Source organism: Maribacter sp. 2-571 (assembly GCF_050589625.1).
Classification (GTDB): Bacteria; Bacteroidota; Bacteroidia; order Flavobacteriales; family Flavobacteriaceae; genus Pelagihabitans.
This window is the reverse complement of record NZ_JBNGOP010000003.1, coordinates 229,502-287,172: the sequence shown is the minus strand read 5'-3', so window position 1 is coordinate 287,172 and position 57,671 is coordinate 229,502. Positions and strand designations below refer to the sequence as shown.

At 46.0% G+C, this 57,671-nt stretch carries 49 protein-coding genes (1 of these 49 cut by a window edge); 25 read left to right on the top strand and 24 right to left on the bottom strand.

Going from position 1 to position 57,671, the window contains the following annotated elements; genetic code table 11:
* From ACRD7P_RS03875 to ACRD7P_RS03860, 4 genes are all read right to left on the bottom strand, one after another.
* A protein-coding gene (locus ACRD7P_RS03875; RefSeq protein ID WP_430906180.1) for a hypothetical protein crosses the window boundary here: on the bottom strand, positions 1–629 show its beginning. Its footprint begins 3,091 nt before the window's first position; 629 of the gene's 3,720 nt are visible here — the first part of the coding sequence; the start codon lies at positions 627–629; its stop codon lies beyond the left edge, outside the window.
* Positions 630–641: 12 nt separating this feature from the next.
* Complete coding sequence (locus tag ACRD7P_RS03870) at positions 642–1,028, bottom strand: hypothetical protein (RefSeq protein ID WP_430906179.1); 387 nt, start codon at positions 1,026–1,028, stop codon at positions 642–644.
* A 164-nt stretch (positions 1,029–1,192) separates the two neighbouring features.
* Positions 1,193–1,660 carry a hypothetical protein gene (locus tag ACRD7P_RS03865; protein ID WP_430906178.1) on the bottom strand — a complete coding sequence of 156 codons (468 nt, stop codon included), beginning with the start codon at positions 1,658–1,660 and terminating at the stop codon, positions 1,193–1,195.
* A gap of 12 nt (positions 1,661–1,672) precedes the next feature.
* Entirely contained in the window at positions 1,673–3,190 is a 1,518-nt protein-coding gene (locus ACRD7P_RS03860; RefSeq protein WP_430906177.1) for a discoidin domain-containing protein, read from the bottom strand.
* Positions 3,191–4,091: 901 nt separating this feature from the next.
* Here ACRD7P_RS03860 and ACRD7P_RS03855 point away from each other — a divergent pair.
* The gene (locus tag ACRD7P_RS03855; protein WP_430906176.1) at positions 4,092–4,949 is read left to right on the top strand and encodes a hypothetical protein; all 858 of its coding nucleotides are present in this window, start codon (positions 4,092–4,094) and stop codon (positions 4,947–4,949) included.
* A gap of 37 nt (positions 4,950–4,986) precedes the next feature.
* On the opposite strand, the gene ACRD7P_RS03850 is transcribed toward ACRD7P_RS03855, so the two are convergent.
* On the bottom strand, positions 4,987–5,889 hold the full coding sequence (locus ACRD7P_RS03850; protein ID WP_430906175.1) for a DUF6268 family outer membrane beta-barrel protein: 903 nt from the start codon (positions 5,887–5,889) through the stop codon (positions 4,987–4,989).
* A gap of 120 nt (positions 5,890–6,009) precedes the next feature.
* Positions 6,010–9,723, bottom strand: a complete 3,714-nt coding sequence (locus ACRD7P_RS03845; RefSeq protein WP_430906174.1) for a ShlB/FhaC/HecB family hemolysin secretion/activation protein — start codon at positions 9,721–9,723, stop codon at positions 6,010–6,012.
* A gap of 58 nt (positions 9,724–9,781) precedes the next feature.
* Here ACRD7P_RS03845 and ACRD7P_RS03840 point away from each other — a divergent pair, with 58 nt between their 5' ends.
* The gene (locus tag ACRD7P_RS03840) at positions 9,782–10,966 is read left to right on the top strand and encodes a Pycsar system effector family protein (RefSeq protein WP_430906173.1); all 1,185 of its coding nucleotides are present in this window, start codon (positions 9,782–9,784) and stop codon (positions 10,964–10,966) included.
* Positions 10,967–10,969: 3 nt separating this feature from the next.
* Here ACRD7P_RS03840 and ACRD7P_RS03835 read toward each other — a convergent pair whose 3' ends face one another.
* On the bottom strand, positions 10,970–13,345 hold the full coding sequence (locus tag ACRD7P_RS03835; RefSeq protein ID WP_430906172.1) for a GAF domain-containing protein: 2,376 nt from the start codon (positions 13,343–13,345) through the stop codon (positions 10,970–10,972).
* A 241-nt stretch (positions 13,346–13,586) separates the two neighbouring features.
* On the opposite strand from ACRD7P_RS03835, the gene ACRD7P_RS03830 reads away from it, so the two are divergent.
* From ACRD7P_RS03830 to ACRD7P_RS03770, 13 genes are all read left to right on the top strand, one after another.
* On the top strand, positions 13,587–14,486 hold the full coding sequence (locus ACRD7P_RS03830) for a serine/threonine protein phosphatase (protein WP_430906171.1): 900 nt from the start codon (positions 13,587–13,589) through the stop codon (positions 14,484–14,486).
* Between the two features lie 70 nt (positions 14,487–14,556).
* On the top strand, positions 14,557–15,207 hold the full coding sequence (locus ACRD7P_RS03825; RefSeq protein ID WP_430906170.1) for a hypothetical protein: 651 nt from the start codon (positions 14,557–14,559) through the stop codon (positions 15,205–15,207).
* A gap of 371 nt (positions 15,208–15,578) precedes the next feature.
* Positions 15,579–16,427, top strand: a complete 849-nt coding sequence (ppk2, locus tag ACRD7P_RS03820; protein ID WP_430906169.1) for a polyphosphate kinase 2 — start codon at positions 15,579–15,581, stop codon at positions 16,425–16,427.
* Positions 16,428–16,430: 3 nt separating this feature from the next.
* Positions 16,431–17,207, top strand: a complete 777-nt coding sequence (ppk2, locus tag ACRD7P_RS03815; protein WP_430906168.1) for a polyphosphate kinase 2 — start codon at positions 16,431–16,433, stop codon at positions 17,205–17,207.
* A 27-nt stretch (positions 17,208–17,234) separates the two neighbouring features.
* A complete protein-coding gene (locus ACRD7P_RS03810) occupies positions 17,235–18,101 on the top strand; it encodes a PIG-L deacetylase family protein (RefSeq protein WP_430906167.1) in 867 nt (288 codons plus the stop codon).
* A complete protein-coding gene (locus ACRD7P_RS03805) occupies positions 18,076–18,378 on the top strand; it encodes a DUF2809 domain-containing protein (RefSeq protein ID WP_430906166.1) in 303 nt (100 codons plus the stop codon). Before ACRD7P_RS03810 ends, ACRD7P_RS03805 begins: the two co-directional genes overlap by 26 nt.
* Before the next feature lie 136 nt (positions 18,379–18,514).
* Entirely contained in the window at positions 18,515–18,727 is a 213-nt protein-coding gene (locus tag ACRD7P_RS03800) for a DUF2809 domain-containing protein (protein WP_430906165.1), read from the top strand.
* 27 nt (positions 18,728–18,754) lie between these two features.
* A complete protein-coding gene (locus ACRD7P_RS03795; protein WP_430906164.1) occupies positions 18,755–19,207 on the top strand; it encodes a hypothetical protein in 453 nt (150 codons plus the stop codon).
* Between the two features lie 111 nt (positions 19,208–19,318).
* Positions 19,319–20,635, top strand: a complete 1,317-nt coding sequence (locus ACRD7P_RS03790; protein WP_430906163.1) for a gluconate:H+ symporter — start codon at positions 19,319–19,321, stop codon at positions 20,633–20,635.
* A gap of 87 nt (positions 20,636–20,722) precedes the next feature.
* Positions 20,723–21,190 carry a RidA family protein gene (locus ACRD7P_RS03785; RefSeq protein WP_430906162.1) on the top strand — a complete coding sequence of 156 codons (468 nt, stop codon included), beginning with the start codon at positions 20,723–20,725 and terminating at the stop codon, positions 21,188–21,190.
* Between the two features lie 14 nt (positions 21,191–21,204).
* Entirely contained in the window at positions 21,205–22,317 is a 1,113-nt protein-coding gene (locus ACRD7P_RS03780) for a D-TA family PLP-dependent enzyme (RefSeq protein WP_430906161.1), read from the top strand.
* Position 22,318: 1 nt separating this feature from the next.
* The gene (locus ACRD7P_RS03775) at positions 22,319–23,395 is read left to right on the top strand and encodes a dipeptidase (RefSeq protein WP_430906187.1); all 1,077 of its coding nucleotides are present in this window, start codon (positions 22,319–22,321) and stop codon (positions 23,393–23,395) included.
* 99 nt (positions 23,396–23,494) lie between these two features.
* On the top strand, positions 23,495–24,148 hold the full coding sequence (locus ACRD7P_RS03770; protein ID WP_430906160.1) for a hypothetical protein: 654 nt from the start codon (positions 23,495–23,497) through the stop codon (positions 24,146–24,148).
* Between the two features lie 82 nt (positions 24,149–24,230).
* On the opposite strand, the gene ACRD7P_RS03765 is transcribed toward ACRD7P_RS03770, so the two are convergent.
* Both ACRD7P_RS03765 and ACRD7P_RS03760 read right to left on the bottom strand, forming a co-directional pair.
* Positions 24,231–24,659 (bottom strand): BLUF domain-containing protein, encoded by a 429-nt coding sequence (locus ACRD7P_RS03765; RefSeq protein ID WP_430906159.1) that lies wholly within the window; start codon positions 24,657–24,659, stop codon positions 24,231–24,233.
* Positions 24,660–24,758: 99 nt separating this feature from the next.
* On the bottom strand, positions 24,759–26,960 hold the full coding sequence (locus ACRD7P_RS03760; protein ID WP_430906158.1) for an acylase: 2,202 nt from the start codon (positions 26,958–26,960) through the stop codon (positions 24,759–24,761).
* 265 nt (positions 26,961–27,225) lie between these two features.
* Here ACRD7P_RS03760 and ACRD7P_RS03755 point away from each other — a divergent pair, with 265 nt between their 5' ends.
* Genes ACRD7P_RS03755 through ACRD7P_RS03740 form a run of 4 tightly spaced genes read left to right on the top strand, consistent with a single transcriptional unit; the run spans position 27,226 to position 36,787 of the window.
* Positions 27,226–29,928, top strand: coding sequence for a G8 domain-containing protein (locus ACRD7P_RS03755; RefSeq protein WP_430906157.1), 2,703 nt, complete (start codon positions 27,226–27,228; stop codon positions 29,926–29,928).
* An 11-nt stretch (positions 29,929–29,939) separates the two neighbouring features.
* Entirely contained in the window at positions 29,940–32,648 is a 2,709-nt protein-coding gene (locus tag ACRD7P_RS03750) for a G8 domain-containing protein (protein WP_430906156.1), read from the top strand.
* Between the two features lie 12 nt (positions 32,649–32,660).
* Positions 32,661–35,003, top strand: coding sequence for a G8 domain-containing protein (locus ACRD7P_RS03745; RefSeq protein WP_430906155.1), 2,343 nt, complete (start codon positions 32,661–32,663; stop codon positions 35,001–35,003).
* Positions 35,004–35,047: 44 nt separating this feature from the next.
* Positions 35,048–36,787, top strand: a complete 1,740-nt coding sequence (locus ACRD7P_RS03740) for an ABC transporter ATP-binding protein (RefSeq protein ID WP_430906154.1) — start codon at positions 35,048–35,050, stop codon at positions 36,785–36,787.
* Positions 36,788–36,808: 21 nt separating this feature from the next.
* Here the strand turns inward: ACRD7P_RS03740 and ACRD7P_RS03735 are convergent, their stop codons facing one another.
* The 9 genes from ACRD7P_RS03735 to ACRD7P_RS03695 form a co-directional block, all read right to left on the bottom strand.
* Positions 36,809–37,141 carry a ferredoxin gene (locus ACRD7P_RS03735; RefSeq protein WP_430906153.1) on the bottom strand — a complete coding sequence of 111 codons (333 nt, stop codon included), beginning with the start codon at positions 37,139–37,141 and terminating at the stop codon, positions 36,809–36,811.
* Positions 37,142–37,269: 128 nt separating this feature from the next.
* Complete coding sequence (locus ACRD7P_RS03730) at positions 37,270–38,331, bottom strand: NAD(P)/FAD-dependent oxidoreductase (RefSeq protein ID WP_430906152.1); 1,062 nt, start codon at positions 38,329–38,331, stop codon at positions 37,270–37,272.
* A gap of 67 nt (positions 38,332–38,398) precedes the next feature.
* Positions 38,399–38,638, bottom strand: coding sequence for a NifU family protein (locus tag ACRD7P_RS03725; RefSeq protein WP_430906151.1), 240 nt, complete (start codon positions 38,636–38,638; stop codon positions 38,399–38,401).
* A gap of 1 nt (position 38,639) precedes the next feature.
* Entirely contained in the window at positions 38,640–39,785 is a 1,146-nt protein-coding gene (locus ACRD7P_RS03720) for a P-loop NTPase (RefSeq protein ID WP_430906150.1), read from the bottom strand.
* Positions 39,786–40,000: 215 nt separating this feature from the next.
* Positions 40,001–40,354 (bottom strand): MGMT family protein, encoded by a 354-nt coding sequence (locus ACRD7P_RS03715; protein WP_430906149.1) that lies wholly within the window; start codon positions 40,352–40,354, stop codon positions 40,001–40,003.
* Positions 40,351–40,983 carry a LysE family transporter gene (locus ACRD7P_RS03710; RefSeq protein WP_430906148.1) on the bottom strand — a complete coding sequence of 211 codons (633 nt, stop codon included), beginning with the start codon at positions 40,981–40,983 and terminating at the stop codon, positions 40,351–40,353. Before ACRD7P_RS03710 ends, ACRD7P_RS03715 begins: the two co-directional genes overlap by 4 nt.
* Before the next feature lie 3 nt (positions 40,984–40,986).
* Entirely contained in the window at positions 40,987–41,658 is a 672-nt protein-coding gene (gene trmB / locus ACRD7P_RS03705; protein ID WP_430906147.1) for a tRNA (guanosine(46)-N7)-methyltransferase TrmB, read from the bottom strand.
* A gap of 37 nt (positions 41,659–41,695) precedes the next feature.
* A complete protein-coding gene (locus ACRD7P_RS03700) occupies positions 41,696–42,751 on the bottom strand; it encodes a sensor histidine kinase (protein WP_430906146.1) in 1,056 nt (351 codons plus the stop codon).
* Positions 42,752–43,158: 407 nt separating this feature from the next.
* Positions 43,159–43,848, bottom strand: a complete 690-nt coding sequence (locus ACRD7P_RS03695) for a response regulator transcription factor (protein ID WP_430906145.1) — start codon at positions 43,846–43,848, stop codon at positions 43,159–43,161.
* A 179-nt stretch (positions 43,849–44,027) separates the two neighbouring features.
* Here ACRD7P_RS03695 and ACRD7P_RS03690 point away from each other — a divergent pair, with 179 nt between their 5' ends.
* The 5 genes from ACRD7P_RS03690 to ACRD7P_RS03670 all read left to right on the top strand — a co-directional run bounded on the left by ACRD7P_RS03690 (position 44,028) and on the right by ACRD7P_RS03670 (position 51,126).
* Positions 44,028–46,835 carry a TonB-dependent receptor domain-containing protein gene (locus ACRD7P_RS03690; RefSeq protein WP_430906144.1) on the top strand — a complete coding sequence of 936 codons (2,808 nt, stop codon included), beginning with the start codon at positions 44,028–44,030 and terminating at the stop codon, positions 46,833–46,835.
* Between the two features lie 31 nt (positions 46,836–46,866).
* Complete coding sequence (locus ACRD7P_RS03685) at positions 46,867–48,912, top strand: hypothetical protein (protein WP_430906142.1); 2,046 nt, start codon at positions 46,867–46,869, stop codon at positions 48,910–48,912.
* A gap of 171 nt (positions 48,913–49,083) precedes the next feature.
* Complete coding sequence (locus tag ACRD7P_RS03680; RefSeq protein WP_430906141.1) at positions 49,084–49,392, top strand: T9SS type A sorting domain-containing protein; 309 nt, start codon at positions 49,084–49,086, stop codon at positions 49,390–49,392.
* A 161-nt stretch (positions 49,393–49,553) separates the two neighbouring features.
* Complete coding sequence (locus ACRD7P_RS03675) at positions 49,554–49,877, top strand: T9SS type A sorting domain-containing protein (RefSeq protein ID WP_430906140.1); 324 nt, start codon at positions 49,554–49,556, stop codon at positions 49,875–49,877.
* A 265-nt stretch (positions 49,878–50,142) separates the two neighbouring features.
* Positions 50,143–51,126: an acyl transferase gene (locus ACRD7P_RS03670; RefSeq protein WP_430906139.1), complete on the top strand. Its 984-nt coding sequence runs from the start codon at positions 50,143–50,145 to the stop codon at positions 51,124–51,126.
* 189 nt (positions 51,127–51,315) lie between these two features.
* Here the strand turns inward: ACRD7P_RS03670 and tyrS are convergent, their stop codons facing one another.
* Positions 51,316–52,611 (bottom strand): tyrosine--tRNA ligase, encoded by a 1,296-nt coding sequence (tyrS, locus tag ACRD7P_RS03665; protein ID WP_430906138.1) that lies wholly within the window; start codon positions 52,609–52,611, stop codon positions 51,316–51,318.
* Between the two features lie 102 nt (positions 52,612–52,713).
* Between tyrS and ACRD7P_RS03660 the strand changes: the two genes are divergently transcribed.
* Positions 52,714–53,721 carry an NAD-dependent epimerase/dehydratase family protein gene (locus ACRD7P_RS03660; RefSeq protein ID WP_430906137.1) on the top strand — a complete coding sequence of 336 codons (1,008 nt, stop codon included), beginning with the start codon at positions 52,714–52,716 and terminating at the stop codon, positions 53,719–53,721.
* On the opposite strand, the gene ACRD7P_RS03655 is transcribed toward ACRD7P_RS03660, so the two are convergent.
* From ACRD7P_RS03655 to ACRD7P_RS03635, 5 genes are all read right to left on the bottom strand, one after another.
* Complete coding sequence (locus ACRD7P_RS03655) at positions 53,702–54,178, bottom strand: DUF4296 domain-containing protein (protein ID WP_430906136.1); 477 nt, start codon at positions 54,176–54,178, stop codon at positions 53,702–53,704. The two genes, ACRD7P_RS03660 and ACRD7P_RS03655, sit on opposite strands and share 20 nt — an antisense overlap.
* Positions 54,165–55,502 (bottom strand): dihydroorotase, encoded by a 1,338-nt coding sequence (locus ACRD7P_RS03650; protein ID WP_430906135.1) that lies wholly within the window; start codon positions 55,500–55,502, stop codon positions 54,165–54,167. The genes ACRD7P_RS03655 and ACRD7P_RS03650 overlap by 14 nt, the downstream gene beginning before the upstream one ends.
* 1 nt (position 55,503) lies before the next feature.
* On the bottom strand, positions 55,504–56,232 hold the full coding sequence (locus ACRD7P_RS03645) for a polyprenol monophosphomannose synthase (RefSeq protein WP_430906186.1): 729 nt from the start codon (positions 56,230–56,232) through the stop codon (positions 55,504–55,506).
* A 254-nt stretch (positions 56,233–56,486) separates the two neighbouring features.
* Entirely contained in the window at positions 56,487–57,020 is a 534-nt protein-coding gene (locus tag ACRD7P_RS03640) for a PIN domain-containing protein (RefSeq protein ID WP_430906134.1), read from the bottom strand.
* A 19-nt stretch (positions 57,021–57,039) separates the two neighbouring features.
* Positions 57,040–57,495, bottom strand: coding sequence for a helix-turn-helix domain-containing protein (locus ACRD7P_RS03635; RefSeq protein WP_430906133.1), 456 nt, complete (start codon positions 57,493–57,495; stop codon positions 57,040–57,042).
* Positions 57,496–57,671 lie beyond the last annotated feature (176 nt).

Genomic DNA, 57,671 nt, shown 5'->3' with positions numbered 1-57,671 from the left:
TTTGAAGCCCCCTTTTTATTTAAACGGAATTTATAGGTAGCCCCAAAAACGTTGGCCTCGAAAATGTCGGGTTGGGTGTCCACTTCGGCCGAAGCCTCTACTTGAGAAGTCTGATTGAAACTACCGAATACCCTATACAGATCATCAATAGGTACGCTTGGGGTAGATGACCCCGTGGCTGGAGGGGGAAGTTCAAAAAAGTTATACAGGTAACCGCTTTGGGGAACCTGAATGGATGTTCTGTCCGGCCATACATCCCTAGCAGGAGTATTGTCAAAATCGTCCCCTCCATAAATGGTCCTGCTGATGGCGAAAGATGTAGAAAGGTTCCAGTTAAGCCCTACCCAACCCGCATCCTGTGATACCCGAATTCCGAGGGAGTTATAACTGAGGGATATCGGTATTTCTTTACCATCAAAAACCAGCGTATGTAGGGGAATACTGATGTTGGCTTTCCCATTATAAGGACTCGCCTGAAATTCACCATAAGTACCCAAAGAAGATACTTCCGGTGTTTTTGGCGTGTGTTCCTTAAAATAAAACGCACTTACGTTCGAATTTGGCGTTGTTTGGGAAACACCTAATGTACAAACCAGTAGGGAACCAATAAAAAATATCGTTTTTTTCATAGTTACAATAGATTAATAACAAGGAATCACATGATGATAAAGCCGGGTCTCAAACTTTAAATCGGTCTGCAAGTCGGTAACCTCGCAAAAAACCTTGGAAATATATTTCTCAGTATCCGTTGGGCAAGGATACTCCAACCAGAACGTATCGCCGCTCTCTTGGTCAAACGATTGCCCATACACCCTCCATTTGAATGCATAGTTGCCAGACCCGCCATACGGATGTACCTTATAATGAATTGTAGGCGTAGCACCTTCTGTATACTCCAAAACCGTAATGACCGCATCAAACTTTAGGTGTTTGCCAGTTTCGCGAGGTTCCGCCCCCAAAGTGGCGACGTTGGAAGGAGGTACAAAACCTAAGGTAAGCGCAATTAAAAACAATACCGGTAATTTCATAATGCTATTTTTTTATTTGGCATCTTCATTAAACTCCCTAAAGTGTCGTACTTCCGGAATTAATCAATACGTTAAACAAGTTCAAGAACACCATTTTCATTACTAAACCCATTTCTATATTATTAATGGACTTAAAAATTTCAATTAACACGAATTTCACGGCCTTATTCTTGCGCTGCCGCTCCTTTCATTTTCGCCTTTACTAACGCGATACGATCTTGGATCTGTCGGCGCTTTTGATCATGTATCAAAATATATCGGGTAAGCTCTTCTACCTTTTGAAGCAACAAGCGGTTCATTTCCTCCAAGGGCACGCCCTGCTCCGCTACTTCGGCCGCGGATGGGATATCCGGCAAATGCCCGTTCCGTTGAATATGTAGGGCCACATCTTCCAGGGAAGGAAGTTGGTACTCGGGCCTAAAAACAAAGTCGGGCCAATTATCGCTGTTCAGGTGCGCTTCCCTGGCGCGGACGATTCCCCCGACCGCCAAACGGTAATCCGGTTGGGCGCTTGTGCCAATGCCAACATTGTCGGAAACATAGGATATGGATTCCCCGTTGGCCGTCCAGTATTCTTGGGCAGATAGGCCGATGCCTATTAGTAGAAAAAAAATTGTCGATAGCTTTTTCATCCTTTCAAATTTTTATTGTCGGCTTTCCAGCAAACGGAGTTCTTCTTCCAACTGTTTTTGCAACGCGTCCTGCTCCAACATATAAAGCGTGAGTTCCTCGATTTTTTCGAGCAATATTTTGTTCATTTCCCCCAAGTGCACCCCATTGGCCCTTACCTCGGCTTCGGAAGGCACGTTCATCAAGTGGCCATGGGCATCGATATGTTCCCGTACTTCTTTAAGGCTTGGCAAATGGTAATGTTGCCCGAATACGTAATCGGGCCAGCTATCGTTGTCCACCACTACCTCGCGCGCATGAATGGTGCCGTCGACCGCCAAACGGTAGTTCGTCTGTGCACCGGTACCGATGCCGACATTGCCCGTTGCCGTGCCCGCCGCATTAAAATCGATCCCGTTGGCCCCGGTGGTCCAAGGGGAACTCCCTACGGGACCCGTTCCGCCACCCGTGCCACCATACACCTCAACTTCGGCCAGGGAAAGAAAACTACCCGTACCGCTGACCAGGTGCACCATAACGTAGCGACCGTTTACGGTAAGTCCGGAAAACGGTTGTTCGTCGCTACCGTCCAGGGTGATCCCCAAATCGGTATAGTCCGCGGGATCGGTACTGTCGGCAGTACCAACGTACACCTTTGCGCCGTTCAAACGGGAACCGCAACAGTCGGTGCGGTTGAATATTTTTATTTCGGAAATATTAAAAGCCTCCCCAAGGTCGACCCGCCACCACTTTTGGGGCTCGTCATCATCGGTATGGGTGGTCGAACCATTATTACGGACTCCGTCCGTATTGCCATCGACCGCGTTCGAGGCCCTGCCCAATGTAGCAGAACTATAGGTGCTCGACTGTGTTGCCGGCCTGTTTAACGCCAAATTCGTACTACTTGTGGTATTCGCCGCCGTCGAAAGCGTTACGCTATTGCTATTGCCACTGACATTCCCCGCGGCGTCCACGGCGCTTATGGCAAAGGTGTAGACGGTATTGGGGGCAAGGCCGCTAACTTGATAATTGGTGACATTTCCCAGGCTTACAGGGTTCCCTCCATTGGTGAGCAACCGATACCCGGTAACCCCTACGTTATCGGAAGATGCCGACCAGCTGAGACCTATGGCATTCGAGCTAATATTATTGGCCGCGAGTCCGGAAGGCGCCGTGGGAGCTTGGGTATCGGCACTATTGGAGAGCGAAATATCCAAGGTTACCGAACACCCGGCATCGGAGGTTATGGTATAACGCCCCATATTGTTTGCCGAGGCCGTAAACCCGTAGTTGTCGTTTCGTACCGTACCGCTGGGAGTGGTGATGGTTACCGGAACACTGTTAGGCAATCCGCTTAACATGAGGTTTGCGCCGGAATCCACGGAAATTCCACTTTCCCCGCTCAACCATTGTCCATCGATGCGATATTCAGTAGTTAAATCGGAACTGTCGCATTGCGCGACTGCCCGATATAAAAACCCCGTAATCAGAAGTAAAAGGATTGTACCGAAAACGGCCTTTTTTGACTGGCGAACTGATAAATTTTCTTTCATAATTATGGAAAAAGATGATATTGATTTCTTACAAAACGCGATTTAAAATAATTCCCCCTTACCGCCGGGCCGACTGTAAGGGCTTTTGTAGGTAATTTCCTTTAAACCCTGTAAAACTATGGATATATGACCTAAAGCATCGATTAAAAAAGATTATCGACGTATTTTCTCGATTAAAAAACCTACCGACCGGGAAAGATTTTTTTTTGTACTGTTAAATTTTATTTTCCAATAATGGGAAAAAACCTGTTCCCGGGCCGCTACTGCTAGTAGCGTTTCTACCAAAAAAACTTTAAAGAATCTTTTTATTTTCCTACCCCTCTGGATGATACGGGCGGCGAATAAAAATATCTGGGGCTCCATCAGCAACACACTTGTAAAGATCGGTGGATCCACTGCACAAAACTTGCAGGGAACGAAATTTCGCCATACACAAAATTAAAATCACGGCTTGTTCGGCAATAAAACGTACTATGGACCGGTAATTGAAAAATGACCGCCACGCGTAAGGAAAAAAGACCGAAAAAGTTCAAATGCAAGTGTCAAGTTCAAACTCAAATTCAAATTCAAATTCAAATTCAAATTCAAAATAAGAAAAATACCCACAAACCACTTTTCACCAATCACATATTGTTAATTGCTAATTGATCATTGTTAATTGATCATTGTTAATTAAAAAAAGACCGCTGCGCTGAAAGAAAAAAAAGTTCAAGTGCAAGTGTCAAGTTCAAACTCAAAACTAGAAAAATACCACTAACCACTTTCCACTCACCACTAATTACTAATTACTTCCAACTGCGACTGTTTATTGTTAACTGCTGATTGCTTATTGGTCATTGTTAATTGCTAATTGAAAAAACCGCTAACTTTGCCGTTGTTCCGCGTTTCCATACTTTACCATATGACGAAAAAATCGCTTCTCCCTGTGCTCATCTTGACCGTTTGTTCCAGCTGTACCAACTACGGCCAGCTGACTTTTGTCACCAAACTTCCCAAAAAACTGGACGAGAACTCGGGTATCATCCATATGAAAGACAGTACCGTGTGGTTCATACAGGACGGCGGGAACTCGGACAAATTGTACCAAGTAGATTTTGAAGGGGATATTCGGAACGAATTGGAAGTAAAAAATGCTAAAAACACCGATTGGGAGGACCTGACAAAAGACGATGAGGGAAACGTGTATATCGGCGACTTCGGCAACAACGACAGTGACCGTAAAAACCTCGTAGTGTACAAGGTTCCCAATCCCGAGATCGAGAAAGGCGATAAAATAGATGCCAAAAAAATTCGTTTTCGGTACCCCGATCAAAAAAAATTCCCACCCAAAGCAAAAAAGCCCCAATTCGATGCGGAGGCCCTTTTTTATAGAAAAGGTTTTCTGTATATCATTACCAAAAACCGAAGCTCCCCTTTTACGGGAATGGCAAGAATTTATAAGATTCCCGCACGCAAAGGCAATCACAAAGCTGAATTCGTAGGAGCCTTTAAAACCTGCGATTCCGAAGCGCAATGCCGCGTAACCGCAGCGACCATATCCGATGACGGCAAAACCATTGTGCTATTGAGCAGCGGAAAGCTATGGGTATTCACCGATTTTACGGGCGACGATTTCTCCAAAGGTACCTTAAAGACCATCGATCTAAAGGCAACCTCACAATTGGAGGCCATTTGTTTCCTAAATGAAAACACCCTGCTTATTTCCGATGAAGAACGTTCCAAAACCGGGAGAAACCTATACTCCTACTCCCTTGATTAAACACCTATCTGTCGCAATGGAATACCGGTTTTCGGACTCAAATTTTAAAACGGAGCCCGGTACGCAAGGATAGGCCATGGGAGTCGTCCAATAAAAGAATATTGTCCTTATCACCGTCGCGAAGTTGGAGGTTCCTCGAAATAATATAGGAAGAACGCAGAAAAAATTCCAGATGTTCGCTAAAATGAAACTCGTACTGGAGTCCCGCCAAAACCAGGGACATATTAATGCTCTCGGCATTTTGTCCGGAAAGCAATGGCAACCCGTCTTGGATGTTGGCCGTAAATCCATCCAATTGCAAATTGGCCTTTAAACGCTGCCGTTCGGAAAGGTGGTATTGTAAATTGGTCCTCGGTACGCCCAAATTATAGGACCACTTCGGATGAATTTTTCTGTAGTAACTTATAAACGGTAGCGGATACGGGAACCCCCTGTTGCCACCGTATGATAACCCTACAATTAGGCGGAACGGTTTTTCGATGGTTTCATCTGCTTTTTTGTCCTTTATAAAGACCAAGTCTCCCGACAGCACCGCATCATCGAATCCTATTTTTTTTGCCGAGAGATTACTACTAAATCCTGGAACGATACGTGCGCCAAAACGCCAATCCTCATTTATTTTGGTCGTGTAGCCGATGTTAAAATCAAAAATTTGAAACCCATCGATCTGTTCCTTGTCAAAAGGGCGTTCTTCATCGCCCAAAATGAGGTTGATATTGCTATAATCGAGACCAAGGAGCAAATAACTTCCCTTACCGTCCAGCTGGATCGGGTAGTTGAACAATGCCCGAGTGCGGACAAATTCAAGTTCGGATGATAAGGAAGGAAGATTGGTATATTCGATTCTGGCCAAATCGGACAACTGTCCCCAAAACAAACCGGGAAACAACAAAAAGCAGCCGATAAAAAAAGTCTTTTTAAAGTAAAACCACCTTCTCATACACCGAACCCGTATTGAATTGTTTTTTTAACCCTATCAGAGGAAGCAGTGCGACCAGAAAAAAATATAGGTATTTTGGAAAACATTGTTGCGCTATACATAGGACCGGGCATATTAAAATTAAAATCCAAAACCAAGTCCGAATGCGAAGCGTAGACCGTCGTCACTCCTAAACAAGGCGGCCCGTATGGAGGCAACATTTGCGGCGTTCAGAAAAAAACCGCCTCCGTAGGACGTTTGCCATCGCCCCGAATCATCGTTCGGCTGCCACACCCTACCGTAATCAAAACCGCTATAGATACCATAGGCGGTAGGTAGGATTCCCGTGTTCAAACGGCCAAGACTGTAGCGCAGATCGGTATTTTGGTAGTAGGCCGTTTTTCCGGTAAAGCGCTGGTTCCGGAATCCCCTTAGGCCGTCGGTACCGCCAATGCTGGCCGCTTGGTAAAATTCATATCCGTTCCCGATATTAAAGTGTGCCTTCCATTTCGCGGCCAATACCAACCGTCCATTGCCCGACAACCGATGGTCTATGGACAACGATGGGTTTACATAACCAAAAGTGTTACCTGACTGCGTAAGGTTACTTTTGTACCCGACCAATAACGAAGTGGCCATCCCCATGGTCGGGAAGGCAATGTTATCCCTGTTCTCATACGAGTACTCGGCCGCAGCGCCAAAGAAATCGTTCTGGGTCTCCGCACCGTTTTCCTGATAAAAGGTATTGATAAAACGATCTGCCGTTTCTTCTACATCGATGGACTCGTAGGATACGCCCGTTCTAAATTTTGCCCCTAACGCCCCTCTCCATACCAAAGCCGGAGAAAAGGATAGGCTCTGGATCTTTACCCTATTAAAATTCAAGCCCAAATCATCGTCAACGTTGCCGGTTTCGTTTCCAAAACCAAAAAAGTTGACGGAGAAGTTGGGACTGGTAAACCTAGCGGCAAGTTCGAGGTTGGCCTTTCCTAAAATATTGGCGAACTCCCCTTTATATCCCAGTTCGAACCCGGCGGTAGCAAAATACAACGCCCCATCGAACTGGTGTTGTTGGGTAAAGGGATTTTGCGAAAACCCATTATAGGTGTAGGTGTTGGTTGCCCCAATTTTAAGCCCATCGTCCGGATTAAACCCGATAATGGGTAGCATTTGATTGGTACTCGCCCGTAAGGCCAAAGGCTGGTAAGTGTTCAGCACATAATCGTCGGTGCGCTTCACCTTTGCCCTGCTCACATCTTTAAAGGTGTTCTTTTTTGACCTATAGTCGTACACCAAGGTTTTGGCACCCTCGCCCACTTCATAAATATCGTTGTTCTGACCACCGACCAAACGTACTTTTATTTTGCTCCGACGGGTTCCCTTTACCTCAAAACGATCTTCATCGTCCAAACCATAGATCCATATTTCCTTGGTTACATCGGCATGGAACACTTTATCAAAAAATTTCTTTTTCTTTTCCCCATCAATGGTTCGATAGGCTTTTACCTGTGTTTGGGTAGGACTCAAATACTCTATTTCGAACCAATCGTCCTTATCCGTTCCGGTCACCACGCCATACTTGTTCAAAATCCGAAAATAGGTTTCTGCGGTCTCCTCAATGTCCTGGGCCCTGGACAATAACATCCGTTTGATTTCCGATACCGTTTTCCCCCTGATTTCTTCGGGAAAGGCTTCAAGTCCCTTGTCAATAGCTTCCGGCGTCAAATTTGATTTGATGGCTTTGGCCTGCTCCAACCATTGTTCCCTAGTGGTTTCGGAAAGCAATGCATTATCGAGCACATAGGTTTTTGGGGAGGCGTTAAATCCCTTTACATTTCTAATATGGTCATCAAACCCTTCCATAAGCCGAAGTGGCGGAACGAACCGTGTGGCCAGGCCCATGAAAAGTCCGTCGCCCATAATGGAGTAGGCCATGTCACGATCTCGGGGTACAGGCTTATACACTACCTTATCGCTACCCTTCGTCTTGAACCGCGCCCAACGCCACTGATCCACGTGCCGGTCCCAATCGCCCAGCACCATATCAAAAAGCCGTGCGCGGATATAGGTTTCCACATCTACGGAATACCGCTCATCGTCCCGAAGGTCTTTGAGCATATCATCGGTACCGATAAGTTTATCGGAAAAGCCAAAGGACTTTTGGTCTCCGTGCTTGTCCCCCGTATGTTCTTCGATCATGTATAGTTCATCGCCAAAAAGAAGGTTAAAATCTTCCAGTGCCGGTTGTTTGGGCACATAGTAAAGTACCGGGTTGGTATGATAGATATCGATAGCATCGGCCAAGGGCCCTATGGTAAAGGGTGCGTAGGGGTGCCCACCGGTATAAAAATCCTCCATAAATTCCTGTAGGTAGGTATCTTCCAGATCCTTGATAATGTATTGGTCTTGAAACACCATGGACTGCAGGTAGAGCTCGGACTGTTTTCGCAATGCCCGCATCACGTACTCCCGACCGTCCTTATCGCGCAACCGCAATGACTTGGACTGGTGCCCCCCTCCTTTGCGAACCGGAACCAGTCCGCCGAAAAGCGTATCCAATCGTACCGTAGGGGCGGTAACCTCGGTACCGTAATACTTGCGATAACGTTCGCCCCATAAGGTCTTGAAAAAACTACTTTTATCGATTTCCTCGGGCGTGTATACGGATGCCTTAACCGTTGGCGGAAAAATGGTATCGTATTGGTTTTCGTTAAAAAAACGATCTGGCGGTAATACATCGGTCTGGAACAAAAGGCTTTTCTCCGCCGTATCGGAAACACCAAAATAGTCTACTTTGGAAGACCCGTCGGCATATACGTCCAACACGGCGTACCCGCGGTTTCCCGTTGAAAATTGGCTCCCGCCCAGCAGTCGCGTTATTCCTTTTTTAGCACCGGAACCACTTACGATCTGCGGGGTATTGTTTTCGACGATATATTGCAAGGTATGCTCGTGGCCCGATGTAAAGATGACCTTATCGGAGTATTGTGCAAGGGTGACCAAGCGGTTTTTAAACTCTCGGTACCGTTTGTTCTGTACATCTTCCGGCGAGGCTCCCGAGGTTTTACGCAATAGGTTTACAAATGACCCCAAAATGGGAAGCGGAATCTTGCTACTGCTGGGATACAATTGTTTTTTAACGGAAAACTGCCCCCCGTGCGGGCCATAGGTAAACATGGGATGGTGGGTGGCAATAATCGTCGTTTTCCCAATATTCTTTTTAATGGCGCCCTCTACCGCCTCCCAAAAAACGGTTCGGCTCTTTATCGCACATTTATCGTTCATAGTCGGATGCCTGTTCCAGTCGGCCAGGTACCATTCGCTATCGATAACGATCATTACCGTTTCGTCGCTGACCTTCACGACTTCCAAGGGACATCCATTTTCCGGTAAAAAAGGGTTTTTCTGAGCGAGTTTTTTCTTGATGTAATTCTCCTGCCGTTCCAAGCCTTTTAAACCTTCATTGTACCAATCATGGTTACCGGGAATGAACAAAGGGCGCCCCTTAAAGTTCTCCAAAGTATTCAGCTGGGCGTTCAAGTGGCTTTTCGCGATACGGTACGCTATCGTAGAATCTTTTTTTGAGGGAAGGCCTGCCGGATAAATGTTATCGCCCAAAAAAATAGCGGTACTGTTCGCTTTGGCGTTTCCCAGTTCCGATCGGAACGCTTCGAGCACTGGATTCATTCCCCCGATAGGCGACTTACCGGCGTCCCCTATTAAGTAATAGGTATGGGCCACCGTTTTTTTCGAGGAATCCGCTACCGTTTTCCGCTCCGTTTTATATTTGGATTTGTAGGTAGCACAACCGGTCAAGAAAAGTACCGTTGCGATTATTACACAATATTTTTTCATATTCAGGGTCCTAAGTATAGAATTTTGTATTTTCAGCTATCCTTAGCGCCAATAATTTATGTCGAACATTGTTGAAAAAACCAAACTTTTTGCCACCGACCTCCTTACACATCAATTAGACCCAAAATTCCGCTACCACAACCTTCGTCATACGCAAAGGGTTGTTAAAAATACTAAAGAATTACTGGATTTTTACAAACTGGATGCTAAAGAAGAGGAATCTATTTTATTGGCCGCTTGGCTGCATGATACAGGGTATACCAAAGGGCCGGAAAACCATGAAGCCGAAAGTTGTTCAATTGCTAGCGCATTTTTGGCAAAGGAAGGATATCCGGCGGAAAGCATGGAGAAAGTAAGTGAGCTGATCATGGCCACCAAACGGTATTACGAACCAAAAAATTTGGCGGAACAGATCATCAGGGACGCCGACGCATCACATTTTGGCAATGATACCTATGCGCAAACATCGGAGCAGTTAAGAGAAGAACTTTCCTTATTAAAAATTGCCGATTTCAGCACAAGTTCCTGGCGGAACGCCAACATTCAAATGTTCGAGGCGGAACACCAGTTCTATACCGACTATGCCAAGGAACATTGGCAACCCAGAAAGGAAAAGAATTTAAAAAAACTTAAAAAGGACCGCAAAAGCGAAAAAGAGATCGCCAAAAAAGAAAAACTAAAGGCGAAATACAAAAGCGAAAGTCCGGACAGGGGCATTCAAACCCTGTTCAGGGTTACCTTAAAAAACCATTTGACACTTAGTGACATTGCCGATACTAAGGCAAACATTCTGTTATCCGTAAATGCCATTATTATTTCGGTGGTACTATCGAACCTGATTCCCAAACTGGATAACCCGTCCAACGGCTATTTGATCTACCCTACGGTAATTTTTGTTGTTTTTAGCGTCATATCGATGATTTTGGCCGTTCTGGCCACACGTCCTAACGTCACTAGCGGTACATTTAATAAGGAAGATGTCAGCAATAAAAAGGTAAACCTGCTATTTTTCGGAAACTTTCATAAAATGAGCTTGCCCGACTATGAGTGGGCCATTCAGGAATTGGTCAGGGACAAGGATTATATTTATACCAGCCTTACCAAAGACCTTTACTTTTTGGGACTGGTGTTGAACCGGAAGTACAATATCCTCCGCCTTACCTATACCATTTTTATGATGGGCATCATTATATCGGTAATCGCTTTTGCGGTAGCGTTCCACTTTTATGGGCCAGTGCGATAAAGCTCACACTTTTAGTTCCTCCATAAGATCGTCGTAGGTGTAGGTGCGCTCGGACTCTTTATCCTTTTTGTATAAAATTTCCGCCCGAATCGCTTTAAGTCCCGCCACTCCTTGCAGCCCTTCCAACTCCACGATTTCGACCTTTCCGGTAAAATATCCTTTTGATTTCAGGAACTTGATGTACCGTAGGTATTCGATCTCATCGCTCTTTTGGGAATACACGATAACCATTTTACCGGTTTGCGTAAGCCGCTCGTTGGTGCCCTTAACGTAGGACTTATCGATCCGTTTCTTTATAATTTCATAGCGCGCGTTGTAGGTTCCATCGACATCGAAACGCTTTTCGTCCATTCGAAAGCGAATGGAGAGCGAGGTATTGTACACCAAAATGAGCGAGGCAACGTCCAAAGGTACGGGCAATAAAGGTTTCAGGGCATAATGGGTGTTCTCCATCTCGCACATCACCTGTAATTGCCATAACCGTAGATTGTTCAGGTACAACGGATCATAATCGACACCCTCGGCGATACTTTCCCCGATATACATATTATGCTCGATACCATCGGTTTTATATCGTTCAAAAAAATGTGGGAACATTTCCTGTGCCGCTTCCTGTTTTTTATCGATCAAAGAAGCCAGCTTTTTATTGATGGTCATTACGCTTTCATCATAATTTCGACGATGGTCGTAATAACTGAGTGTTTCCGAACTGATTTTCGCTTCATAGGTCTGCACCGCATGGTACAAGTCCGCATCCAATTTTTTTAAGTGCCCGAACACGGGGTTGATCTCCTCGGTAACAAAATTAAAGATGGCCTGTTCACTATTGGTATGCAAGGTATGTTTTACCGCATCTACATGGTTTTGCACCCTGAAGATCAGTTCGTCATAGATGGGAAGCTTTGTTTTATCCAAGGCCAAGGCCAGTACCGTATTGATCTCGGATAGCTGGATCATTAAATCGCGCTGTATGGCCAAGTTTCTTGCGTGGGAGGAGTCCTTGATATCGATTTGTCCGTATAAGGGATTTACATCCTTGAACACTACTTCCTTAAATGAGGGTTGTAGGCCTTGAAGGCTGTCCTTTATAAAATTCTTTGCCTCTTCCTGAAAGCGCCAATATACCGAGGAATGCACAGAGGTACATTCGTTTTGGATTACCGCATCGATCAGGTTTTCTTCTTCCGCTTTCGACCGTAGTACCGCCGTTACGATAAACGGCATAATGTCTTCCAGCTTGTTAGCGTTAACACTATTCAGTTCGTTCCTGTTCGGAGAACCTAGTTCTAAAACACCCAACAGTTCCCCATTGTTGGCTATCGGCGCAAAAATAGCGCTCTGGTATCCGGCTTCTTTAAGGTTTTTATAAGGTGCCTTTCCCCCGGACAGCTTGTAATACTTGTCCACGTCCGAAACGGCAAAATAGATATTGTCGTCCAACAGGTTACTGTACGAACTGGAACAGAGCACCGTTTCGCAACTGGCCGATTCCTCGTTACTGAGCAATACGCTTTCAATACCATGCCCATGCACCCGTTCAAACCGTTTTTCCTTTGGATTGTAGGTGGCAAAACCGGACGAAATATCCTTGATGTTGAAAAAAGACCGGAAGGTTTGATCCAACTCCTCCATAAAGTTGGTGTCACCCCGTTTGTCATTGGCGATCAAACCGGACTTTATTTCCGAAATCGAATGTTCCAGGGTAACATCGAACATGTTGGAGATAACAAACCCTTTTGATATAAAACTACCCGGAGGAATTTTCTCCTTCCAAAGGTCAAGGTCGTTATAGTTTTCCAACAAGCTGTCGATTTCCGCGCTAGAAAGTTCTTTTGCCTTATCCGTCGGCAGAATTTCTATAAAATCGGCGTTATATAAAATGCGATAATGCCGCATAACCCCTTTGCTATCCGGTATATCATAGAACATCGGTTTTTTAAAATCGACGGGGCAATCATAATACAAGCTTAGGACAACCGTAGACGCCAACACGTAATACATATGGTCCGATAAGCTTCGCAATTGCGGTTTAAAGGCCTCACCTCCGGCGTCCCTTAAAATTTTTTGAAAGCGTTTGGACGAATTAAATACCGTATCGTCAAAAGCTAGGGAAGCTGTTTTTATTTCATTATGGGTCAGTACTTCGGAAAACGTATCCTGTAGGATAATCCGAATGACATCTTCATGTTTTTTCAACAGGGCCGTATCGGTAAACCCTTCCCGAAGTTCCGGATAGGGCTCCTGGGCCTTCAGAATGCGTTTTGCCTTTTTGGCCAAAAACACATCGTCACTTTGGGCCATAACATCATATTGCTCCAACAGCTTGTTGAAACTGATACATTGTAGTAATGGGCTGTCCCGTTGTTGATCTGTAGTCATTCCAAAGTATTAGACGTCTTTGAAGGGATAAAGTTACAAAACATCTCCCCAAATTTTGTTAAAGGAAACCTTATGCCATCTTTGGCTTTTTTCGCATATTTACCCAAAGAAAGGAAAAGTGCTTTGTTCGGCATCAAAAAAATCATTGAACTACCATAAAATCGGCCAAAGTCACCCGATTAAAAGCCACTTGTAACCAACATACCTTTCTTTCCAATAGTTTATAACGCATCGTATTCCTATGTCCTCAAAAAAGCGCCTCTCCAGAGCTTACGAACATGCCAAAACGGTGCCTTTTGACGACAACTCCAAGTTCATCCTTTTTAGCGATTGCCACCGTGGGGACAACAGTTTTGCCGATGATTTTGCGAACAACCGCAATATTTACTTTCATGCCCTCAAACATTACTTTAACGAAGGCTTTCATTATTGCGAATTGGGCGACGGAGACGAACTTTGGGAAAACCTTCATTTTGAATCTATTTTTAAGGCACATAAAAACGTTTTTAAACTACTTCAAAAGTTTCACCTGCAGGAACGGTTGCACCTCATCTGGGGCAACCACGATATGGTATACAAAGACCGGGAATACGTAAAAAAGAACCTCTGGAGTTTTTTTGACCCCGTAGAAGGTCGGGAAAAACCGTTGCTTTCAGGTATCGAGTATCAAGAAGGCGTGGTACTCAAACATGTTACAACCGGCCAGGAACTTTTTTTGGCACACGGCCATCAAGCGGATTGGTGGAATTACACTTTTTGGCGTTGGGGACGTTTTTTGGTACGGGTACTCTGGAAACCCTTACAGGTTTGGGGAATAGCGGACCCCACAAGCCCCGCCAAAAACTACAAGGAACTGATAAAGGTAGAACGGCGCATCAAAAAATGGATCTTGGGCAAAAAGCTGTTGATTACCATCGTGGGGCACACCCACCGCCCCCGATTTCCCGAACCGGGCGACATCCCATTGTTCAACGATGGCAGCTGTGTGCATCCCAGGAGCATTACCGGAATCGAAATCGAGAACGGTGCCATAGCGTTGATCAAATGGAACATTATAACTTCGGAAGATGGCACCCTTAAAGTAGCCCGTTCCGTGTTGGAAGGCCCACAAAAGCTCAGTGCGTATCGCCTTGAGGAATAGTGGCACCCTGAAGCGGGCAACTCCAAAAGAGAAATTGTATATTTAACCTGCAAATCCGAACACCGACCTTATGAACAAAAACGCTTTTTTAGTATTCTTTTTTTCGCTTTTCCTGGTCTCCTGTTGGAAAGACAAAAGCCCGGAAGACCTCATCCGGCTAAAGGAACAATTTAAATCCCAAGTAGCGACCTTTGAAAAACGCAAAGAAACCGCCAACAAAAACGTAGGCAAAGGATTGGCATCGCTAGGTGCCCTAAAGACCGCGTTGGAAGAAACCAAGAACGAGGACAAGGAATTTGCCAAAGTATATGGTGATTGGGAAAAAGTAAACAAACGGGTAGAACGTTTGAACAAGGAATATGAAGACCTGAAGACCAAGGCCGCGAACCTTTTTACCGCGATGGAGACCCAGACCAATAGTTTGAGCGACGAAAACAGTAAAAAAACCCTTTTGGGTGCTATTGAAAAAGCGCGTACCAAGTATAACGGCACCTTGGCCAATACTTCCAAGGCCATCGAAAAGTTACGCCTGTTACACGGCGATGCCGTTGAAGTGGTCAAGGCGTTGGAAGTCGCGGCGGCCCTAAACAGCTTTGATAACATCAACAATGAAATGAAAAGTATCGAAGGCCGGGTAGAAGGCATTATGAAGGAGTTGAACGTGGCCGTTGTGGAAAGCAAGAAACTGTACGAAAAAAAGATTACGGAGTTGGCAGAGTAAATGCAAAACGGGACTACAAAACCCGAAAACCACCCGTGACATAGGGCATTTTTATGCAAAATACGCCAAGCCCGAACCAGTTCCCCAAAAAATTAATACCATTTTAACTTTGAAATCGCGCGTATGGAAATTGAATTATTTTTTAGTTGTTCGAGGCAAAAAATGGAAGCATAGCCTTAGCTACGGTTCTATTTTTTAACGAAGAACAGCTGAAAAAGAAACGATTTATTAGTGCTATTTCAAAGTTAAAATGGTATAAGGTACAAGGGCAGATAAGCCTGCACCAACGCCTGTTCGTTTTTCGCTTACCGATGTAAAAATCGGTTCGGTTCGAAAGCACGGGGCACCAAAAAGAGATAAACCGACTACGTATGACCTTTGATGGAAATGATCTGGAAAAAGCCAAAACCCGCAAAGCGCTTCTAGCCTTGGCCAATGAGGACGATGGGGCCGTGGGGAAGACCCTAAAAAAAATCAGGTACGAAACGGAGCTCTCCCTACTGCAATCGGAATTTGTAAACCTCCAAAAACATATCGCCCGGCATAAAATGCGTGTGGTCATCCTTTTTGAGGGAAGGGACGCCGCAGGAAAGGGCGGGGCCATTAAACGGTTCAAGGAACATCTGAACCCCCGATCTTCAAGAGTTGTCGCACTTAGTAAGCCAACGGCGGTAGAAAAAGGACAATGGTATTTTAGAAGGTACATCAAAATGTTGCCCAATCCCGGTGAGATCGTTTTTTTTGATCGCAGTTGGTACAATAGGGCTGTGGTAGAGCCGGTTATGGGCTTTTGTACCAAGGAACAGTACGCTCGTTTTATCGCCCAAGTTCCCGAGTTTGAACACTTGCTTTACGAGGACAACCTGAAGATCATCAAGTTTTGGTTTTCCATATCCAAGTCCGAACAGCACAAACGCTTCGAAGCGCGCTTGAACAATCCCTTAAAAGAATGGAAGTTCAGTCCCGTCGATAAGAAAGGACAGGAGCTTTGGGACGATTACACCCATTACAAGGAGGAAATGTTCAGCAAAACGCACTCCAATTTTAGTCCTTGGACCATTGTAAAGGCCAATAACAAAAAAAAGGCCCGGTTAGAAAGCATGCGATATGTACTATCGCAGTTCGACTATGAAGGAAAAGGGGCTTCGGATATTGCCCTACTGCCCGACCCGAACATTATTATGCGCTACCACAGGAGCGTTATCCAAATAGACACTTAAGCCATGCCGATAAAAAAATTGACAGAAGCGGAAGTACAACTGCTCAATTCCAAAGTAGGACTTCATGCGCTTTTAAAAAATAAAAAGGTAAACCTCCAGAACGCATTACGGGAGGCAACATACCTTACTACGCTGAAAAAAAAGCAAGAGGCGTTGATTACGCTACAAAACTGGGTGATCGACAACGATAAAAAGGTAGTGATCCTTTTTGAAGGTCGTGACGCCGCGGGAAAGGGCGGTGCCATTCGCAGGCTTACGGAATACATCAACCCAAGACATTTTAGAATCGTGGCTTTGGACGTACCTTCGGATGACGAACGCAAGCAATGGTTTTTTCAGCGGTACATCAACCAGTTGCCCAAACCTGGGGAAATCGTTCTTTTTGATCGAAGTTGGTACAATCGTGCCGTAGTAGAGCCGGTGAATCAATTTTGTACGGAGCGCGAATATGAAATTTTTATGTCGCATGTAAACGATTTCGAAAAAATGCTCATCGAATCGGATACCCACTTGATCAAATTTTATTTTTCCATCAACAAGGAAGAGCAGGCAAAACGGTTTAGGGAAATTAAAAAGAACCCGCTAAAGCGCTGGAAAATGACCGCTGTGGATGAGCGGGCACAAGAACTATGGGACGACTACAGCCGATACAAGACCAAAATGTTCGAGCGTACCAATAGCGCCCATGCCCCTTGGCTCATTATAGATGCCAATGACAAATGGAAAGCACGTTTAAAAACGATCGACCACGTGCTAGAGAACATTCCCTATAACGAATAGCACCATATTAAAAAACGCCGTAAACCCATGAGCATCCTCTCTACCGCCCAAATGCAAAAATGGGCGTCCTTAAGCCAAGGGCGATCGGTCCTTGTTAGCGCCTTACTGCTATTCTTTGGTGCTTGCCAGCAAGGCAACGCACCTGTGAACGAACTGAAGCCTACAATCAAGAATGCCCCTCCAAAAACCATTATGGCCATTTTTGCGCATCCGGACGATGAAACGATCGTAAGTCCCTTATTGGCAAAATATGCGGACAGTAGCAACGTTCATCTGGTTTTGGCCACCGACGGCAGATATGGGGTGACCGACCATGCCGGAATACCGGCCGGAGATTCCCTGATCGCGGTACGAAAGGCCGAAACGGAATGCGCTTGTGCGGCATTGGGGATACGTCCGCCCCATTTTTTGGGAGCAAAGGACGGCCTTGGCCTTAATGGGCATCATAATTTTTACGAAGAGGTGGCACAACTCAAAACGGCGATCAAAGAGAAAATAGCGCTTCTTAGACCTACTACCATTATCACCTTTGGCCCCGATGGGGATACCGGGCATCCCGATCATAGGATGGTGGGGCTACTGACCAAAGAAATATTACTCCGAGAAGGATGGGCGACGGAAATAGACTTGTACCATTTTGGTTGGCTAAAAGAACAGACCAAAAAATTTCCCCAAGATTGGGGCCTGGGATATACACGGGCGGAATACATGAACACCGCCGTTCGGTTCCGTGCCGAGGACGAGGAAAAGGCCTTTACATCGCTACGCTGCCATAAAAGCCAATATACCAAAGAAGAGATGGACGAATGGATCGCCGCAGAACGGAAAGACACCACCAACATCCTATATTTCAGAAAGTTTAGCATCGATGCCAAAAAGGCCGAACACTTTTAATCTTTTGGACGGCTATCATCGGAAACGTCCCTACTATGGCCTCTTGGTCGTATTGACCATTGGGGCCGGGCTTTTATCCCGTACGCCCTACGTCCCCGCGTTGCTTTATCCTTACATCGGTGATGTGCTTTATGCATTAATGATGTACTTCTTAGTCGGTTTTTGCGCAATACGGGCAACACCTTTAAAAGTGGCCGTAATTAGTTTGGCCATCTGTTTTGGTATTGAATTCGGTCAATTGAAGTGGTTTAAACTTTTTGTTTGGAACCGAAAATGAAGGCTTTTGCGACCTGATGAAGTCATTTTTTAGTAACATAGCCATAGCTACGGTATTCAAAAATGGCAAAGTCAGGGTGCAAAATGCGACCCCGACGCCTCGGGGGCAGGTAAAAAAAACAGTTTAAATCACTTCATTGTATCAAGGGGAACAAATTCAAGCCATGCGGGAAACCAGAATGGGGAAACTCGTCTTGGGAAGCGGTTTTCTGTGGAGCGACCTTGTTTGCTACAGTATCGGGTCAGCAATCGGTCTGCTGTTGGAAAGCAGTGTATGGGTAAATTCCAGGGTAATGCATACCCGAAGAAATACCGAAAAACACTTGATGAAAAAAGGAAAAGATGTGTAACACCATTTCAACTAAAAATCATAATACATGAAACCCAATGCGCAACTCCATACATTTCTAAAGCCTTACGATCCCCGTATTCGGGAGTTGGCCCTACAGCTAAGAACTTTTATTACCGACACCGTCCCCCAGGCCAATGAGCTCATATGGGACAACTACAATGCAGTGGCCATCGCATACTCCAAAACGGAACAGCTGAAAGGCGCGTTCTGCCATATAGCGGTGTATGCGCACCATGTCAATTTTGGTTTTAACCGGGGAACCGAATTGCCGTCCTCAACGCTTGGGTTAAAAGGTAAGGGGAAACATATCCGACATTTAAAGGTTACGGACTTTCAGACCTTTCCAAAACCTGAAGTCGAAAAATTGCTGCTTCGAGCCGTAGCCCTTTCCGACGCCGATTTGCCAAAAAACATAGAGGTGGTTTCCGCTCCCAAAAGCATGGTCATGTCTATTTCCGAGCGAAAAAAACGTCCCTAAAAGCAGGACAGTAACGGGAAGTCCAAAAAAATTCATATCGGGAAAAGGGTTATTTTCCCGTACTTCAATTTCACTATCTTAGTAGCATAAACCTTCCAAAACAGCTTCTACATGCCCTTAGCCATCGTCATTATCGGTATCGTTCTTCTTTTTATCCTGATCGCCCAATTTAAATTGAACGCCTTTATTTCGTTTGTTCTGGTGTCCCTTTTTGTAGGAGTGGCGGAGGGTATGGACGTTATTGCCGTGGTAGATTCCATTCAAACCGGACTGGGTAAGACCTTGGGCGGACTTATTATGATTCTCGGCCTTGGGGCCATGCTGGGAAAACTGGTCGCCGATAGCGGGGCGGCCCAGCGGATCACCACACGTTTGGTCGCAACTTTTGGTAAAAAGAACATCCAATGGGCGGTAGTACTCACCGGCTTTATCGTAGGCATACCCATGTTCTACACCGTAGGTTTCGTTATACTGGTTCCGTTGGTATTCACCGTTGCCGCTGCCACGGGCCTTCCCCTAATATATGTCGGCCTTCCCATGTTGGCCTCCCTATCGGTCACCCATGGCTATTTGCCCCCGCACCCCGCCCCGACCGGGATCGCGGTGATGTTCAAGGCCGATATTGGAAAGACCTTGCTGTACGGAATCATTGTGGCAATACCGGCCATTGTTATTGCCGGGCCATTATTTTCGCGGACCATAAAAAATATTAAGGCTTCGCCCTTAAAGGAATTTTTGAACCCAAAAGTACTGACCGAAGAAGAAATGCCGGGAACGTTTATCAGTATTTTCACTGCCCTGTTGCCCGTAATACTGATCGGAATAGCAGCAATTTTCAAGGTCGTACTTCCGGAAGGAAATGGAATGTTACAATTTACCGAAGTGCTTGGGAATCCGGTAATCGCCATGTTGTGCTCCGTATTGGTGGCCATATACACTTTAGGGCTGGCACGGGGAAAAAAAATGCAGGAGGTCATGCGTTCCGTATCGACCGCGGTATCGGGCATCACTATGGTATTGCTGATCATCGCCGGTGCGGGTGCCCTAAAAGAAGTACTTATCGATAGTGGCGTAAGCACCTATATCGGCGAAATGCTAAAAGGCGTCACCATTTCGCCCTTGTTGCTCGCTTGGTCCATTGCTACGGTCATACGGGTATGTGTCGGTTCGGCTACCGTAGCAGGACTTACCGCTGCCGGTATCGCCGCGCCCCTCCTGGCAAGTACCGATGTAAGCCCCGAATTGATGGTGTTGGCCATCGGCTCGGGAAGCTTAATGCTGTCCCACGTAAACGACGGAGGGTTTTGGTTGTACAAGGAATATTTTAATCTTTCGGTAAAGGACACGCTGAAAACATGGACCGTAATGGAAACTACGGTGGGTGTTATGGGGCTTTTGGGCGTTCTAGCATTGGATATGTTCATTTAGCGTTAACGGCATGCCGCGTATCAAAACGGCTTCGCCTACGGAAGCCATAATGTAATAGCGAAACCGCCGGACCATAAAACATACGATATGGAAACACCTTCAAAAAGAATTAAGGAACTGGGACTATCCCTACCTCCCGCGCCGCCTCCGGCCGGACTGTACAAACCGGTGGTAACGGTCGGCAATTTCCTATATGTTTCGGGCCAGGGACCCATGTTAAACGATGGCACCCTATATACCGGTAGGGTCGGCGACGATCTTGACCTGCAACAGGGAAAGCAAGCGGCCCGCCAGGTAGGACTGACGATGTTGGCTACCATCATAACCCATTTTGGTGATATCGACCGTATCGAGCGCTTGGTCAAAAGCCTCGGAATGGTCAATTGTACCCCCGAGTTTAGCGACCAGCCTTTGGTAATCAACGGATTTAGCGAACTCATGGCCGATGTTTTCGGCAGTGATAAAGGTGTTGGCGCCAGAAGTGCCGTAGGAATGATGCTCCCCGGACAGGTAGCGGTGGAGATAGAGGCCATTTTTGAACTCCGACCGAAATGATAAAACAAACGCATATGGCAGCACAAGAATGGTATACCGTAAATAATGTTGAAACCATACCTTCCCCAGCATTATTGGTCTATCCCGAACGCATTGAAGAGAACATCCGCACCATGATTTCAATGGCAGGTGGATTTACACGATTGCGACCGCACATCAAAACCCACAAAACGGCCGAAATCGTTCAAATGCAACAACGCCACGGCATTCAAAAATTTAAATGTGCTACCGTGGCCGAAGCCGAACTTTTGGGCAATTGCGGAGCTAAGGACGTACTCCTGGCCATGCAGCCGGTAGCGGCCAATATCGATCGTTTTTTCAGTTTGATGAAACGCTTTCCGGAAACCTATTTTTCAACCTTGGTCGATAATCTCTCACATTTGAAAGTTTTAGCAACGTCCGCCGAAAACGAACATACCCGAATTTCCCTATATATGGACATCAACAATGGAATGGACCGTACCGGTTGCCCGCCCGATGAAACGGCGGTAGCGCTCTACCGTGCCATGGAAGAACATTCCCATGTCACGGCAAGTGGAATCCATGTATACGACGGTCATATACGCGACAGCGACATAGCGGACAGGAAGGCCCGTTGCGATGCCGCGTATGAATCGGTTACCGATTTGATCAACACCATTAAAAACGAGGGCATTACCGTACCCCATGTCGTGGCAGGGGGATCCCCCTCTTTTCCGATACATTCCAAACGCCCCCATGTAGAATCGAGCCCTGGTACGACCTTACTTTGGGACGTACGTTATGGAGACCTTTTTCCCGATATGCATTTCCTACATGCCGCGGTGTTGCTCGTTCGGGTGATCAGCAAGCCCGGAAAAGACCTTTTGTGTTTTGATCTTGGCCATAAATGGGTCGCCCCGGAAATGGGTTTTCCGAGAGTAAAATTACTGGGACTGGAAGGTAGTGAACAGGTAGGCCATAGCGAGGAACACCTGATCGTAAAAACCCAAAAGGCAAACGAGTATGCCGTAGGCGATGCCCTATATGCCCTACCCATACATATTTGCCCTACCGCTGCCAAGTATAAGGAAGTACGGACCATCTCCGACCACGAGCAAACCGGAACATGGGAGGTTGTGGCAAGAGACCAACGAATTACCATCTGATATGTTGCTGTTCGATGCCCATTTGGACCTTGCCATGAACGCCATGGAATGGAATAGAGATCTCCGATGGTCGGTGAGCGCTATCCGAAATAGCGAAAAAGGAATGACCGACACCCCCGACAGGGGCAACAATACCGTTTCATTTGAAGCCATGCGCAAGGGAAAGGTCGGACTTTGCATGGCGACACAAATTGCACGATACAGCAAGCCGAACAACCCTCTCCCGGGTTGGAACTCGCCCCAACAGGCTTGGGCGCAGACCCAAGCACAATTGGCCTGGTACAAGGCCATGGAACAAGAAGGGCACTTGACCCAGATTACCGACAACAGCACCCTTGATGCCCATTTGGCCCGTTGGGAGGAATCGCAGCTGGCACACCCCATCGGTTATATTCTGACCCTCGAGGGGGCCGATAGTATTGTAGACCTTGGTTATTTGGAAAAGTCGTACCGACAGGGGCTAAGAGCCATTGGGCCGGCGCATTATGGGCCTGGCACTTACGCATATGGCACGCACTCCATAGGGGGTATCGGAACAAAGGGAAAAGCGCTCTTGAAGGAAATGGAACGATTTAACCTTATACTGGACGTGACCCACTTGTGCGATGAAAGCTTTTGGGAAACCTTGGACAATTACCATGGCCCCATTTGGGCCAGCCATAACAACTGTCGGGCCCTGGTGAACCATACCAGACAATTTTCCGACGAACAGTTGAAGGCACTCATCCAACGAAAAGCGGTTATTGGTTTGGCCCTGGATGCTTGGATGATGGTTCCCGGTTGGCAACGCGGTATTTCGCTACCGGAAAAAATGGATGTTGGCCTAAAAAACATGGTAAATCATTTGGACCATATTTGCCAACTTGCGGGAAATACAGATCATGTCGGTATCGGAAGTGATCTTGATGGTGGCTTTGGCACCGAACAGTGCCCTGCCGATGTAGATACCATAGCGGACCTACAAAAAATTCCCGAACTACTCGCCCAACGGGGATATGGCGCGATGGATATCGTGAAGGTAATGCACAAAAACTTTTTGGACTTTCTTCACCGGGCGTGGTCCCGACCCGTACACTAGGGTCCTATTTCCCCCGGTTTATCGAATTTAACAGCTATTTAAGTGCTCATGGCAGGGTATTTGTTATTTTTATGTTAGAACACCGACGATATAAAGGACATGCGAAACGCAACACTTTTTCTGATCTTGTTAGCCATCCCATTTTTAGTGATGGGGCAAACGGACCTGCCCGATGCAAAACCCTTAAACGTTGAAGCGGCCAATAAACTGGACATCAAGGGGCAGCAACAAAAAGGTACCGCGCTAAAAATGCCCTCGGTGGTCGGAAATGAGCCCGAAATCAATTTCAAGGATTCCTTGGGACGAAAACCGGTGAAAATGCTCCCCGATCGAAAGTTGGTACAAGCAGGTACGGGCATGAAGATCGATCCTAAGGTAGGACCCCGAAAAGGGGCAAAGGAAGGTTCCTCCGATTTTTTTGGAAACATGTATTTGGGCGATGTGAAGAACAATGGAAAGTTCGTGGGAATCGTATGCAGGGACCATGAATATGTCGATGGCGATCGTGTGAAGATCCTACATAACGACATGGTAGTTGACGCCAATACCTTGTTAACAGGAAGTTTTAAGGGGATTAACGTCGACTTGGTAAAAGGCTTCAACCGTCTCGATTTTGTGGCGCTCAACGAGGGCACCTCATCCCCCAACACTGCACAGGTAGATGTTTACGACGACAAAGGGGAACTGATATACACCAACAAATGGCTACTATCCTCGGGCTCCAAGGCCACCTTGATCATCACCAAGGAGTAAATGGCCCGCTGTACGCCCTAGTCAAAACTGCTTGCTTATGTAAAAGGGAAATCCTTTTGAGTTTAACCGTAGCGGTCCGCTATCAAACACCAATATTAAATAGGCTCTGGGAGTGCGTCCAAAGCTTTAATTTAACGGCAAGCGGAGAACTGACAATGTTCGAACGGTGAAACAAATCTTCAAATTGCGCCTTTTTTAACATATTACCCTTAACGGTATTGTCCAAATTATCATAGGCCATGCTCCAAGATGGAAACATACGATCGGTACAAGTACCCGAATCCAAAACCTTAATTTGATGATGCAGCCGACTTTGCTTTACTTTATCAAAAACAAGTGCCAAATCGGATTTGTTTCCCTCGATAAACTGTATAAACCGTTGCTTGTGGTTGAGAAGAAGTCCGGTAATATTTTTTTCGCGGTTACTTGTTTGGGCGTTTCTGTGAAGTTGTATAAGTTTATTCTCGCTTAATTCGTTGCTGGTCGTCGAGCAATATAAAATGTAATGCATGTCTTAAAGTATTGGCAATACAGCGTTCTAACATGTCAAAATTATTGAAAATAAATAATATTTAACAAAAAAAGTAAGAAACTATCTATTAATGTTAAATTATTGATGTTTTCCAGGTCGGTAGGTTTCCACTGCGCGTTGCAAAACATCTTCCTTATAAAAGGGAACTTCTTTCCATTCCATATCGGCATACCGTTTCGTTTGGTCGTCAAAATATGGGGATTCCGGATCTCCACTCTGTCCACCGGCCAGAATGCTTTTGGCTTTTACCCGTTTACCAAATTCCACTACCGCCGCAAAACTGTTGCCCCTGGTACCATACAACTTTTTGGTATTGTTCGTATACCGGGCACCGTAGGCCGCAAGGGCGCCCCATCGGCCGGAGGCGAAACCGATGGGAACCGAAGGCTTGTCATCGTTAAAGGGCTGCCGAAGTGCCCCGTTCAAACGTTGGTACCGATTGACTTCTCCCCACGCGACACGCCAAGAACCAAAATCATCGGTCAACCGATCGACGACCTCTTCAAAAATACGCCTGCGTTCGCCTTTGGGCGAATCGGTACCGAAATAGGAAATCAGTTCCATACCGCTCAGCCCGGCAGGGCGTTCGCCCCTTTCCAACAAAGCGGTACCGTAAAAATGGGCAAGGGTCATGGCGATGGACTCCTTCCCGGTATTATAGTCCCACTTGGCCAATATCTCGGAAGGTTCCAGGAGTTTCGGGTTGCGGTCATCATACTCATAATAGGCTTCCAACAGACCGGGAATCAATATCTTAAATGCCGGCAAATAAGGGTCATGGGCCAATTGAATTAGACTATCAACGGTATATCCCGACCTATCGGTCAACAAACCGATAGCATGCACGCCCCGGAAGTTTTCTTGGTCCCGGGACATGTAATAAGGGTAGTCCCCTTTTTTGGGACTATACTCCAAGGCCGCGGTATAGGGTGTGGAATTACAATTTTGTAACCAACCGTTTTTAGGGTTGAGAAGCGTTATATGTTCGCTTACCGGATGGAGCCCTTGCCAATCGGTTTTGGGGTCGCTACCATCCACCGGTTTGGAATAGTCGAAGGCAATATCGCGCTTCGGTATAAAATTCCCGTGGAAATAGGCAATGTTCCCTTCGGCATCGGCATAAACGGTGTTGTTGCTGGAATTTGTTCGAATATCCATCATCTCCCTAAATCCTTTGTACCCTTTCTGCTTGGTCCTAATAAAAGATTGCTCCAATGCCTTTACCGGATCCCACATCATAGCGGAGGCCGTCCATTGCCCATCCTCCAAATGGGTTATAGGTCCATGATGGGTATGAAAGGCTTTTACCGTTTTGGATTTCATTTCTTCACCTTCCTTATAGCTCAATGTAATTTTTGAAGTCTTTACCGGGCGTAACGTTTCCCCGTACCGGTATAACAACTTCCCATCGCTGTTCAACACCGTCTCCTTAAACTCGTCCATAACGTCCGTGTAAGTAGAGGTGTGCATCCATCCCGTTTTTTCATTGAATCCCTGGTACACAAAAAACTGTCCCCAGGTAACCGCCCCATAGGCGTTCAATCCCTCTTCGCTGACCACATGCACCTCTCCGCGAAAGTAGAACGAGGTATGTGGGTTAATGAGCAATAGGGTACTGCCCGATTCGGTCAGTTTACCGGAAATGGCGATTCCGTTGGACCCTTGCGGCTCTTCCATCTCATATTTCCGTGCTTCCCGTTTCTTCATCGTCTTTGGAATTTCGATTCCATTTTCATAAAACGCCTGTATTTTTTTGGTGCTGATCCGTTCGATATCGCCCCCAATGGAACCCTCGCTAAAGTACATGGGCATCCATGGCTCAAAACGGGTAAGCAACTTGGGCCTTACCTCTGGGTGCGTATACAGGTAATAGTTGATGCCATCCGCAAAGGCATCGCATAATTTTTTGAGCCATTCCGGACTTTCCGCATACAACTTCCTCGCTTCCTCCTCCGTCATGAACAGTTTGGCGCGAAGGTCGCTGTAAAGGGCCTGTTCCCCTTCCACCTCTGCCAAACGGCCCGTGGCCCAAATATAATTCTGTTCCACCCGGTTAAAGTCGTCTTCACATTGGGCATACAACAGCCCAAATACGGCATCGGCATCCGTTTTGCCATACACATGCGGCACGCCAAAATCGTCCCTGATAATCGTTATGTTTTCGGCCTGTTTTTCCCACCTGGCCAAAAGTGCCGTAGTTTGCGCCCGTACCCCGACACTGACGATAAAACATATCAAAAACCAAACGATCCTGTTACTGTCCTTCTTTTTTTTATCCATTGCTCAAATTTATAAAATGGTACGTCCCTACCGTCAACTGCATAAAGATAGTTCGAATTCCAGAACATAACACATCACCTTTACGGCCTCTATGGCCTATCGTTTTCTGTGGATTCGAAAATCCTAAGTGTATTTCATCGAAAAAAGGTGGGGTAGCCGCCCATTTGATTGTTACCCTATATTATTTTAACCGTACATCCGTTAAAACGATACTTTTATTAGGCAATGGATATTCCCCAAATATCCCATACTTAACCTTTTATAGATGAAATTAGAAACCCTCACCAGCAGTGTATTCTTTTTTGGTATCGCAATACTATTTTCCTGTTCCCTATCTGCACAGGAAAATTGGTCCGACCCCGATACCTGGCCCAACGGAACCTTGCCGAAGGCCAATGAAAATGTGGAAATCCCAAAAGACAAAACGATCCGTTTGGACGTCTCCCCCCCGGAGTTGGGCAATATGCTTATAGAAGGAGATCTGATATTCCAGGATAAAGACTTACAGCTTACCGCAAAATCCATTCTTGTAAAGGGAACGTTACAGATAGGTACGGAGGCGACTCCTTTTCAAAGCGATGCTACCATAACCTTGAACGGTCCTAAAACGGACGATCCCCTATACGGTGGACGTTTTTTAAGTACCATAGCGGGTGGATCGCTACAATTGCACGGATCCAGCGCGGAAAAACTTAGCTGGGGGCAATTGGAAGGAACCGTACGTGCCGGGGCTACCTCCATACGGTTGGACCAAAATGCAACCGGATGGGCCGCTGGCGATAAAATTGTAATCGCACCGAGTGGTTATGACCCGTTTGAGGCCGAAGAACTTACCATAACCGAAGTGAACGGGACCGACATCCGTTTTACACCGGCCTTGCGCTACGACCATTTTGGCGAACTACAGACCTATGATGGTAAAGTTTTGGACGAAAGGGCCGAGGTGGGCCTACTGACGCGAAACATTACGATTCAGGGTGCCCAGGACTCCGAAGAAATACGCTTTGGCGGCCATACGATGATCTTAAGCGATTCGGGACCCATACATGTGGAAGGTGTAGAATTCACCCGTATGGGGCAACCCGGACAGGAAGGGCGTTACAGTTTTCACTGGCATATTGCCGGTGACCGCAAAGGCGACTACATTCGGAACTCGAGTATCCACCACGCGCTGCAACGGGGCGTGGTACTCCATCGTACCGATAACGTATGGGTCGAAAATGTAGTGGCTTACCACATCAGGAACCATGCGTTCATCCCCGCCGAGGACGGAAACGAAGTCAACAATACCTTTAAGGACAATTTGGCCATGCTGATGCTACGCCCCGAGGATGGCTTTTTTGCCTTTCCGGCGGAAGGAAAAGAAACCAAATTGAGCCGGCAGGGCGAACATCGTGTAGCGGGATTTTGGTCGCGCAATCCGCACAGCAACCTGATCGGAAACCATTCCGCGGGATCTGAACGGGGCGTAGGCTTCTTTTTTGACGGCTTCGCCAAAGATCGTATTTACAAGGAGTTCGATGTGCTACCCAGAACAATCGTCTTTAAGGACAATGTGGCCCATTCCTGTTCCGTACCGGGGGCAAACAACAATGCGGTTACCAACGTGGCCACCTACGGGCAGGTAGGGCATGGCCACGGCGTGTTCCTCGACGGATTTAAAAACGGGGACCTTATGTGGCGCTTTGGTGACTTTACAGCTTATAAAAATGCCATAAGCGGGGTTTGGAGCGAAATGCTCAACGTTACTTTTGACAATGCCATCCTTGCGGATAACACCTCCGCTTTAATGTCGTCCCGATCCTACGTACAGAATAGCTTGATCATCGGACGATCGGAAAACACCATCGGGGGACCCAACAGGGTGTTACGCGACGGACATAAAAGGGCCGGATACTATTCCATTGCCCAAGGCGGTCCCAAACAACCAAAATTCACGAATGTAACCTTTGTAAACATCAATTCCGAAATTGCCGACGGCGATGTGGCCGCCGCTGTGGTAGGCCAATCGGGACACTACGGCGAAAATTACTTTGAAGGTATAAAACTCATCAATTCGCAACCGATCTACATGCGTACCAAAGGCATCAACCAAGACCGGCCAAGCGGCTCGTTCTTACTGGATCGGGATGGCAGTTTAACGGGATACCAAAAACCGATGATCATCGTACATGAAGCTTCAAGTCTGATCCACGACGATGCCATCTATCATGAAGATTGGAGGGCGTATGTTATGGATGCCGGTGAAATTATGCAACTACAGTTCAACGATATTCCGTATTCCCTGGACATCAGCCTTGTCGGAAACGATGGAAAATTTATTAGTGCCCTAAGGTCTGGAAAAACCTTCCACTTTGGTATTCGATCAAAATCTACCCAAACCTTTCGCGGCGAATGGGCGGTGGATAAAGATGGACAGGTGATCACGGCAAAAAGCGTTTTAAAACGTGCCGGGGATTGGACCATAGTACGCTATCCGTATCCCCATGCAGCGGTAACGGTACGCAACGCGGATGACACCGAAATACCCGCAGTGAACAGCGAGGCCGACCTGAGCGGCCAAAACCGTACCGCTTATTATTTCGATAAGTCCAACGCTACCGTGGTGGTAAAGCTGGTTACCGATAATCAGGGAGATGCTTTTGCCCGTTTGTTGGCAGGAGAGGGCATTTCGGTAGGTGATGGAACGATAGCCGCAGTGGAGTTCAACGACATTGTCAATGTTGGGGTTACGCCAAATCCGATTACAGAACGATCCTACCTGGAATATACACTGCTTAAAGAACAGTTTATCGGAATTCAAGTGTTCGACATTACCGGTAGAAAAATGAAGACTTTTGAGGCGACGACCCAAAAAATAGGGGACTATCAAATTCCCTTAGAAGGAGAAGATCTGCAAAGTGGCGTATATGTTGTCCGTTTTCAATTGGCGGACCAAGAAGTGGCGATCAAAGTAATGAAACAATAACCTTCCGAGATATGAGAAAATCGTTTTCCTTGGTCGTGATCTTGTTGGTGCTCCTGGGCATCGGACCAAAATTGTTATCACAAGACCTATGGTCAAATGCCGTAAACTGGCCTTCCGGTAAGGTCCCCATTGCAGGTGAAAATGTAACCATACCCGGCAACAAAACACTATACTTGGATGTTTCCCCTCCCGAACTTGGTAATATGACCATTGAAGGCAACCTCATTTTTCAGGACAAGGATATCTCCCTTACGGCGGAGACGATTACGGTAAAAGGACTGCTTCAAATTGGAACCGCGGACAGCCCGTTCCAGCATAAGGCGACCATTACCCTAAACGGTCCGAAAAGCGATGAAATCGTTTTTGGAGGAAAGTTCTTGACCACCCTTTCCGGTGGATCCCTGCAGTTGCACGGCATTGGTGCGACCAAGCTTAGCTGGGGACAATTGGAAGGTTCGTTATCGCCGGGAGATACCCGTTTGACCCTGGACAAAACCCCGATCGGATGGGTCCCTGGAGATAAAATTGCACTCGCACCCAGCGGATACGAACCCTACGAAGCGGAGGAGCTTACTATTTCGGCCGTTGATGGAAAAACCATCACCTTTGCCCCTGCCCTAAGTTATCCGCATTTTGGCGAAATACAATGGTACGAGGACAAACCTTTGGACGAACGTGCCGAAGTAGGCATGCTTACCCGGAACATCGTCATACAGGGCGATTCGCAGTCAGAAGCAGATCGGTACGGCGGCCACACGATGATCTTGAACGATTCAGGTCCGATTCATATAGAAGGTGTTGAGTTTAGACGCATGGGACAGCCAGGTATTGAAGCCCGGTACAACCTGCATTGGCATTTGGCAGGTGACCGTGAAGGCGACTATATTAAAAACTCAAGTATTCATCATAGCCTACAGCGGGGAGTTGTACTGCACCGGACCGATAACGTACTGGTGGAAGACGTGGTCGCATTTGACGTACGGAACCATGTTTTTGTTCCTGCCGAGGACGGGCCCGAGATCAACAACACCTTTCGGCACAACCTTGCCATGTTGGTCCGTAAGCCCGAAAAGGGATTTTTTGCATTTCCCCGGGATGGCGGCGGCGGCAGTGATCAGGGGGAACAGCGCGTTGCCGGATTTTGGATGCGGAACGTGCACAACAATCTTATCGACAACCACGTAGCCGGCTCGGAAAGGGGAACAGGATTCTTTTTTGACCATAGAGGTCGCGATCGCGAGTTTAGGGAAATCGATCTGCTACCAAGAGAAGTGGTGTTCGACGGCAACCTCGCCCATTCCTGTTCGGTTCCCGGAAACCTCGGAAATGAAGGGATATCGAACCACGCGCTATACGGTCAAGTGGGGCACGGTCACGGGTTTTTCATGACCAAATTCCAAAATGGCGACCTGATGTGGAATTTTAGCAATTTCACCAGTTACAAAAACGCCATGAGCGGAGTATGGACGGAGATAACGAACATAACCCTGGACAATTTTATGATCGCCGACAACGCCATAGGACTGCTATCATCGGAATCCCACGTACAAAATACCGTTGTAGTGGGAAAATCGGCAAATAGCATCGGCGGAAAAAACAGGCACTTACGGCATGGCGACCGTAGGGCGGGCTACTATTCCATTTCGCAAGGCGGACGCAAACAGCCCAAATTGACGAACGTAACCTTTATCGACATCAACAAGGATGTGGAGGAAGGAAAAGTTGCCGCAGCAGTCGTCGGCCACGGTGGCCATCGCGGTAAAAATTTTTTAAAGGGCATTCAGGTAAAAGGGGAAACCTTGCCGGTATGGATGAGTACCAAAGGATCCTCGGGCGACAATGAAAACTCCTCCTTTTTACTGGACGCGGATGGGAGCTTGACCGGATATGACCGTCCCGTGCTGATCGCCCACCCCTATTCCTCCTTTCGAAAGGATGCCATTGCCTACCATGAAGAATGGCAGGCTTACATTTTGGAGGCGGAAGGAGCCATGCAACTCAAAATGAACAGTATCGGCTTTGACCTCGAACAAGAGGTATCGCTGATCCGTGATTTTGACAAACTTCGCATTCCCAAACAGCAATGGGCCCATCAACGCTTCTTTAACTTTTTTGGACAGCAGCAGTATACCATTTTGGGACAATGGGATATGGACGAAAAAGGAAACGCCCTAGAGCTTAGAAGCGTTCTGGACAAACCGGGCGAATGGACCGTTTTCAAACACCCTTTCCCCTACACCGGAATTTCGGTCTTGGACCGAGAGGACGTACCGATCAAAGAAGTAACGAGCCTTTCCGAATTGGACGCACAGACCGGCACTGCATACTTTTTTGACCCCAAGGAGGGAGCGGTATACCTAAAAATGGTTACGGACGAGACGGGCTATGCATGGGTAAACCTTATCCCGGAAGGGGATAAAACCGGAAACAACTACGGTATCGACACTGGGGATATCCAGCAATTTGTGACCGGCGTTCGTGTATCGCCCAACCCGATAACGGCCCAATCCGCCCTCGAATATGTGCTCCTGCAAGACCAAACGGTCGTTATTAGCATGTTCGATATTTTAGGGCGTAGACTGCGCGTACTTTCCGCGGGAACGCAGGAAGATGGGCAATACAGTATCCCTTTACAAATGGACCATTTGGCCTCGGGAACCTATGTCATTGAAATCAAGTTTGCGACCGCCTCGCTTCCCATAAAAGTGGTAAAACCCTAAAGCGACCCATTCATGATAGCGCGCTATAAGCCTTTTAATATTATTTTGGTGCTCCTTTTATGGCTAACGACCAGCTTGGTTGCCGTACACGGGCAACATAAAGGCAAAACGCTGTTTTCCAAAGCGGACGGTAAGCAGCAGGACACCGTCATTGTTCCTTTTGGGAAAACAAGAATACTGACAAAAAATACCGCTACCGTCGGAAAATTGATAGTGAGGGGCACGCTAAAGGTCGATGATAGTAAGGACATTGCCCTATTCGCAAACCATATTGCTATCGATGGCGGAACACTGCAAGTGGGAACCAAGGAAACGCCGTTCAAACATCGTTTTTCGATACGTTTTACCCCGTCCATAGACCAAAAGCCTTCCGAATTAAAGGCAATCAATGGCGGACGTCTGCTGTTGTACGGCACCTCTTTGAAAAACGGCGCCAAATCCGAATCCGATCAAGATTCCAAAAACGCTATAAGTACTTCGCAACGTTCCATAACAATAGGTTCGGATACTGAAAAACATCGTTTTACCGTGTTGATCGCCGATGCCGGAGCGGTCGAAATCAGTGGAATGCATATTCAGGGAGCGGGTATCCAAGACACCGTACCCGCACTATCGTGGTTTGGTGATACCGAAGTACCCTCGTATATCGAAAAAAGTGTTTTCTCAAATTCCGAACATACGGCACTTTTACTTGACAAAACCACCGTTCGAGTAGCGGAAAATAGCTTTCATTACGGTAAGGCACATGCTGTGGTCTGCTCCCCTTCCGGTATCGGATCGGAAAATAAAATTATCGGCAATACCATTTACAACAATTCCCAGGGAATATTTGCGGTACGCATCAACAATCCTTATCAGACCTTTGCGGAGAACGGTTTACACCTAGCAAATGGAACAAAAGGAATCGGGATATTGAAGCCCGATGGCTACGAACACTTTATTTGGAAAAAGGATGCGAAAAACTTCCATTTCGCAACAAATACCATTTCCGGAATTACTAAAAAAGATACCGCAATCACCGTGGGGGTCCAAATCGGAAATTTTGAACATAGCGGCATCTGGCGCAGTCATCAAAACATAATCGAAAACTGTGCTATCGGGTTATGGAACCAAAGCAAAAACCTCGTTTTGGACCGCTACGTTTTTAAGAACAATACCATTGGGTTATCTCCCGGTGCGGCGTACGTGCAACATTGCGTACTATCGAACGATACCAAGCAACCTGCATCAACGGCATTGCAGATCGTTTCAAAAAATGGTATTTCGGAACCTAAACTCACAAACGTCCAAATCGTCAATTATGCCGTGGGCATGCATATCGAAGGTGCTGTTTCCGAACATAACTATTTTGAAAAAATCGTTTATGACCACGTTGCCGAACCGTTACGATTTAAAAACCTTTCAAAGGAATCGGTTCTTTATGACAAGGACAGGAGCCTTACCCGATCGCCCTTGCCCGAAATGGTAGCGCGACCATCGAAAAAGGAAGGGCATCACCATGGCGGTGGGAAAAACAAGCACAAAGGATGCTACCTTTTTCCTTCCAATTCAAATCTCGCCACAAAAAACAGTACGCCTCTACCCGGCGACCCAAGCATCCAAATAGCGCCAGTGTCCCAATTTGGTACCTTGACCATCGCTACCGGTTTTGGTCTTGAAGATCCCGTTCATGAACACCGACAGCAGTTGCAGACCCTGAACATCGAACATTTGGAAACGCATCGTAGATGGATGAAGAAAGAGGTGTTGGACAACGAATCCTTTTTCCTACCAAGCGATGGCGGGTATACTTTGGCATATGGAACTACCGACACCGACCTCTACGACCTTAGTTTTGAGTGGGAGGCCCCGGAAACCAGTTGGATCATGATCAAAATGGCTTACCCCTATCCCACTGTTAAAGGGTTACGCTCTTTTGGAAGCCTGATCCCGCCGACCGAATCGTTACACGCCCTGATGCATGAAAATAAAACCGGATATTTTTATGAGGCACATACGGAAACCGCTTATGTGAAAATTTATAACGAAGGCAATCGGGACGAATTGGTGGTCTATAGCTCCGATGTTTTAACAGAAATACGTGTCGATGGAAAAAAAATTCCCTTGAGTATTTATAGGGATGCAAAAAAAGACGCCATCGTTATCGCCTATGAGCTTCCCAAAAAAATGGCTTCTACCCTAGTTTTGACCGACAATTTTGGAAACGTCCTCAAAACATTGCACGATAGCGATTCCGACATTGGCAAAATTGCAAAGGAGTTGGATCTTACCGGGTTCGACTTTGAAAATGACAACTACTTTTATTTTTTGACCATAGATGACCAAACGCACAAAGGCCCGGTGTACCGATACTAGCCATTCCATTATTTAAGCGTAATTTTAGGCCTTTATTCAAGCTTATGGCAGAGAAAAAAGTTAGCATCCTAAAAGCGTTCAAAACCATTATTTGGCCACGAAGAAAATTGGTTTTGATGGGGCTTTTGCTCATCGTAATCAGCAAAGCGGCCAGTTTTGTAGCACCGGTTTCCCTTCGCTATTTTTTAGACGATATCGTACCCAATAAGGACTACGATTTTTTAAAAGTACTCGTTATCGTTGTCGTGCTTTCGTTTTTCGTACAGGGGATCATGTCGTTCCTGTTGACCAAAGTACTCAGCATACAAGCGCAATTTATGATTTCGGAACTCAGGGCGCAGGTACAGAAAAAGGTATTGGCATTACCCATTCGGTTTTTCGACAATACAAAATCCGGAGGACTGGTTTCCCGTATCATGAGCGATGTGGAGGGGGTTCGGAACCTTATAGGAACCGGACTGGTACAACTGGTGGGCGGAACGATTACTGCCGTTGTTTCCTTGATATTGCTACTGCGGATCAGCCCTACCATGACCTTATTGACCTTTGTACCCTTGTTACTGTTTGCATTTATTGCGTTAAAGGCATTTAAGATCATTAGACCAGTGTTCCGCGAAAGGGGAAAAATAAATGCGGAGGTAAAAGGGCGACTTACGGAAACCTTGGGCGGCATACGGGTGATCAAGGGTTTTAATGCGGAAGCACAAGAGGCAAAAGTTTTTGAGGATGGCGTGGACAAACTTTACCAAAACGTAAAAAAGAGCCTTACCGCTACGGCGGTCATGACCAGTTCGTCCACCTTTTTGTTAGGACTGGCCACAACGGGAATTATGATGGGCTTTGGCGGCTATAAAATGATGAACGGGGAGCTCACCACCGGGGAGTACTTTGAGTTTACTTTTTTATTGGCCCTAATGGTAGCGCCTATCGTTCAAATGAGCAATATCGGAAGTCAATTGACCGAGGCCCTTGCCGGTCTTGACCGAACGGAGGAGTTGATGAACCAAATGAGCGAAGCGGACGAAAAGGACCGTACCGTTCACTTATCGGAACTCAAGGGAAAAATGGTTTTCGATCAGGTTTCTTTTGCATATGAGGAGGGCAAAGCGGTATTGCACGATATCAATTTTACGGCAAAATCGGGGGATGTTATTGCCCTTGTAGGCAGTTCAGGATCCGGAAAATCGACCATTGCCGGTTTGGCCGCCAGTTTTTTAAATCCCGGATCGGGTACCATTACCATAGACGGGAACGACCTTTCCCGAGTAGACCTGACCAGTTTTCGCCAGTTTTTAGGTGTAGTACTACAGGACGATTTTTTGTTCGAGGGCACCATTCGCGAAAACATTCTTTTTCCAAGGCCAAACGCTGGGGAAGCCGCGTTGCTACAAACAGTGAAAGCCGCTTATGTGGATGAATTTACCGATCGGTTCGAGGACGGACTGGACACGTTGATCGGGGAACGTGGCGTAAAACTATCTGGAGGGCAACGGCAACGTATCGCTATTGCCAGGGCGATTTTGGCCGATCCAAAAATACTGATCTTGGATGAGGCGACCTCTAACCTGGATACCGAAAGCGAAGCATTGATCCAAAAAAGTTTGGCCACACTGACCGAAGGGCGCACCACCTTCGTAATAGCACACCGGTTGAGCACCATTCGCAAGGCAGATCAAATTTTAGTTATCGAAAACGGCCGTATTGCCGAACAGGGCACTCACGACCAATTGATTGCCGAGGAAGGACGGTATTACAACCTGTTTACCTATCAGGCACGGATATAAGGGAACACTGGGTCGGGGAACCTACAGCTCTTCCGGGGCCAGCACCACTTCCAAGCCATCAAGGGCCTCCGTGATATGTACTTGGCAGCCCAAACGTGAGTTTTCCTCTACATTAAAGGCTTCCGCCAACATTGCTTCTTCGTCATCCGATTTTTCGGGAAGTGCGTGATCTGAGGTTACATAGCATTGGCAAGAAGCACACATGGCCATTCCCCCGCAGATTCCTATGGTGCCTTCAGGTGCCAATTCATAGGAACGCACCACCTCCATGAGGTTCATGTTCATATCGGTCGGAGCATCCACCTCATGGGACACACCTTCTCTATCGGTAATCTTTATCTTAATATCGGACAATTTCAACTTGTTTTATTGGTTATCTTCAATGCCATAATAGCTGTTGCGGGCACTTCACGTTGCAGGTCTTATTGGAAAACGCTCCCGCTGCTCAAACATCATTTGGCTGACCAACGCCACCTATGGCTTTATTCTATTTTTTTTACCACCGCCTTCGGCGCTTCTTTTTTACTCCCGTCAAAACCGGTAACACCGCCAACGGTCGTATATTTCATTACATATTTTTTATCCGGATAAATACGTTGGTATGCGCTTTGGCACATAAGCGTGGCCTCATGAAAACCGCACAGGATCAATTTGAGCTTTCCGGGATAGGTATTCACATCTCCGATGGCATAAATTCCGAGAATATTGGTTTGGTAGTCCAGCGTATTATCGACCTTGATCGCATTTTTCTCAATTTCCAACCCCCAATCCCCAATAGGGCCCAGTTTGGGCGATAGCCCGAAAAGGGGAATAAAGGAATCGGCGCGAAGGTCCAGCATTTCCTTTTCCGCACCTGTCTTTTGCAGGGTAACCCCTTCTAAACGGTGTTCCCCATACAACCCTATAACCTCCGCAGGGGTTATCAATTTAATTTTCCCTTTATTTTTAAGCTGTTGTACCTTCTCTACCGAATCCAAAGCACCTCGAAACTCGTTGCGCCGATGTACCAAGGTAACCTCGGCCGCCACGTCGGTCAAAAAAATACTCCAATCCAAGGCGGAATCCCCTCCACCCGCAATTACTACCTTTTTATCACGGTACACTTCGGGATCTTTGATCATGTAGGCCACCCCCTTTCCCTCGTAGTCCGACAGGTTCTCCAAGGGTGGTTTTCTTGGCTCAAAACTACCGAGTCCGCCCGCTATGGCCACGACCGGGGCACAGTGTTCCGTTCCTTTGTTGGTGGTTACCACAAAAGTACCGTCGTCCAATTTTTTAATGGTCTGTGCCCGTTCTCCAAGGGTAAAACCGGGTTGGAATGGTTTTGCCTGCTCCATAAGGTTGTGTACCAGATCTCCCGCCAAAACTTCGGGGAAACCGGGAATATCGTAAATGGGTTTTTTGGGATAAATTTCCGAACACTGTCCGCCGGCCTGTGGGAGTGCGTCAATCAAATGACATTTTAATTGCAGTAAACCGGCCTCAAATACGGTGAAAAGCCCTGTGGGTCCCGCACCGATTATCAATATATCTGTCTTGATCATGAAAACGACTTCATTGGCGACCGCCCATCTATATTACTGTTCATAACAGCAACTGACGGTGCTCTTTCTAAGAAACATTAACGACCTCTTCTATCTGGGGCGCATACTTTTTAATGGTCATTTCCACCCCGCTTTTCAACGTCATCTGGTTTACGGTACATCCTACGCAGGCACCTTCCAAACGTACTTTGACCGAAGTATCGTTATCAATGGAAATCAGGGAGATATCGCCACCGTCGCTTTGCAGGAACGGACGGATTTCTTCCAGCGCTTTTTCAATATTCGTTTTTAACTCTTCCGATGTCATATCACTTTTTCTTAACGGCGGCACATCCCGCCATTGTCGTTATTTTTATTGCTTCCGTTGGAGGCAATGTTGTATTTCGTGCTACCATTTCCTGTACCACGTTTCGCGTCAGTTCTTCAAAGGCGCTTTCTATGGGCGTGGCCGTTTGCATTGCGGCCGGCCTTCCAACGTCACCGGCTTCGCGTATGCTCTGTACCAACGGAATTTCTCCCAAGAAAGGTACTTCCAGGTCTTCGGCCAAATGGCGTGCGCCTTCCTTTCCAAAGATATAATACTTATTGTCGGGAAGCTCCACAGGAGTAAAATACGCCATGTTTTCCACAATTCCCAGTACCGGAACGTTAATCGCTTCTTGTTGGAACATTGCCACGCCCTTTCGGGCATCGGCCAAGGCCACTTCCTGTGGGGTACTTACCACCACGGCACCGGTAACCGGCATTGCCTGCATGATACTCAAATGAATGTCGCCCGTACCGGGAGGCAAATCGAGCAACATAACATCCAATTCGCCCCAATGGGCATCAAAGATCATTTGGTTCAATGCCTTTGAAGCCATAGGTCCTCTCCAAATGACCGCTTGGTTCGGTTGGGTAAAAAAGCCGATGGACAACATTTTTACACCATAACTTTCGACCGGTCTCATTTTGGATTTTCCATCGACGTTTACGGCCAAGGGCTTTTCTTGTGTAACATCGAACATTATGGGCATGGAAGGCCCGTAGATATCGGCATCGAGCAACCCTACCTTTAGTCCCATTTTGGCCAAGGTAACCGCTAAATTTGCCGTAACCGTAGACTTCCCTACACCACCTTTTCCCGAAGCAACGGCAATAATGTTCTTGATTCCCGGTAACGGTTTGCCCTTTATTTCATTAGGCTTTTGCTTGGGTGCGGGCGCATCGACCGTGATGTTCACTTTCATTTTGGCCTTTTCGTACACCTCTCGGTGAACGACCTTTAAAATTTCGACCTCGGTTTTCTTACGGGCCTGCAAACTGGGATTGGTAATGGTAATGTCGATCTCTACCTCATCCCCAAAAATTTGCACATTCTTAACGGCTCCACTTTCGACCATATTTTGGCCTTCCCCTGGAACCGTAATGTTTTCCAGTGCTTTAAGGACCGCTTTCTTTTCTATCTTGACCATTTTATCCCTTTCTATTCAAATTGATCGTATTACCATTTTAACATTGAAACAGCACAATAATACCATTTCTTTATCCCTATGTCCCTGGTACAATGGTATACCTTACAAAGATACGCCATCGCACGGTAACCCTAAAGGGTTGTTATTGAAATAAGGAATGTTGATATAGGGGTTGCCGATGATGCTCCATTTAAGCCTTCGACCTTGCGGGTACGCTAGTCGAGCTCCTCTTGAACGCCTAGTTCGGTAAAAGGGTCCCAAAAGTGTTTTTCGAAATGCTGTATCTGATTATCAATCACTTGAATGCCTTCGTTTTCAAGTAGCTGTTGCATTAAATTGGTGCCATCAAAATGATGTTTTCCGGTCAATAACCCTATTTTATTTACCACCCGATGCGCCGGCACCTTGGGCAGGTTGCCCGCACCGTTCATTGCCCAACCGACCATTCTGGCGCTCCGTGCCGCCCCAAGGTATTTGGCAATGGCACCATAGGAGGTAACCCGGCCATATGGTATTTGTTCGGCCACTCGGTATACCCGCTCAAAAAAGTTTTTGTTCTCCGGTTTCATTGTCGATAAAATATTCGAAATAAGGTAATGCTCAAAAGTACCACCATTAAAGCGCTCAAAATATAATTGCTGTTTTTTGAAAAGCTATCCGAGGTCCTTTCCAGCTTATTGAAATAAAAAACATACAGATACAACACCGAAAAGGTACCCAAACCTGCGGCAAAAACAAAAATAAGGGTATCGGTCAACTCGAACTTGATCCAACCCGAGGCGTTCCACATGGCGTTTAGGCCACTGTAGTAAGGAATGGTCAATAAGTTTACGGCCGCCAACAAAAAGCCTCTAAAATAGCTGTTTTTCTTGCTGACCTTGACCGTTTTGGCGGGGCCTTTACGATCGCGCCCCGCAGCAATAAAAAAATAGATTGCAAAAAAACCGAACACGAACACCCCTCCTTTTAACAACCAATCGATCACTTGGGGGTTTCGGTACAAAAACTTGGAGATCAATACGGCTACATAGGCCTGTAGCAATATCATTGTGGAGACCCCCAAACTAAAAATGATGCCATTGCCCTTTCCTTTTTCCACACTCACCTTGGCGGCATTCATGTTCAACAGTCCAGGTGGAACCGTAGCCATGGCAGCCGCGGAAAAGGTCGCAAAAAAAAGAATTAACAAATGTTGCATGCGCTACCCGAACTTAAATTGAATGTAGGTGATCGGTTTTCCCTTTTCAAGATATTGCCGTTCGTAAAACGTTTGGATGCCCAAAACTTCCCTAGGGCTTCCCTCGTTCTTATATACGTCGTGATTGGCATAGTTTACGGTAAGCCCCAAACCCTGCAAGAGCCCCAAGGTATAGCCGTGCATAAATTCGCTATCGGTCTTTAGGTGTACCAATCCGCCAGGACGCAGTATTTTTCGATACTTATCCAGAAAATCGGAATTGGTCATCCGGTGTTTGGTCCGTTTATATTTTATCTGTGGATCCGGGAAGGTTATCCAAATTTCTGCCACTTCATTTTCCGCGAAAAGGAGATCGATCAGTTCGATTTGACTTCTTAAAAAGGCGGCATTTTCCAGATTTTCTTCCAAGGCCGTTTTGGCCCCTCGCCAAAAACGGGCCCCTTTGATATCGATTCCGATGAAATTTTTATCGGGATATGCCCGCGAAAGACCAACGGTGTACTCGCCCTTACCACAGCCCAGTTCCAAAACAATGGGATTTTCGTTTTTAAAGTGGGTATTCCATTTCCCGCGAAGCGAAAACAACCCTGCGGAAACCTCGTCCCTTACGGGTTGAATGACATTTTTGAAGGTCTCATTTTCCTTGAACCGTTTTAATTTGTTCTTACTTCCCACCGGCCATTTATTTTTATCCCACAAAACTAGGAAAAAACTAGGCTTCGGAAGGAGTAACTTTTTCCAAAGTAAACGAGAATTCGGAACCGACCTCTTCCACACTCTCTACATATATTTTCTCTCCGTGGGCCTCTATAATGTGTTTTACGATGGAAAGGCCAAGACCGGAACCGCCCTCTTTTCTACTGCCACTTTGATCGACCCGATAAAACCGTTCGAACAACCTCGGAATATATTGCTCCGGTATGCCCTCGCCATTGTCGGTGACCCTTACAATGACCTTGTTCCGTATCAAATTTTCTACGCTTACCTCCGTTGTTCCGTTCTTTTGCCCATACTTTATGGAATTAACCAACAAATTGGTCAGTACCCGTTGTATCTTTTCCAGATCGGCATGCACATAAATGGGTTCAACGTATTCGATATCAAATGTTAAGGCAATCTCTTTTTTTGCCGATTTCATTTCCAAAAGTTCAAAAACACTTTGAATCAATTCGATAATATCAAAATCGGTACGTTCCACCATAAGCTCACCGGCCTCCAATTTTGTGATCAAATCCAGATCTTTTACGATGTAGATCAACCGTTCTACGGCCTTGTTTGCCCGCGACAAGTACTTTTTACGGACATTTTTATCGTTGATCGCCCCATCCAAAAGCGTTTCAATATACCCTTGAACCGTAAACAGGGGGGTTTTCAGCTCATGCGACACGTTCCCCAAAAAATCCTTACGGTACTCTTCCCTTATTTTTAGGGTATCGATTTCCACTTTTTTGTCCTTCGCAAATTTTTCGATTTCCGCGGTCAGCGTTTTCATGTCGGTCGTAATCGGGTCGGAAGTAAGGGAAGTGGATTCCAATAAGGCCACGTCATCGTAAATTTTCTTGATCCTGCGATAAATGTAACGTTGAATACGGTATTGAAGAACGATAAAGGAAATCCCAAAAAAAAGCAGGGCGAAAACCAATAGCAACAGCCAATTTAAAGAATGTAACATGTAGAGCAGGCCGCCCAACAATATTGCGGAACAAAAAGTGATCAACAACGCCGAGCGCAGTGCAAACCGATACGATTTTCTTAGCCTAATCGCCATAACCCATCAATTGGTGCGTTGCGACCTGTGGTCGCATTGCAAAAGTAAAGGAATGCCCTACAGGACCAAACAGAATGATAAAAATTACCGTTTTTACCTTGAAATTACCCAAATAAAAAGCCGTTATTTTTTGTTCGGACGAAAAAGAAAAACCAAACATAGCCGTAGCTACAGTTGTTTTTTATTTTGAAGTATTCACGGAAAAGAGCAATTTTTAATGGGTAATTTCAAGGTAGAAATGGTATTATACCATTTTAACTTTGAAATCGCGCGTATAGAAATTGAATTATTTTTTAGTTGTTCGAGGCAAAAAATCTAAGCATAGCCTTAGCTACGGTTATATTTTTTAACGAAGAACAGCTGAAAAAGAAACGATTTATTAGTGCTATTTCAAAGTTAAAATGGTATCAGAGCACGAACTTGTAGCCGACACCTTTGACGGTCTTAAAATGTTCTTCCCCTATTTTTTCGCGAAGCTTTCGAATATGTACATCAATGGTACGCCCGCCAACGACCACTTCGTTGCCCCACACACGGTCCAATATTACTTCCCGTTTAAAGACCTTGTTCGGTTTTGAGCTCAAAAGGGAAAGGAGTTCGAACTCTTTTCTGGGCAAAATGATCTCTACCCCGTCGTTCACGATTTTATATTCTTCCCGGTTGATCACCAGGTTGCCTACTTTTACAATATCTTCCGAAGAAGCATCTTCCCTTTCTTTCAAACGGCGAAGCAATGCCTTTACTTTACTTACCAACACCTTTGGTTTGATAGGTTTGGTAATATAGTCATCGGCCCCGGCATCAAAACCGGCCACTTGGGAATAGTCCTCTCCCCTTGCGGTCAAAAAGGTAATGATCGTTTGTTCCAGACCGGGCGTACCCCGAATGATCTCGCAGGCCTCAATACCGTCCATCTCGGGCATCATAACATCAAGGATGATCAAATGCGGTTCCTTCTTTTTCGCCTTCTCTACGCCTTCCAAACCATTTTTGGCGGTAAACACCTGATAACCTTGCGAGGAAAGGTTGTACCCGACAATCTCTAAAATATCCGGTTCGTCGTCGACAAGGAGGATTTTTATTTCGCTTTTTTTCATCACTTCTTTTTATACGTGTCGCTCAAATGTAAAGATAATCCGCTTTGCTCAAAACTAGTTAACCTTCATTTAATGTGATAACATTAAGGTAACGCTACAGAAATAAAGGTTTAACACAGAGATAACACGGCTTTTACAACCCCTAGCGTTCTTTGCAGCGAATTTCAAAGACCATAAAATTGAAGAAAATTTGTTTTTTGCTAGCGCTTGTTTCAGGAATGATCATGAGTGCCCAAGATACGGGAAGTATCGCTGGTAATTTGACCGACAAGGAACTGAACAACGAGCCTTTGCCTTTTGCCAATATCCTTATAAAGGGGACCACAAAAGGTACCCAATCCGACTTCGATGGCCTGTATGAAATAGCCAATTTGGAACCAGGGTCGTACACTTTGGTATTGAGCTATTTGGGTTATGAAACGGTAGAACTGCCCAATATTTTGGTAGAAGCCGGCAAGGTGACCACTGTGAACGTGCCCATGGGGGCCTCGGAAGGTGTTGCGTTAGAAGAGGTTGTAGTGACCACTACCGCACGAAAAGATTCGGAGGTAGCCTTGTTACTAGATCAGAAAAAAGCAGTGGAGATCAAGGAAAGTATTGGTGCGGTACAACTTGCCAAAATCGGGGTATCCGATGTTGCTACGGCTACCACTAAAATATCCGGGGTAACCAGCAGTGAGGCCTCTGGCGACGTTTTTGTACGTGGTTTGGGAGACCGCTATTTGTCCACCACCTTAAACGGTTTGCCGATACCTTCCGACGATGTGGAGAAAAAAAATATTGGCTTGGGGCTTTTCCCAACGCGGATCATTCAAAACGTGAGTGTTAGCAAAACCTACGCGGCGGCATCCTCCGCCGACCAATCGTCCGGAACCATCAACATCACTTCACGCGAACTTTCCGGTTCGGAGGAACTTTCCGTACGCGCAAGGGTGGGCGGTAACTCCAATGTGTTGCAAGGCGGGGTACGCGATAACTTTAAGGGTTCTCCCAACGCGAACAACACTTCTTTTGGCTTTTATGATCAGAACTTGGATACCCGCGACCTCATTACACGTCAGGGCTGGAACACGGTACAACAAGATAACCCGATCAATTATTCATTCTCCTTATCCGCAGGAAAACGAATTAAGGAAAACCTTGCCGTTTTCTTGGCCGCATCGCAAAGTCGATCCTATGAATATGCCCAAGGACTCTTCAGGGAATTCAGCAGAAATGCTTTAAGGGATACCATTACCGATGCCACCAATTTTAGCACCAATACCAACACTACGGCGTTGTTGGACCTTTCCTATAAGATAAACGACAAAAACAGGATCAAATCCAGCACTTTCTTCGTTAATAAGATTTCGGACCTTGTTTTTGAAGGGGGTAGAAATGGTGAGGCTTCCGTTTTTGAGGAAACGGAACGGCCCGAAGGACTGTTTCAGTTCATTCGTGACCAGAATTTAAAACAGACCCGTTTGCTTACCACACAATTATTAGGGACACATCAACTTTCCGATAAGAACACCTTATCCTGGGCCGGTGGGTTCAACAAGGTAAATGCCGACGAACCGAACCGTATCCGAAACGAGGTCAACTTTGATCCGGATGGCGACTTTGTACAGTTGGGAAGAACTGCCGACTTTCAGCAGCGAAAATCAAAACAGACCATAGAAGACACCGAATTCAATGGGTACTTGAAGGATGTTCTTCGCTTGATCGAAGAAGACGATAAAACCTTGAAATTGGAATTTGGCCTGAACTATAGAAACAAGAGCCGTGACTTTAACTCTCAATTCATCGGTGTTCGTGAAGTTTCCAGAAATGCCATCAATCCCCCATCTATCGATAATTTGGGAAGTATTTTTCAACAATCCAATTTTGACAATGGTCTTTTACGGCTGAACGTACTTATTCCCGACTTTTATTCGGGCGAACTGGACTCCAAAGCTGCCTTTGTAGATTTCAATTGGGGCGAAAAAAAATGGAACATCAATGGTGGTCTGCGTTATCAAGCAGATGATATCGATGTAAATTACGATGTGGGGAACATCAACCCGCGTATCGGTGCGGCCAATAAATCGTACAACAACCTGTACCCTACCGCAAATATCAAATATGACGTTAACGAAAAAAATGCGGTGCGCTTTGCATTCAGTAGAACGATCACACTTCCAGAATTCAAGGAGATATCCCCTTTTGAATATGTTGCCCCTACAGGCCAGGTAACCAGGGGTAATCCAAATATCGAAGCTTCTACCGATTTGAACTATGACCTAAAATGGGAGTACTTTCCATCGGCAGGACAACTGGTTTCGGTAGCAACCTTTTACAAAGACATCTCCGACCCTATAAACACTGTACAAGATCGTGGGGCTGCAGGTGTATTCTCCTATTTCAACTCCGGTGAAAAAGCGGAAGTATTCGGAATCGAATTGGAAACCAAACTCGATTTGATCAAACCGATAACTAATGAAGAAGACGACACCGTTTCCGGTTACGGTCTGAACCTAAATTTCAATGCTTCCAGAATGTGGCATACGCAGGATTTGAAAGAGGTACGGAACGAAGATGGAAGCTTGGTACGCACATTTCGTTACAAAGGCTTAACAGAGACCGACTTGCAGGGCGCTTCGGACTGGATACTTAACACAAGCTTAAACTTTACCGAATCTTCGGACAACCCGCTTTCCGCATCTTTGACAGCAAATTATGCATCCGATAAGATTTTCAGTCTAGGTTCCGCGCTCAACCAGACGAACACCAATATCGAGTTTAACGATGCCATTATAGAAAAAGGTTTCGTGGTATTGGATGCCGTAGTGAGCAAGGAAATAGGAGAGCATATAACCGTTCGGTTGATTGGACGCAACCTGCTAAATCCTGAAATAGAGAGAACACAATTAATTCGGCCAAGTTCCGGAATTGAAACCGAAGAAATCGTTCGTTCTTATTCAGTAGGGGCTCAGTTTAGTTTAGGGTTCAGTTACCGATTTAAGTAACAATAACGCTTTTAACAAACACGAAACGATTATGAAATCAAGGAAATTTTTAGCAATGGGACTGGTTTCCCTTGCAATGGGACTTATTGTAAGTTGCAGCGGGGACGATAACAGCCCGGACCCAGGACCTGATGGTGCCGCACCAACCTGTACCGATGGCATCAAGAACGGGGACGAAGAAGGAGTGGATTGTGGCGGTAGCGCTTGTACCGCATGTCCAGATTCCACCACCACCGAAAATTTGGAAGGCAGCACTACGGAAGACGTTACATTGGACAGCAATATCACCTACGCCCTAAAAGGGAACTATAGCGTGGAGTCCGGCGCAACGCTTACTATCCCTGCCGGAACCAAAATTATTGCCGATGTAGAAGAGGGACAGAACACCAGCACCTATATCGTAATCCAAAAAGGTGCGAAGATCGATATCCAAGGAACTGCCTCCAATCCGGTGACCATGACCTCCGCGAACGAAGAACCGGGAGATTGGGGCGGTCTTGTCATCCTTGGTGATGCGCCTACCACTGCCGGTGTAGACGCCGTAGCCGAAGTAGGGCAGTTGACCTATGGTGGCTCCAACGGTTCCGACGATTCGGGAAGCATCAATTATTTGATCATTAATTATGCCGGAGCATCGATCAACCCTGAGTCACAGTTTAACGGCCTTACCCTTTATGCAGTGGGTTCGGGAACCACCATACAAAACGTAGCATTATTGAACGGTACGGATGATGGTGTCGAGTTTTTCGGAGGTACGGTGAACGCTACCAACCTTTACCTGGAAAACAACCAAGACGATGCCATCGACTGGACCGAAGGGTGGAACGGAACCCTTACCAATGCCTATGTACTGCATTCCATAGAAGGTTTTTCGACCGCTGTGGAAGCTGATGGCGAAAACGGCAATCCGACCTTGGAGAACCTGACAGCGGTTTCCAGCACTGGAGGTACCGCCTTACAGTTCAAAATAGAATCGGGAGCAACAATTACCGGACTATCATTGGCCGGTTATGAAACTTCCTTTGATTTTAGGGATGACGGTGCATTTTCCAATGTGCAGATCGATGGTGCGGACGCCGACCCTTCGAACGCGTATTTGGCCCCTGCCACCGTAGATGTAGCCTCTTTTGATTGGGTGAATTCCACTACCGAGGTAACGACAAGCGTGTTGGAAGGAAACATCACTTCCGATTTAACTTTGGACGCCGATGTCAGCTACTTTTTGAGCGGAAACTTCAGCGTCGAGGAAGGTGCTACATTAACCATTCCTGCCGGAACCGTTATAACCGCAGATGTTGAAGAAGGTGAAGAAACCAGCACGTATATCGTAATTCAAAAAGGCGCACAGATCGATATTCAAGGTACTGCCGCAAATCCGGTAGTAATGACATCTATCAACCAAGAGCCAGGCGACTGGGGAGGCCTGGTGATATTGGGCGATGCTACTACCACTGCGGGTATAAACGCTATAGCGGAAGTAGGTCAGCTGACCTATGGCGGAAGCGACGACACGGACAATTCGGGAACCATCGATTACTTAATCATCAACTACGCTGGGGCATCCATCAATCCAGAATCGCAGTTCAATGGTTTGACCCTGTATGCGGTAGGATCCGGAACCACCATAACGAACGTGGCCCTATTGAACGGTACCGACGATGGAGTAGAATTCTTTGGAGGAACAGTAAATGCCACCAACATGTATTTGGAAAACAATGAGGATGACGCCATCGATTGGACGGAAGGCTGGAGCGGAACGCTGACCAATGCATACGTATCCCATACCATTCAAGGGTTTTCTACGGCGGTAGAGGCCGATGGTGAAAATGGCAACCCTACCTTGACCAACCTGACCGCTGTTTCTTCTACAGGGGGTACGGCCTTACAGTTCAAAATTGAGTCCGGCGCGACCATTACCGGACTTTCCCTTTCAGGATATGAAACGGCTTTGGATTTTAGGGACGACGGAGCCTTATCAAACGTTCAGATCGAAGGTGTGGATTCCGATCCAACACAATCTTACGAAGTTGAAGCTACCGTAGACGTCAGTACTTTTAGTTGGGTGACGGGGAACTAATACCATTTTAACTTTGAAATGGTATAACAGGTACCGATTCGATATTATATAAAACAAAAAAGCCTCGAAAAATCGAGGCTTTTTTACGTTTTGGCCAAATTTTTGTACTAATGAAAGTAATTCGTAACGCCCAAACGTCAATTTTAGTATATTTACCGTAGATATAAGTGAATGAAGAACTTTTACCTCATACTTACATTATTGTTTACCGCTATTGCTTTGGCCCAAGAACCGAAAGCAAGTGGTGATATTGATGGCTTTACGCTATATCCAAACCCCGTTACAAACGGAAAGGTATATGTAAATACGGCCGAAAACGCCCCGAAAACCGTTCTTATTTTTGACGTATTGGGTACGCAGGTGCTGCAACGCAAACTGATTGGGTCCGAACTGAGTCTTTCCGATTTGGATGCCGGCGTCTATATCCTTAGGGTCATCGAAAAGGATAAGGTAGCTACCCGAAAACTGATCATCAAATAAGAATACTTCTTCCCGAAGTGGGATATACCTGCCCAACATAAAATACCGACCAAATACACATTCAAATCCATTCACCTACATTTTGTCGAATTTCACAACATTAATAGTGCTTTACCGGCCAGTTTGGGTATCTTTAAAGTATTGATCCCAAATCAATACCTATGCGACTACTTTACACTGCGCTGCTACTGGCGTTATCTTTTGGTGCGTTTGCACAACAACCGGCCTCTGCAAAAGACCTACAGCCCGAGGAAATTCCCGGTTTTAAAATTTATCCGAATCCCGTGTTCGACGATGTGGTATACATTACTACCGCTAAAAATGAACCGAAGGAAATTATGATCTTTGATGTTTTCGGAGATGTCGCCCTTAGGGACGTCATCAAGAACAAAACCTTGAACATTTCGGATTTGGCCTCTGGCGTATACGTACTTCAGGTAGTGGAAGCACAACATAGCAGCACGCGCAAATTGGTAGTGAAATAAATAACCTCGAGGCAAGCCCACTAGGCATTAGAACGAAAATTACCATTGATTTCGACGCAAGGGTCGGAGCATTTTAAATCTCGATTATCGAGTAAAGGCGGCTTCCCTGTTGAGAGCGATGGTCTTTAAAAATATACGACCGAAACGATAGGAAGTTTTTATTTTCCTATCACAAGCGATTTTCCCCTACTTCGATAGCAGCAATTATTTTAAAAGGACCTTTGAAGTCCGGTGTCGGCCAACGCAAATTGGCTACTTTTGTGCTATGGGAGACTTTCGACAGGTTTTTGAAATTTCGACCGATGCGGATTTTGAGCTTCAGGCACTGTCCGTTTTTCAATACCAATTCCAAAACAATCCTGTTTACCGTTCTTTTTGTACGCATTTGGGCGCCAGTGAAGATACCGTTAAGCAGCTTTCCGAAATTCCTTTTCTACCCATAGCATTTTTCAAATCGAAACAGATCATCACTACCCAAAGTCCGTCCTACACGGTATTTACCAGCAGCGGCACCACGGGCACTAATACCAGTAAGCATTACGTTTCCGACACTGCTCTTTATGAGGCGAGTTACCTTAGCGCCTTCCAATTGTTTTATGGCACTATTACCGACTACTGTATTCTTGCTTTACTTCCTTCCTATTTGGAAAGAACCGGGTCTTCATTGATCTATATGACGGAAGACCTTATCCGAAAAAGCGAGCACCCTAAAAGTGGCTTTTACCTTAACGACCTGCCCGCTTTGGCCAAAACCCTTGAAGAACTTAACGAAAAAGGGACTCCGGTACTGCTCATAGGGGTTTCGTTCGCTTTATTGGACTTGGTAGAAACCTACCGGTTTACCCTGAAAAACACCATTGTTATGGAAACAGGGGGCATGAAGGGCAGAAGAAAGGAAATGATCCGCGAGGCGTTGCACGATGTGCTTAAAAAAGGACTGGGCGTTGCAAAGATCCATTCCGAGTATGGCATGACCGAACTGCTCTCGCAGGCCTACTCCAAAGGGGATGGCATTTTCCGGACCCCACCATGGATGAAGATCCAGATACGCGATACGGAAGACCCCTTAAGCGTTCAAGGTATTGGGAAAACCGGGGGCATCAACATTATTGACCTGGCAAATGTGCACTCCTGTGCTTTTATAGCCACGCAAGACCTTGGAAAACTACATCCTGACAACAGCTTTGAAATATTGGGAAGGTTCGACCATTCGGACATTAGAGGTTGTAATCTGTTGGTCATCGAGTAACGTATAGTACGGATTTTTCAAATTCAAATACAAGCTCAAACTCAAGTTCAAGTTCAAGTTCAAGTTCAAAGGTAAAAACCAAGCAGACACCATCATAAGTCTTAGGTCTTTTCGTCCTTTGTCTTTTCGTCCTTTGTCTTTCCGTCCTTTGTCTTTCCGTCTTTTGTCCTTCTGTCCTTCGTCTCCCCCCTATTCCGTTACCAGCACAAAATAGTTCCGTTTGCCTTTTTGCAACAACACATACTTTTCGTTGATCAGGTCGTTTACGCCAATGGTATAATCTTCCTTAACTTTTTCCTTGTTCACGGAAATGGCATTTTGCTTCAACTCCCGTCGGGCTTCCCCATTGGAGCCTAAAAAGCCCGTTTTTGCGGAAAGGGCACCGATCATATCCAACCCATCTTCCAATTCCGATTTGGCAATGGTGGCTTGGGGAACACCTTCAAAAACATCCAAAAAGGTCGTTTCGTCGAGGTTACGCAGGGCCTCAGAGGTGGCTTTTCCGAATAGGATACCGCTCGCCTGTACCGCGTTTTCCATATCTTCCTTGGAATGCACCATTTCGGTAATTTCCGTAGCCAATCGTTTTTGCAATAAACGCAGCCCTGGTGTTTCCCGATGCTCCGACACCAGTTTGGTAATGGTATCCCTATCCAAAAAAGTAAAGATCTTAATATACTTTTCGGCATCGGCATCGCTGGTATTCAACCAGTACTGATAAAACTTGTATGGGGAGGTCCGATGGGCGTCCAACCATATGTTTCCGCTCTCGGTCTTACCGAATTTTGTGCCATCGGCCTTGGTAATCAAAGGACAGGTCAACGCGAAGCCTTTCCCCCCTCCGATCCTTCGGATCAGTTCCGTTCCCGTAGTAATGTTTCCCCATTGATCGCTACCGCCCATTTGAAGGCTGCAATTATGGTTTTGGTAGAGGTATAAAAAATCATAGCCCTGCACCAGTTGATAGGTGAACTCCGTAAAGGACATGCCCTCCTTGGCTTCGGAAGAGAGCCGCTTTTTTACCGAATCCTTGGCCATCATATAGTTTACCGTAATATGCTTGCCTACGTCCCTAATAAAATCCAAGAACGAAAAGTCCTTCATCCAATCGTAATTGTTCACCAGTACCGCCGCGTTTTCAGCATCGCTTTCAAAATCGAGAAAACGGGAGAGTTGCGCTTTTAAGGCCTCTTGATTGGAACGCAAGGTAGTTTCGTTCAACAGATTCCGTTCCGCCGATTTTCCGGAAGGATCCCCGATCATTCCTGTTGCGCCGCCGACAAGGGCATACGGTTTATGTCCCGCCAATTGAAAATGCCGTAACATCATAACGCTCACCAAGTGCCCGATATGTAGGGAGTCCGCAGTAGGGTCGATACCCACATAGGCCGATTGCATTTCCTGTAATAGGTGTTCCTCCGTTCCCGGCATGGCATCATGTAACATGCCGCGCCATTTTAATTCTTCTACAAAATTGAAAGCCATTCGTTCGTCTTTGAAATACCGCTGCAAATATAAAGGAACTCCGTTTGTGTTTTCCCATTTGCCCTCTCAAATTAATCCAGTTCAAATCGCTAACTTTGACCAATGATTTTGGTTACTGGCGGTACGGGTTTGGTGGGGTCACATTTGTTGGTACGGCTAGCGAAAAAAGGACTTCCCGTACGTGCGCTCTATCGCGACCCAAAAAGCAAGGAGACCGTTCTAAAAATATTCTCGTATTACCATGAAAACGCTTCCGATCTATTTGAAAAAATAAGTTGGCACCAAGCGGACATCAACGACATCCCCGCATTGGAGAGCGCCTTCGAAGGGGTTACCAAAGTATACCATGCTGCGGCCTATATTTCCTTCGACCCTAACGATTATGAACGATTGTTAAAGGTAAATGCCGAGGGAACGGCCAATATCGTAAACTTGTGTTTGCTATTTTCAATTGAAAAACTCTGCTATGTGAGCAGCATCGCCACCTTGGGACCCAGTGTTTCGGTGGCCATGACCAATGAAGAAAACGAGTTTACCGAACAGCATGCCAATGTGTATGCACGCTCCAAATACCTAGCGGAACTGGAAGTATGGCGGGGTGCGCAGGAGGGGCTTACCGTTGTAACGGTAAACCCCGGAATTATCATAGGTCCGGGATTTTGGAAAGGCGGCAGCGGCAACCTTTTTACCACCGCCGACCGAGGTTCTCGATTTTATCCACCGGGCGGCACCGGCTTTGTTACGGTAAACGATGTGGTCCGTTTGATGTTGAAACTTATGGAAAGTCCGGTTCGCAACGAACGATACCTTGCCGTTTCCGAAAATTTGACCTACAAAAGAATGCTGGAACTGTTTGCCGATAGCCTTGACAAACCTATGCCCAAAACGATATTGCGCTTTTGGCAGCTCGACTTCTTACGCTGGATGGATTGGCTATGGAGCCTGGTTAGCGGTAACGCCCGAAAACTGACCAAAAATGGAATCCGTTCACTAAGACAACAAGAGCGTTACGATACGCAGAAAAGTAAAACAGAGCTCGATTTTGATTTTGAGCCTGTTGCCCCTACCATCGCTTTTTCGTGCCAAAAATTTATTGAAGAGCGTTCTTGATCGCCGCTTTTTTGGCCTCCGAACCCTTTACCGTATCGGTTTTTTTCTTTTTCCTCTTCTTATTGGCCTCCCGCTCGATCAGTTTAATACTATCTTTTTCCTTCTTGGCCGCCAAAATGGTTTCCTGCTGACTTTCGATACGCTTTTTTATCTGCACATAAATGTCTTCATACACCAAGGGCAAGGACGCATAGTATCTGTTGCTCTCTACAAACTGTAGGCTATCGATATCGTGTTTTTGAAAGAGGTAGGCCATCGGTTCCACCCCGTTCTCCTCGAGCACACTTATATTGGTGACTTTAGCGGCGTTCAAAAGGGTAAGATCGGTCAATACCGTTATCATTTTGTCCTTCGCTATCAAACGTTCCGGAGGCTCGATCGCTTTTTCGCCACAAGCCTGAAACAACAACATTGTTATCGAACAACCTATGGCCCATATGTTTTTAAGCTCTGTCAAAAGTCAATCTTTTTGCATTTCTATGTTCCGAAAATCGGCCATTTTCATAGGCCAAATGTCCGTTTACAAAAGTATGGGTTATTTGGGAGCGAAAAGTATGTCCATCAAATGGGGACCACCCACATTTGTACGCAATGGTATCCGGTGTCACCTGCCACGGAGCATCAAGATCGACCGCTACAAGATCCGCAAAATACCCTTCCTTAATAACTCCCCGACGGTCGATCTGAAATAAAATGGCAGGATTGAGGCACATTTTTTCGACAATTTTTTCCAAGGAAATGACCCCATCGTGAAATTTTTCCAACATGGCGGGCAAGGCATGTTGTACCAAAGGGCCTCCCGAAGGTGCCTTGGTATACACGTTTTGCTTTTCTTCCATCAAATGCGGGGCGTGGTCCGTTGCGATAACGTCCAAACGATCATCGAGCAAGGCTTCCCATAAGCGCTCCCTATCCGAAGCGGTCTTTACCGCGGGGTTCCATTTGATCAAAGTGCCCTTCGTATCGTAATCGGCATCGGAAAACCATAAATGGTGTATGCATACCTCTGCGGTAATCTTCTTCTCGGACAAAGGGATATCGTTCCGGAACAGCTCGGTCTCCTTACCCGTAGAGAGGTGAAACACATGCAAACGCGCTCCCGTTTTTTTGGCAAGCGCTATCGCTTTGGAAGAAGACAGGTAACAGGCTTCTTCACTACGGATCTGAGGATGTAGGGGTATCGGTATGGCATCGCCGTACTGGTTTTTGAAGGTTTCCAAGTTTCTTTTAATGGTTCCCTCGTCCTCGCAGTGGGCGGAAATAACCATTTCCGTATTCAAAAATATCTGTTCGATAACGGCTTCATCATCGACCAACATGTTTCCGGTAGAAGAGCCCAAAAACAACTTCACCCCGGAACAGGCATTTTTGTCGAGCCGTTTCAGCTCTTCCAAATTGTCATTGGTACCCCCAAAAAGAAAGGAATAATTGGCGAAAGCGCTATCGGCCGCCATTTGGAACTTTTCCTCCAATTTTGCTATGGTCACCGTTTGCGGATTGGTATTGGGTTGCTCCATAAAGGTGGTGATCCCTCCCGCTACGGCCGCCCTGCTTTCCGAGGCAATATTCCCTTTATGGGTAAGGCCGGGTTCCCTAAAGTGCACTTGATCGTCTATCACCCCGGGCAATAAATACTTCCCCTCCAAGTCGTATACCGTGGCATTGGGATCGCTGATATCCGTACCTATTTTTAAAATCACCTCATCGTCGATCAACACGTCGCCCATACGGATACCGTGGGCATCGACAATGCTGGCGTTCTTTAACAATTTTTTACCCATGCTAAAATCTATTTTTTTGGAACATGCTGCGCATCTTCATCATAAAAACACCAAAAACCGCTTCCTTGATAATGGACCCGCTCATTTTTGATTTTCCCTTTACCCGATCCCTGAACACAATGGAGACCTCTTCTATGGTATAGCCCAGAAGGTAGGTTCTAAACTTCATTTCTATCTGAAAGGCATACCCCACAAAGCGTACGGAATCCAAGGCGATGTTTTCCAGTACATGCCGTTTGTAACATACAAAGCCCGCAGTGGGATCATGTACGCGCATTCCCGTTATCATTTTCACATAAAAAGAAGCACCATAGGATAGTAGCACCCGGTACAACGGCCAGTTTACCACATTTACCCCTTTTTTATACCGAGACCCTACCGACATATCGGCACCCTGTACGCAAGCTGCATACAAGCGCTCCAAATCGGGAGGACTATGGGAAAAATCGGCGTCCATTTCAAAAATATAATCGTATTTGCGGGCAATGGCCCACTTAAAACCATGGATATAGGCCGTTCCCAGACCCGATTTTTCATGGCGCACCTCTAAAAAAAGGTTATCGGGGAACGTTTGTTGCAGTCTTTGTACCATGGCCGCGGTACCATCAGGGGAATTGTCGTCCACTACCAGAACATGAAAATCCTTTTCCAAATCGAAAACAGCTTTTACAATGGCTTCGATATTCTCAATTTCATTGTATGTGGGAATAATAACTAAGCTGTCGGACATTGCCTTTTGTTCGCGTTTGGGCAAAAATAGTGTTTTTCCGAGGTGGTTAAAACAGCATATCGCTATTTAGATCATTTTAACTTTGAAATGGTGCGTATAGCAATGGAATTAATTTTTAGTTGTCCATGGCAAAAAGCCTGTCTTCCGCTTAGCTACGGTTAGATTCCCAGTCAAGTTGAGGACAGGCTTTTTAACGAAGAACAGCTGAAAAAGAAACCGTTTATTAGCGCTATTTCAAAGTTGGCAATAATTTATCAAATTAAGGAATGGAGGTAATCAGCAGATTCTTTAAGTCCATTTTTTCTCAGAACATCTAGAACTTCGTATTCATCTAAAGACGGATTTCTTCTATTTAAAACTAGTTTCCTGAACGCTTGTACTGCTTTTTCGTGATTCAAATCAATTATATCTGTAATAAAATCATCAGCAGATTTAGCAGACAAACCAAATCTAGATAAATACTCCTTTGGAAAATCTTTAAGGTTATTGGTTACTATAACATTGGCATTTGTCTTAATAGCTGCAGCCATTACATGCCTATCCTTAGCATCGGGGAGTTCCAAAGTTTCAATTAATGGCTCATAGTTGGTAACCAAGGCGTCGGGAAATGCGAGATTTGCCCGATTTGTTCTTTTCTTTATTTCTTCCTGGTCTACTCCCTTTCCCTTCATAACTTTTTCCCATTCATCAAAAATATGACTACTCCATTTTGGCGTAAACAATTCAAAGAAAGCAAACCAAAACAATAAATCTCGAATTTCAATAGGATAGATAATGTTAGTATCCAAGACACATGTAAATCGGACACTATGAATCATATAAGCCTAATTCTTCATCTGACTTCATCATATCCATCAAAAGTTGTTCTTGATTAGACTTCATTTCTTCTTTATGCTTAACAATATCTTCAAACTTTACCCTACGGTGTTTTCCCACCTTAGCGAAAGGAATTTTACCTTCTTCAAGTAATTTAACCAAATGAGGCCTGGAGCAACCCAAAAATTCTGCAGCAGCCTGAGTTGTCATCTCAGTAGCTATAGGCACTATAGAAATTGGATTACCCTGACTTGTTACTTTCAAAATCTTGGCTAATAGTTTTAAAACTCTCAAAGGAATTTTAATCTTTTCCTCTGTTTCTTCAATCTCGATTTCAGGATTTTCAGATTTTAGCTGTTCCAGAACAGATGCCAAAGCATCATAAGATTGCATTGCAAGTTCTTGCTCTTCTTTCGAAGGTCGTTTTATATTTTTGTAAGTTTCCATTATCCTGACCGTTGTTAGACTTTACAATAATAAACGAAATAAACGAAACGAGCTTGCTTCAAAAATGTTAAAGTTTATAAAAACTATTGCCAACAAAACCTCCCGTGAACAATACGAGCTAAGGGCTTCGTCGCAGGGTGTGTGGATTTTTATGAAGTCTGCCATCCCGATAGCTA

What these genes read in the sequence shown, in the direction of transcription:
- ACRD7P_RS03870 (WP_430906179.1), bottom strand. Translation starts at nt 1,028, where the DNA reads ATGAAATTACCGGTATTGTTTTTAATTGCGCTTACCTTAGGTTTTGTA.
- ACRD7P_RS03865 (WP_430906178.1), bottom strand. Translation starts at nt 1,660, where the DNA reads ATGAAAAAGCTATCGACAATTTTTTTTCTACTAATAGGCATCGGCCTA.
- ACRD7P_RS03860 (WP_430906177.1), bottom strand. Translation starts at nt 3,190, where the DNA reads ATGAAAGAAAATTTATCAGTTCGCCAGTCAAAAAAGGCCGTTTTCGGT.
- ACRD7P_RS03855 (WP_430906176.1), top strand. Translation starts at nt 4,092, where the DNA reads ATGACGAAAAAATCGCTTCTCCCTGTGCTCATCTTGACCGTTTGTTCC.
- ACRD7P_RS03850 (WP_430906175.1), bottom strand. Translation starts at nt 5,889, where the DNA reads ATGAGAAGGTGGTTTTACTTTAAAAAGACTTTTTTTATCGGCTGCTTT.
- ACRD7P_RS03845 (WP_430906174.1), bottom strand. Translation starts at nt 9,723, where the DNA reads ATGAAAAAATATTGTGTAATAATCGCAACGGTACTTTTCTTGACCGGT.
- ACRD7P_RS03840 (WP_430906173.1), top strand. Translation starts at nt 9,782, where the DNA reads ATGTCGAACATTGTTGAAAAAACCAAACTTTTTGCCACCGACCTCCTT.
- ACRD7P_RS03835 (WP_430906172.1), bottom strand. Translation starts at nt 13,345, where the DNA reads ATGACTACAGATCAACAACGGGACAGCCCATTACTACAATGTATCAGT.
- ACRD7P_RS03830 (WP_430906171.1), top strand. Translation starts at nt 13,587, where the DNA reads ATGTCCTCAAAAAAGCGCCTCTCCAGAGCTTACGAACATGCCAAAACG.
- ACRD7P_RS03825 (WP_430906170.1), top strand. Translation starts at nt 14,557, where the DNA reads ATGAACAAAAACGCTTTTTTAGTATTCTTTTTTTCGCTTTTCCTGGTC.
- ppk2 (WP_430906169.1), top strand. Translation starts at nt 15,579, where the DNA reads ATGACCTTTGATGGAAATGATCTGGAAAAAGCCAAAACCCGCAAAGCG.
- ppk2 (WP_430906168.1), top strand. Translation starts at nt 16,431, where the DNA reads ATGCCGATAAAAAAATTGACAGAAGCGGAAGTACAACTGCTCAATTCC.
- ACRD7P_RS03810 (WP_430906167.1), top strand. Translation starts at nt 17,235, where the DNA reads ATGAGCATCCTCTCTACCGCCCAAATGCAAAAATGGGCGTCCTTAAGC.
- ACRD7P_RS03805 (WP_430906166.1), top strand. Translation starts at nt 18,076, where the DNA reads ATGCCAAAAAGGCCGAACACTTTTAATCTTTTGGACGGCTATCATCGG.
- ACRD7P_RS03795 (WP_430906164.1), top strand. Translation starts at nt 18,755, where the DNA reads ATGAAACCCAATGCGCAACTCCATACATTTCTAAAGCCTTACGATCCC.
- ACRD7P_RS03790 (WP_430906163.1), top strand. Translation starts at nt 19,319, where the DNA reads ATGCCCTTAGCCATCGTCATTATCGGTATCGTTCTTCTTTTTATCCTG.
- ACRD7P_RS03785 (WP_430906162.1), top strand. Translation starts at nt 20,723, where the DNA reads ATGGAAACACCTTCAAAAAGAATTAAGGAACTGGGACTATCCCTACCT.
- ACRD7P_RS03780 (WP_430906161.1), top strand. Translation starts at nt 21,205, where the DNA reads ATGGCAGCACAAGAATGGTATACCGTAAATAATGTTGAAACCATACCT.
- ACRD7P_RS03775 (WP_430906187.1), top strand. Translation starts at nt 22,319, where the DNA reads ATGTTGCTGTTCGATGCCCATTTGGACCTTGCCATGAACGCCATGGAA.
- ACRD7P_RS03770 (WP_430906160.1), top strand. Translation starts at nt 23,495, where the DNA reads ATGCGAAACGCAACACTTTTTCTGATCTTGTTAGCCATCCCATTTTTA.
- ACRD7P_RS03765 (WP_430906159.1), bottom strand. Translation starts at nt 24,659, where the DNA reads ATGCATTACATTTTATATTGCTCGACGACCAGCAACGAATTAAGCGAG.
- ACRD7P_RS03760 (WP_430906158.1), bottom strand. Translation starts at nt 26,960, where the DNA reads ATGGATAAAAAAAAGAAGGACAGTAACAGGATCGTTTGGTTTTTGATA.
- ACRD7P_RS03755 (WP_430906157.1), top strand. Translation starts at nt 27,226, where the DNA reads ATGAAATTAGAAACCCTCACCAGCAGTGTATTCTTTTTTGGTATCGCA.
- ACRD7P_RS03750 (WP_430906156.1), top strand. Translation starts at nt 29,940, where the DNA reads ATGAGAAAATCGTTTTCCTTGGTCGTGATCTTGTTGGTGCTCCTGGGC.
- ACRD7P_RS03745 (WP_430906155.1), top strand. Translation starts at nt 32,661, where the DNA reads ATGATAGCGCGCTATAAGCCTTTTAATATTATTTTGGTGCTCCTTTTA.
- ACRD7P_RS03740 (WP_430906154.1), top strand. Translation starts at nt 35,048, where the DNA reads ATGGCAGAGAAAAAAGTTAGCATCCTAAAAGCGTTCAAAACCATTATT.
- ACRD7P_RS03730 (WP_430906152.1), bottom strand. Translation starts at nt 38,331, where the DNA reads ATGATCAAGACAGATATATTGATAATCGGTGCGGGACCCACAGGGCTT.
- ACRD7P_RS03725 (WP_430906151.1), bottom strand. Translation starts at nt 38,638, where the DNA reads ATGACATCGGAAGAGTTAAAAACGAATATTGAAAAAGCGCTGGAAGAA.
- ACRD7P_RS03720 (WP_430906150.1), bottom strand. Translation starts at nt 39,785, where the DNA reads ATGGTCAAGATAGAAAAGAAAGCGGTCCTTAAAGCACTGGAAAACATT.
- ACRD7P_RS03715 (WP_430906149.1), bottom strand. Translation starts at nt 40,354, where the DNA reads ATGAAACCGGAGAACAAAAACTTTTTTGAGCGGGTATACCGAGTGGCC.
- ACRD7P_RS03710 (WP_430906148.1), bottom strand. Translation starts at nt 40,983, where the DNA reads ATGCAACATTTGTTAATTCTTTTTTTTGCGACCTTTTCCGCGGCTGCC.
- ACRD7P_RS03700 (WP_430906146.1), bottom strand. Translation starts at nt 42,751, where the DNA reads ATGGCGATTAGGCTAAGAAAATCGTATCGGTTTGCACTGCGCTCGGCG.
- ACRD7P_RS03695 (WP_430906145.1), bottom strand. Translation starts at nt 43,848, where the DNA reads ATGAAAAAAAGCGAAATAAAAATCCTCCTTGTCGACGACGAACCGGAT.
- ACRD7P_RS03685 (WP_430906142.1), top strand. Translation starts at nt 46,867, where the DNA reads ATGAAATCAAGGAAATTTTTAGCAATGGGACTGGTTTCCCTTGCAATG.
- ACRD7P_RS03680 (WP_430906141.1), top strand. Translation starts at nt 49,084, where the DNA reads ATGAAGAACTTTTACCTCATACTTACATTATTGTTTACCGCTATTGCT.
- ACRD7P_RS03675 (WP_430906140.1), top strand. Translation starts at nt 49,554, where the DNA reads ATGCGACTACTTTACACTGCGCTGCTACTGGCGTTATCTTTTGGTGCG.
- ACRD7P_RS03670 (WP_430906139.1), top strand. Translation starts at nt 50,143, where the DNA reads ATGGGAGACTTTCGACAGGTTTTTGAAATTTCGACCGATGCGGATTTT.
- tyrS (WP_430906138.1), bottom strand. Translation starts at nt 52,611, where the DNA reads ATGGCTTTCAATTTTGTAGAAGAATTAAAATGGCGCGGCATGTTACAT.
- ACRD7P_RS03660 (WP_430906137.1), top strand. Translation starts at nt 52,714, where the DNA reads ATGATTTTGGTTACTGGCGGTACGGGTTTGGTGGGGTCACATTTGTTG.
- ACRD7P_RS03650 (WP_430906135.1), bottom strand. Translation starts at nt 55,502, where the DNA reads ATGGGTAAAAAATTGTTAAAGAACGCCAGCATTGTCGATGCCCACGGT.
- ACRD7P_RS03645 (WP_430906186.1), bottom strand. Translation starts at nt 56,232, where the DNA reads ATGTCCGACAGCTTAGTTATTATTCCCACATACAATGAAATTGAGAAT.
- ACRD7P_RS03635 (WP_430906133.1), bottom strand. Translation starts at nt 57,495, where the DNA reads ATGGAAACTTACAAAAATATAAAACGACCTTCGAAAGAAGAGCAAGAA.